The sequence below is a fragment of the Bradyrhizobium iriomotense genome, assembly GCF_018129405.1.
Lineage (GTDB): Bacteria > Pseudomonadota > Alphaproteobacteria > Rhizobiales > Xanthobacteraceae > Bradyrhizobium > Bradyrhizobium iriomotense_B.
This window is the reverse complement of record NZ_JAFCLP010000009.1, coordinates 1-54669: the sequence shown is the minus strand read 5'-3', so window position 1 is coordinate 54669 and position 54669 is coordinate 1. Positions and strand designations below refer to the sequence as shown.

At 65.5% G+C, this 54669-nt stretch carries 57 protein-coding genes and 1 riboswitch (1 of these 58 only partly in view); of the genes, 37 read left to right on the top strand and 20 right to left on the bottom strand.

Annotated features, from left to right (window positions below):
• From ychF to JQ592_RS19870, 4 genes are all read right to left on the bottom strand, one after another.
• A protein-coding gene (gene ychF / locus JQ592_RS19885) for a redox-regulated ATPase YchF (protein ID WP_211404494.1) crosses the window boundary here: on the bottom strand, positions 1-634 show its 5' portion. Its footprint begins 464 nt before the window's first position; 634 of the gene's 1098 nt are visible here — the first part of the coding sequence; it begins with the start codon at positions 632-634; the stop codon falls past the left edge of the window.
• Between the two features lie 5 nt (positions 635-639).
• Positions 640-1245, bottom strand: coding sequence for an aminoacyl-tRNA hydrolase (gene pth, locus JQ592_RS19880; RefSeq protein WP_211404493.1), 606 nt, complete (start codon positions 1243-1245; stop codon positions 640-642).
• A 58-nt stretch (positions 1246-1303) separates the two neighbouring features.
• Positions 1304-2026 (bottom strand): 50S ribosomal protein L25/general stress protein Ctc, encoded by a 723-nt coding sequence (locus JQ592_RS19875; protein WP_211404492.1) that lies wholly within the window; start codon positions 2024-2026, stop codon positions 1304-1306.
• A 290-nt stretch (positions 2027-2316) separates the two neighbouring features.
• On the bottom strand, positions 2317-2568 hold the full coding sequence (locus JQ592_RS19870) for an accessory factor UbiK family protein (RefSeq protein ID WP_018648337.1): 252 nt from the start codon (positions 2566-2568) through the stop codon (positions 2317-2319).
• Between the two features lie 211 nt (positions 2569-2779).
• Here JQ592_RS19870 and lgt point away from each other — a divergent pair, with 211 nt between their 5' ends.
• The 5 genes from lgt (at position 2780) to JQ592_RS19845 (ending at position 7499) form a co-directional block, all read left to right on the top strand.
• Positions 2780-3625, top strand: a complete 846-nt coding sequence (lgt, locus tag JQ592_RS19865) for a prolipoprotein diacylglyceryl transferase (RefSeq protein ID WP_211404491.1) — start codon at positions 2780-2782, stop codon at positions 3623-3625.
• Positions 3626-3645: 20 nt separating this feature from the next.
• Positions 3646-4761 carry a class I SAM-dependent methyltransferase gene (locus JQ592_RS19860; RefSeq protein WP_211404490.1) on the top strand — a complete coding sequence of 372 codons (1116 nt, stop codon included), beginning with the start codon at positions 3646-3648 and terminating at the stop codon, positions 4759-4761.
• On the top strand, positions 4761-5528 hold the full coding sequence (gene pgeF, locus JQ592_RS19855; protein ID WP_211404489.1) for a peptidoglycan editing factor PgeF: 768 nt from the start codon (positions 4761-4763) through the stop codon (positions 5526-5528). Before JQ592_RS19860 ends, pgeF begins: the two co-directional genes overlap by 1 nt.
• Positions 5529-5734: 206 nt before the next feature.
• A complete protein-coding gene (locus JQ592_RS19850) occupies positions 5735-6352 on the top strand; it encodes a hypothetical protein (protein ID WP_211404488.1) in 618 nt (205 codons plus the stop codon).
• Positions 6353-6545: 193 nt separating this feature from the next.
• Positions 6546-7499, top strand: a complete 954-nt coding sequence (locus JQ592_RS19845; protein ID WP_211404487.1) for a ribose-phosphate pyrophosphokinase — start codon at positions 6546-6548, stop codon at positions 7497-7499.
• 91 nt (positions 7500-7590) lie between these two features.
• On the opposite strand, the gene JQ592_RS19840 is transcribed toward JQ592_RS19845, so the two are convergent.
• Entirely contained in the window at positions 7591-8157 is a 567-nt protein-coding gene (locus tag JQ592_RS19840) for a 6,7-dimethyl-8-ribityllumazine synthase (RefSeq protein WP_211404486.1), read from the bottom strand.
• Between the two features lie 78 nt (positions 8158-8235).
• Positions 8236-8394, bottom strand: a riboswitch (FMN riboswitch).
• 439 nt (positions 8395-8833) lie between these two features.
• Between JQ592_RS19840 and JQ592_RS19835 the strand changes: the two genes are divergently transcribed.
• Positions 8834-9334 (top strand): YbjN domain-containing protein, encoded by a 501-nt coding sequence (locus JQ592_RS19835; protein WP_211404485.1) that lies wholly within the window; start codon positions 8834-8836, stop codon positions 9332-9334.
• A 138-nt stretch (positions 9335-9472) separates the two neighbouring features.
• Positions 9473-10345 (top strand): pyrroline-5-carboxylate reductase, encoded by an 873-nt coding sequence (gene proC / locus JQ592_RS19830; protein WP_211404667.1) that lies wholly within the window; start codon positions 9473-9475, stop codon positions 10343-10345.
• Positions 10346-10348: 3 nt separating this feature from the next.
• Here proC and JQ592_RS19825 read toward each other — a convergent pair whose 3' ends face one another.
• From JQ592_RS19825 to JQ592_RS19805, 5 genes are all read right to left on the bottom strand, one after another.
• Positions 10349-10741: a thioesterase family protein gene (locus JQ592_RS19825; RefSeq protein WP_211404484.1), complete on the bottom strand. Its 393-nt coding sequence runs from the start codon at positions 10739-10741 to the stop codon at positions 10349-10351.
• An 87-nt stretch (positions 10742-10828) separates the two neighbouring features.
• Positions 10829-11032 carry a tautomerase family protein gene (locus JQ592_RS19820; protein WP_025033847.1) on the bottom strand — a complete coding sequence of 68 codons (204 nt, stop codon included), beginning with the start codon at positions 11030-11032 and terminating at the stop codon, positions 10829-10831.
• Between the two features lie 158 nt (positions 11033-11190).
• Positions 11191-12705, bottom strand: a complete 1515-nt coding sequence (gene hisS / locus JQ592_RS19815) for a histidine--tRNA ligase (RefSeq protein ID WP_211404483.1) — start codon at positions 12703-12705, stop codon at positions 11191-11193.
• A gap of 167 nt (positions 12706-12872) precedes the next feature.
• On the bottom strand, positions 12873-13397 hold the full coding sequence (locus tag JQ592_RS19810) for a YegJ family protein (protein WP_211404482.1): 525 nt from the start codon (positions 13395-13397) through the stop codon (positions 12873-12875).
• A 136-nt stretch (positions 13398-13533) separates the two neighbouring features.
• The gene (locus JQ592_RS19805; RefSeq protein WP_211404481.1) at positions 13534-14616 is read right to left on the bottom strand and encodes a branched-chain amino acid aminotransferase; all 1083 of its coding nucleotides are present in this window, start codon (positions 14614-14616) and stop codon (positions 13534-13536) included.
• Positions 14617-14955: 339 nt separating this feature from the next.
• On the opposite strand from JQ592_RS19805, the gene JQ592_RS19800 reads away from it, so the two are divergent.
• From JQ592_RS19800 to JQ592_RS19790, 3 genes are read left to right on the top strand one after another with little or no spacing between them, the layout of a single operon-like run.
• Positions 14956-15498: a MarR family winged helix-turn-helix transcriptional regulator gene (locus JQ592_RS19800; protein ID WP_211404480.1), complete on the top strand. Its 543-nt coding sequence runs from the start codon at positions 14956-14958 to the stop codon at positions 15496-15498.
• The gene (locus JQ592_RS19795; RefSeq protein ID WP_211404479.1) at positions 15495-16226 is read left to right on the top strand and encodes a response regulator; all 732 of its coding nucleotides are present in this window, start codon (positions 15495-15497) and stop codon (positions 16224-16226) included. The genes JQ592_RS19800 and JQ592_RS19795 overlap by 4 nt, the downstream gene beginning before the upstream one ends.
• 18 nt (positions 16227-16244) lie before the next feature.
• A complete protein-coding gene (locus JQ592_RS19790; protein WP_211404478.1) occupies positions 16245-17630 on the top strand; it encodes an ATP-binding protein in 1386 nt (461 codons plus the stop codon).
• A 112-nt stretch (positions 17631-17742) separates the two neighbouring features.
• On the opposite strand, the gene JQ592_RS19785 is transcribed toward JQ592_RS19790, so the two are convergent.
• Entirely contained in the window at positions 17743-18273 is a 531-nt protein-coding gene (locus JQ592_RS19785; RefSeq protein WP_211404477.1) for a DUF3617 domain-containing protein, read from the bottom strand.
• A gap of 44 nt (positions 18274-18317) precedes the next feature.
• Complete coding sequence (locus JQ592_RS19780; protein ID WP_183242947.1) at positions 18318-18611, bottom strand: hypothetical protein; 294 nt, start codon at positions 18609-18611, stop codon at positions 18318-18320.
• A 182-nt stretch (positions 18612-18793) separates the two neighbouring features.
• Here JQ592_RS19780 and JQ592_RS19775 point away from each other — a divergent pair, with 182 nt between their 5' ends.
• From JQ592_RS19775 to JQ592_RS19760, 4 genes are all read left to right on the top strand, one after another.
• Positions 18794-19255 (top strand): hypothetical protein, encoded by a 462-nt coding sequence (locus tag JQ592_RS19775; RefSeq protein WP_211404476.1) that lies wholly within the window; start codon positions 18794-18796, stop codon positions 19253-19255.
• Between the two features lie 120 nt (positions 19256-19375).
• Entirely contained in the window at positions 19376-20068 is a 693-nt protein-coding gene (locus JQ592_RS19770) for a ribonuclease T2 family protein (protein ID WP_211404475.1), read from the top strand.
• A 108-nt stretch (positions 20069-20176) separates the two neighbouring features.
• Positions 20177-21037, top strand: a complete 861-nt coding sequence (locus tag JQ592_RS19765; protein WP_211404474.1) for a 23S rRNA (adenine(2030)-N(6))-methyltransferase RlmJ — start codon at positions 20177-20179, stop codon at positions 21035-21037.
• Between the two features lie 251 nt (positions 21038-21288).
• Entirely contained in the window at positions 21289-21504 is a 216-nt protein-coding gene (locus tag JQ592_RS19760; RefSeq protein ID WP_008544396.1) for a cold-shock protein, read from the top strand.
• Between the two features lie 69 nt (positions 21505-21573).
• Here JQ592_RS19760 and JQ592_RS19755 read toward each other — a convergent pair whose 3' ends face one another.
• Entirely contained in the window at positions 21574-22194 is a 621-nt protein-coding gene (locus tag JQ592_RS19755) for an outer membrane protein (protein ID WP_080134773.1), read from the bottom strand.
• Positions 22195-22444: 250 nt separating this feature from the next.
• Between JQ592_RS19755 and uvrC the strand changes: the two genes are divergently transcribed.
• The 7 genes from uvrC (at position 22445) to JQ592_RS19720 (ending at position 28898) form a co-directional block, all read left to right on the top strand.
• Positions 22445-24502, top strand: a complete 2058-nt coding sequence (uvrC, locus tag JQ592_RS19750) for an excinuclease ABC subunit UvrC (RefSeq protein ID WP_211404473.1) — start codon at positions 22445-22447, stop codon at positions 24500-24502.
• A gap of 108 nt (positions 24503-24610) precedes the next feature.
• A complete protein-coding gene (gene pgsA / locus JQ592_RS19745; protein WP_063687274.1) occupies positions 24611-25228 on the top strand; it encodes a CDP-diacylglycerol--glycerol-3-phosphate 3-phosphatidyltransferase in 618 nt (205 codons plus the stop codon).
• Positions 25225-25476: a molybdopterin converting factor subunit 1 gene (gene moaD / locus JQ592_RS19740; protein WP_211404472.1), complete on the top strand. Its 252-nt coding sequence runs from the start codon at positions 25225-25227 to the stop codon at positions 25474-25476. The genes pgsA and moaD overlap by 4 nt, the downstream gene beginning before the upstream one ends.
• Before the next feature lie 186 nt (positions 25477-25662).
• On the top strand, positions 25663-26130 hold the full coding sequence (locus JQ592_RS19735; protein WP_211404471.1) for a molybdenum cofactor biosynthesis protein MoaE: 468 nt from the start codon (positions 25663-25665) through the stop codon (positions 26128-26130).
• Entirely contained in the window at positions 26130-27089 is a 960-nt protein-coding gene (gene prmB, locus JQ592_RS19730) for a 50S ribosomal protein L3 N(5)-glutamine methyltransferase (RefSeq protein WP_211404470.1), read from the top strand. The genes JQ592_RS19735 and prmB overlap by 1 nt, the downstream gene beginning before the upstream one ends.
• A gap of 89 nt (positions 27090-27178) precedes the next feature.
• The gene (locus JQ592_RS19725; protein WP_211404469.1) at positions 27179-27766 is read left to right on the top strand and encodes a phage holin family protein; all 588 of its coding nucleotides are present in this window, start codon (positions 27179-27181) and stop codon (positions 27764-27766) included.
• A gap of 1 nt (position 27767) precedes the next feature.
• Positions 27768-28898 carry a YihY/virulence factor BrkB family protein gene (locus JQ592_RS19720; RefSeq protein WP_211404468.1) on the top strand — a complete coding sequence of 377 codons (1131 nt, stop codon included), beginning with the start codon at positions 27768-27770 and terminating at the stop codon, positions 28896-28898.
• Positions 28899-28946: 48 nt separating this feature from the next.
• On the opposite strand, the gene JQ592_RS19715 is transcribed toward JQ592_RS19720, so the two are convergent.
• On the bottom strand, positions 28947-29786 hold the full coding sequence (locus JQ592_RS19715) for a class I SAM-dependent methyltransferase (RefSeq protein ID WP_211404467.1): 840 nt from the start codon (positions 29784-29786) through the stop codon (positions 28947-28949).
• A gap of 121 nt (positions 29787-29907) precedes the next feature.
• On the opposite strand from JQ592_RS19715, the gene JQ592_RS19710 reads away from it, so the two are divergent.
• The 3 genes from JQ592_RS19710 to JQ592_RS19700 all read left to right on the top strand — a co-directional run bounded on the left by JQ592_RS19710 (position 29908) and on the right by JQ592_RS19700 (position 33970).
• Positions 29908-31470 carry a winged helix-turn-helix domain-containing tetratricopeptide repeat protein gene (locus tag JQ592_RS19710; RefSeq protein ID WP_211404466.1) on the top strand — a complete coding sequence of 521 codons (1563 nt, stop codon included), beginning with the start codon at positions 29908-29910 and terminating at the stop codon, positions 31468-31470.
• A 142-nt stretch (positions 31471-31612) separates the two neighbouring features.
• Positions 31613-33100 carry an EAL domain-containing protein gene (locus JQ592_RS19705; protein ID WP_211404465.1) on the top strand — a complete coding sequence of 496 codons (1488 nt, stop codon included), beginning with the start codon at positions 31613-31615 and terminating at the stop codon, positions 33098-33100.
• A gap of 15 nt (positions 33101-33115) precedes the next feature.
• Positions 33116-33970 (top strand): TIGR01459 family HAD-type hydrolase, encoded by an 855-nt coding sequence (locus JQ592_RS19700; RefSeq protein WP_211404464.1) that lies wholly within the window; start codon positions 33116-33118, stop codon positions 33968-33970.
• 161 nt (positions 33971-34131) lie between these two features.
• Here JQ592_RS19700 and JQ592_RS19695 read toward each other — a convergent pair whose 3' ends face one another.
• Positions 34132-34527 carry a response regulator gene (locus JQ592_RS19695; protein WP_007596883.1) on the bottom strand — a complete coding sequence of 132 codons (396 nt, stop codon included), beginning with the start codon at positions 34525-34527 and terminating at the stop codon, positions 34132-34134.
• 231 nt (positions 34528-34758) lie between these two features.
• On the opposite strand from JQ592_RS19695, the gene JQ592_RS19690 reads away from it, so the two are divergent.
• The 7 genes from JQ592_RS19690 to arfB all read left to right on the top strand — a co-directional run bounded on the left by JQ592_RS19690 (position 34759) and on the right by arfB (position 43943).
• On the top strand, positions 34759-35730 hold the full coding sequence (locus tag JQ592_RS19690) for a bifunctional riboflavin kinase/FAD synthetase (RefSeq protein ID WP_211404463.1): 972 nt from the start codon (positions 34759-34761) through the stop codon (positions 35728-35730).
• A 216-nt stretch (positions 35731-35946) separates the two neighbouring features.
• Positions 35947-38955: an isoleucine--tRNA ligase gene (gene ileS / locus JQ592_RS19685; protein WP_211404462.1), complete on the top strand. Its 3009-nt coding sequence runs from the start codon at positions 35947-35949 to the stop codon at positions 38953-38955.
• Between the two features lie 167 nt (positions 38956-39122).
• Positions 39123-39617: a signal peptidase II gene (lspA, locus tag JQ592_RS19680; RefSeq protein ID WP_211404461.1), complete on the top strand. Its 495-nt coding sequence runs from the start codon at positions 39123-39125 to the stop codon at positions 39615-39617.
• Between the two features lie 96 nt (positions 39618-39713).
• A complete protein-coding gene (locus JQ592_RS19675) occupies positions 39714-40442 on the top strand; it encodes a hypothetical protein (protein WP_211404666.1) in 729 nt (242 codons plus the stop codon).
• A gap of 205 nt (positions 40443-40647) precedes the next feature.
• Positions 40648-42039 (top strand): M16 family metallopeptidase, encoded by a 1392-nt coding sequence (locus JQ592_RS19670; protein ID WP_211404460.1) that lies wholly within the window; start codon positions 40648-40650, stop codon positions 42037-42039.
• Positions 42036-43406 (top strand): M16 family metallopeptidase, encoded by a 1371-nt coding sequence (locus JQ592_RS19665; RefSeq protein ID WP_211404459.1) that lies wholly within the window; start codon positions 42036-42038, stop codon positions 43404-43406. The genes JQ592_RS19670 and JQ592_RS19665 overlap by 4 nt, the downstream gene beginning before the upstream one ends.
• Before the next feature lie 120 nt (positions 43407-43526).
• Positions 43527-43943, top strand: a complete 417-nt coding sequence (gene arfB, locus JQ592_RS19660) for an alternative ribosome rescue aminoacyl-tRNA hydrolase ArfB (RefSeq protein WP_211404458.1) — start codon at positions 43527-43529, stop codon at positions 43941-43943.
• A gap of 62 nt (positions 43944-44005) precedes the next feature.
• Here arfB and JQ592_RS19655 read toward each other — a convergent pair whose 3' ends face one another.
• The gene (locus JQ592_RS19655; protein WP_211404457.1) at positions 44006-44314 is read right to left on the bottom strand and encodes a hypothetical protein; all 309 of its coding nucleotides are present in this window, start codon (positions 44312-44314) and stop codon (positions 44006-44008) included.
• Positions 44315-44617: 303 nt separating this feature from the next.
• Between JQ592_RS19655 and JQ592_RS19650 the strand changes: the two genes are divergently transcribed.
• From JQ592_RS19650 to JQ592_RS19635, 4 genes are read left to right on the top strand one after another with little or no spacing between them, the layout of a single operon-like run.
• Positions 44618-45004, top strand: a complete 387-nt coding sequence (locus JQ592_RS19650; RefSeq protein WP_211404665.1) for a c-type cytochrome — start codon at positions 44618-44620, stop codon at positions 45002-45004.
• Positions 45005-45400 carry a VOC family protein gene (locus tag JQ592_RS19645; RefSeq protein WP_211404456.1) on the top strand — a complete coding sequence of 132 codons (396 nt, stop codon included), beginning with the start codon at positions 45005-45007 and terminating at the stop codon, positions 45398-45400.
• A 44-nt stretch (positions 45401-45444) separates the two neighbouring features.
• Positions 45445-45993 carry a gluconate 2-dehydrogenase subunit 3 family protein gene (locus JQ592_RS19640; protein ID WP_211404455.1) on the top strand — a complete coding sequence of 183 codons (549 nt, stop codon included), beginning with the start codon at positions 45445-45447 and terminating at the stop codon, positions 45991-45993.
• A 27-nt stretch (positions 45994-46020) separates the two neighbouring features.
• Positions 46021-47589 carry a GMC family oxidoreductase gene (locus JQ592_RS19635; RefSeq protein ID WP_211404454.1) on the top strand — a complete coding sequence of 523 codons (1569 nt, stop codon included), beginning with the start codon at positions 46021-46023 and terminating at the stop codon, positions 47587-47589.
• A gap of 158 nt (positions 47590-47747) precedes the next feature.
• Here the strand turns inward: JQ592_RS19635 and JQ592_RS19630 are convergent, their stop codons facing one another.
• Positions 47748-48065 (bottom strand): ribbon-helix-helix domain-containing protein, encoded by a 318-nt coding sequence (locus tag JQ592_RS19630; protein ID WP_122400968.1) that lies wholly within the window; start codon positions 48063-48065, stop codon positions 47748-47750.
• Between the two features lie 252 nt (positions 48066-48317).
• On the opposite strand from JQ592_RS19630, the gene mutL reads away from it, so the two are divergent.
• The gene (mutL, locus tag JQ592_RS19625; RefSeq protein ID WP_211404453.1) at positions 48318-50132 is read left to right on the top strand and encodes a DNA mismatch repair endonuclease MutL; all 1815 of its coding nucleotides are present in this window, start codon (positions 48318-48320) and stop codon (positions 50130-50132) included.
• A 108-nt stretch (positions 50133-50240) separates the two neighbouring features.
• Here the strand turns inward: mutL and rsmD are convergent, their stop codons facing one another.
• Together rsmD and JQ592_RS19615 are read right to left on the bottom strand one after the other, a co-directional pair.
• Complete coding sequence (rsmD, locus tag JQ592_RS19620; RefSeq protein ID WP_211404452.1) at positions 50241-50795, bottom strand: 16S rRNA (guanine(966)-N(2))-methyltransferase RsmD; 555 nt, start codon at positions 50793-50795, stop codon at positions 50241-50243.
• Position 50796: 1 nt separating this feature from the next.
• Positions 50797-52755 (bottom strand): pseudouridine synthase, encoded by a 1959-nt coding sequence (locus tag JQ592_RS19615; protein WP_211404451.1) that lies wholly within the window; start codon positions 52753-52755, stop codon positions 50797-50799.
• 120 nt (positions 52756-52875) lie between these two features.
• Between JQ592_RS19615 and JQ592_RS19610 the strand changes: the two genes are divergently transcribed.
• A complete protein-coding gene (locus JQ592_RS19610) occupies positions 52876-53334 on the top strand; it encodes a nucleoside deaminase (protein WP_211404450.1) in 459 nt (152 codons plus the stop codon).
• A 145-nt stretch (positions 53335-53479) separates the two neighbouring features.
• On the opposite strand, the gene JQ592_RS19605 is transcribed toward JQ592_RS19610, so the two are convergent.
• Positions 53480-54382, bottom strand: coding sequence for an alpha/beta fold hydrolase (locus tag JQ592_RS19605; RefSeq protein ID WP_211404449.1), 903 nt, complete (start codon positions 54380-54382; stop codon positions 53480-53482).
• Positions 54383-54669 lie beyond the last annotated feature (287 nt).

Below are 54669 nucleotides of genomic sequence, written 5' to 3'. Positions count from 1 at the left end.
CTTCCTCGACGTTGCAGACATAGAGCACGGGCTTTGACGACAAGAGGCCGAGCATCGAGAAGGCACGCTCCTCTTCGGCCTTGCGCTCGACGAGGCGCGCGGGCTTGCCCTCGCGCAAGAGCACCAGCGTGCGGTTGACAAGGTCGAGCTGCTCCTTGGCGTCCTTGTCGTTGCCCTTGGCCTTCTTGGTGAGGTTGTCGACGCGCTTCTCGAGGCTGTCGAGGTCGGCGAGCATCAGCTCGGTCTCGATGGTCTCGATGTCGGCGAGCGGAGCGATCTTGCCCTCGACATGGGTGATGTCGGAATCCTCGAAGCAGCGTACGACGTGCGCGATGGCGTCGACCTCGCGGATGTTGGCCAAAAACTGGTTGCCGAGACCTTCACCCTTGGAAGCGCCGCGGACGAGCCCGGCGATGTCGACGAAGGTCAGCCGGGTCGGGATGATCTGGCCCGACTTGGCGATGGCCGCGAGCTTGTCGAGCCGCGGATCGGGCACGGCGACCTCACCGACATTCGGCTCGATGGTGCAGAACGGATAGTTCGCGGCTTGCGCCGCGGCCGTCTCGGTCAGCGCATTGAACAAGGTCGACTTGCCGACGTTGGGCAATCCGACGATCCCGCATTTAAATCCCACGAGCGTTATTCCTTGCCGTTCTCGTCCTTGGTCAAAAATCCCTTCGCCTGCATGGCAAGATGCACCCTGTTGGCAAAGGTTGCGTCCGTGCCCTTGGCGATCAGTGCGGCGTGCTCGGCGACTGCGTCGCAGAGCGTCGCCACCCATTCGTTGTCGGCCTTGGCGAAGTCCGACAGCACGTGGCCGTGCACCATTTCCTTGACGCCGGGATGACCGATGCCGAGCCGCACCCGGCGATAGTCGTTGCCGATATGCGCCGAGATCGAGCGCAGGCCGTTGTGGCCGGCGATACCGCCGCCGATCTTCACCCGCACCTTGCCCGGCGGCAGTTCGAGCTCGTCGTGGAACGCGGTGACGTCGCCCGGCGCGATCTTGAAGAAGCCTGCCGCCTCCTGAACGCTGCGGCCGGACTCGTTCATGTAGGTCATGGGCTTGAGCAGGATCACGCGCTCAGTGCCGAGCGTGCCTTCCGAGGTCTCACCCTGAAAGCGGCGGCGCCACGGCGAGAAACCGTGACGCCGCGCGATCTCGTCGACGGCCATGAAACCGATATTGTGCCGGTTACGTGCGTATTTCGCGCCGGGATTGCCGAGCCCAACAAAGAGTCGCATGACGCGGCGCGCCCCTCGCTCGGCGCGCGGCTAGAGACCGCGCGCCAGCCTTGAGAGATTACTTCTTCTTGTCGCCGCCGGCGGGAGCCTTGGCAGCAGCAGCCGGAGCAGCAGCGCCCGCAGCCGGAGCCGCTGCAGCCGGAGCAGCAGCACCCGCGGCCGGAGCCGCACCACCAGCCGCAGCCGCAGCAGCAGCCTTCTGCTCTTCGGCGTAGCCGGACGGCGGCACGATGGTGACGAGGGTCGCGTCCTCGCGGGTCAGCGCCTTCACGCCGGCCGGCAGCTTGACGTCCGACAGGTGGAGCGAGTGACCGATCTCGAGCGTGCCGACGTCGGCCTCGATGTACTGCGGGATGCTCTCGACACCGCATTCGAGCTCGATGGCGTGGGCGACGATGTTGACGGTGCCGCCGCGCTTCACGCCGGGCGAACCTTCGGCCTTCACGACATGCAGCGGAACGCTGATGCGGATGGTGGCGCCTTCGCCGAGACGCATGAAGTCGACATGGATCGGGAAGTCCTTGACCGGATCGAGGTGGTAGTCGCGCGGAATCACGCGGTGCTTCTTGCCCTCGAGATCGATGTCGACCAGCGTGGTCAGGAACCGGCCGGCGAGGATGCGCTGGCGCAGTTCACGATCTTCGATCGAGATCGTGACGGGGGGCTGGTTGTTGCCATAGATCACTCCGGGCACTCGCCCGGCGCGACGCTCAGCCCGGGCGGCCCCCTTGCCGCTCTTCGGACGTGCGGTCGCCTTCAATTCCTTGACGGTCGTCGCCATGTCGTTAAGTCCTTGTTTTTGCAAAAGTTAATGGGCCGCAACGCGGCCCATGGCATGGTCCACAGCAAGCCTCCAGGGGTGCGGGGGCCGCGGACGTGGCGGGCTTTTACCCGGAAGATGCGGAAATGACAAGGAAATGCGGGGATTTTTTGCGGGGGTCCGTGTCGTCCCGTACCCCTGTCGTTCCGGGGCGATGCGTAGCATCGAACCCGGAACCTCGAGATTCCCCGGTGCGCAACTGCGCACCTGAGGTTCGCGACTTCGTCGCGCCCCGGAATGACGCCTAGAACCTATCCCCCCAGCTTGGCCTCCAGCGCCGCGATCCGGGCCTTGAGGGCCTCGTTCTCCTCACGTGCCAGGCGGGCCATGTCCTTGACCGCCTCGAACTCCTCGCGCTTGACGAGGTCCATGTCGCGCAGGAATTTCTCGGCCTGGGTTCGCATCACCGTGTCGAACTCGCGCTTGACGCCCTGGGCCGCACCGGCGGCGTCGTTCATCAGGCGGCCGATCTCGTCGAAAAACCGGTTGCTGGTCTGGGTCATGTCGGTCTCCTGGCGGCCTTGCGATAAACTTTGCGCGAACACTCGAAAAGACAATGGCAATCCGATTGGGCCGGTTCAAGAGCGAAGCGGCGGTATCCTTGTCATGCCCCGGTTTCCTTGCAATCGTATTCAACGTCCCTGCATAAGAAGAATCACACCGGCGTCGGCTGGCGCTCAATCGCCGCAATCTCGTTCAGACATAGAAGGCGCGATGCCCTTTCTGCTCATCGACTTTCCCGCCTTCAAGCCGATCGCCGTCGAGATCGGTCCGTTCGCGATCCGCTGGTACGCGCTCGCCTATATCTGCGGCATCGTGTTCGGCTGGCTTTATGCGCGCTCGCTGCTGAAGAAGGAGCGCCTGTGGGGCGGCCCCGCGCCGATGTCGCTGGTGCAGATCGACGACTTCATCCTGTGGGTGACGCTCGGCATCATCCTCGGCGGCCGCACCGGCTACGTGCTGTTCTACAACCTGCCCTTCTTCATCGATCATCCCGCCGCGATCTTCAGATTGTGGGAAGGCGGCATGTCGTTCCATGGCGGCTTCCTCGGCTGCGTGGTCGCGGTGATGTGGTTCGCCTACCGCAATGGCATCTCGATCCTGTCGCTCGGCGACATCACCACCGCGGTCGCCCCGGTCGGGCTCCTGCTCGGGCGCATCGCCAATTTCATCAACGGCGAATTGTGGGGCCGCGCCACCGATCCCAGCCTGCCCTGGGCGATGATCTTCCCCAACGATCCGACGCAACTGCCGCGCCATCCGAGCCAGCTTTATGAAGCCGGCATGGAAGGCATCCTGCTGTTCACCGTGCTCGCGATCATGATCCGCTTCGGCGCGCTGAAACGCCCCGGCATGATCCTCGGCAGCTTCATCCTGATTTACGGCCTGACCCGGACCATCGGCGAGCATTTCCGCGAGCCGGACGCCCAGCTCGGCTACCTCTGGGGCGGATTAACCATGGGCATGCTGTTGTCGATCCCGATGCTTATTGTCGGCATCTTACTTATTGTATTGGCAGTGCGGCGCGGTGCGCCGAAGCCGATCGAGGCCGTTCGTTAATCCATCCGAGAAAGTACGCCGTGACCGACCAGCCGCTGCTCAACGAGATCAAGGCGCTGATCAAATCCTCGGGCCCCATGCCGGTCTGGCGGTACATGGAACTGTGCCTGATGCATCCGCGCTATGGCTATTACGTCTCGCGCGATCCGCTGGGCCGTGAGGGCGACTTCACCACCGCGCCCGAGGTCAGCCAGATGTTCGGCGAGCTCCTGGGACTGTGGACCGCCTCGGTGTGGAAGCAGATGGGCTCGCCGCAATTTTTGCGGCTGATCGAGCTCGGCCCCGGCCGCGGCACCATGATGGCGGATGCGCTGCGCGCACTCCGCGTGCTGCCGCCGCTCTACCAGGCGCTCCACGTCCACATGGTCGAGGTCAATCCCGTCCTGCGCGAGCGGCAGAGCGCGACGCTGGCGGGCGTGCGCAACATCGCCTGGCACGACAGCATCGACGACGTGCCGGACGGACCGAGCGTCATCCTCGCCAACGAATATTTCGACGTGCTGCCGATCCATCAGATGGTGAAGGGTGAGAACGGCTGGCACGAGCGCGTGATCGAGATCGACCCGAACGGCAAGCTCCAGTTCGGCGCGGCGTCCGAGCCGACGCCGCGCTTCGACGTGCTGCTGCCGCCTTTGGTGCGCGCAGCTCCTGTCGGCGCCGTGTTCGAATGGCGGCCGGACGGCGAGGTCATGAAGCTCGCCACGCGCGTGCGCGACCAGGACGGCGCGGCGCTGATCATCGACTACGGCCACTTACGCAGCGATGCCGGCGACACCTTCCAGGCCATCGCGCGCCACACCTTCACCGATCCGTTGAAGGCGCCGGGCCAGGCCGACGTCACCGCCCATGTCGACTTCCAGGCGCTGGCGCGGGCAGCCGAGGATGTCGGTGCCCGCGTGCACGGCCCGGTGACGCAAGGAGACTTCCTCAAGCGCGTCGGCATCGACACCCGCGCCGCGGCGCTGATGCAGAAGGCGACGCCGGAGGTCGCCACCGATATTTCCGTGGCACTCAAGCGCCTGACCGATACGGGGCGCAGCGGCATGGGCTCGATGTTCAAGGTGCTCGGCATCTCCGAGCCGCGGCTGACGGGCATTGCCGGCCTCAGCGATCTCGAACACGCCGGAGGAAATTGATGACTGTTGCCTCGTCGCTGCTGTCGGCGGTGCCCGGCCTGCGCCATGCCTTCTTCACCCGCGAGGGCGGCGTCTCCGGCGGCATCTATTCCGCGCTGAACGGCGGGCTCGGTTCCAACGACGATCAGGCCCTGGTCGCGGAGAACCGCCGCCGCATGGCCGAGCATGTCGGCGTCGCGCCGGAACGTTTCGTCAGCCTGCACCAGATCCATTCGCCCGACGTGCTCATCGCCGAACTGCCGTGGCCGAGCGGACCGCGGCCGAAGGGCGACGCGCTGGTGACGAAGACGCCCGGCATCGCGCTCGGCGTCTCCACCGCCGATTGCGGGCCGGTGCTGTTCGTCGATCCCAATGCGCGCGTGATCGGCGGTGCGCATGCCGGCTGGAAGGGCGCGCTGACCGGCGTGCTGGAATCTACGATCTCGGCCATGGAGAAGCTCGGCGCCACGCGCGGCGGCATCATCGCCGCGATCGGACCGCTGATCCGGCAGGAGAGCTACGAGGTCGGCAACGAGTTCGTGGCGCGCTTCATCGAGGCGGACGCGGACAACACGGTGTTCTTCATCCCGTCGGTGCGCGAGGGCCATGCGATGTTCGATCTCGCCGGCTTCATCCGCAAGCGGCTCGAGGCCGCCGGCATCCTGATGATCGATGACCTTGGTCTGGACACCTACGCCGACGAGCGCTTCTTCAGCTATCGCCGCTCGGTCCATCGCAAGGAGCCGGATTACGGCCGGCACGTTCACGCGATCGCGCTGGAGGGGTGAACACAGAGGCAACCTTTACGATCGTCATTCCGGGGCTCGCGTAGCGAGAACCCCGGCGCGCACTTGCGCACCTGAGAATCTCGAGATTCCGGGTTCGATGCTCGCGCACCGCCCCGGAATGACGGGTGGGTAAACGCGATGACGGTGCGTCGTGTCGCCTCCGCCCTAGACCTTAATCGATTTTAACGATATCGCTGCCCTCCATAATGAGGGACGCGTCATCCATCTTGCGCCGCGCGGGTTCGCGCGTGCTGGCGGTCATGCTGCTGGCAGCCGCGACCGCGCTCGGCGGCTGCGCCGGTGGCGGCGGTAATGCCGCCAACTCCTATGCGATGGCACCGAGCACCGGCTCGGGAGCGACGGTGGCATTCGAATCCATCGACGGGCCGCCGCCCCAGGTGTTCGACCGCATGGTCGGCGTGCTCGACAGCGAATCCAAGCTGCGCAGCCTGTCCGTCGTTTCCCGCGAGGGGACGGCCGCCTATCGCGTGCGCAGCTACCTCTCCGCCCAGGTGGTGCGCGGCAAGACCGTGATCGCCTGGGTCTGGGACGTCTATGACGCCAACCAGCAGCGGGCGCTGCGCCTGTCCGGCGAGGAACCCACCTCGGCCAAGGCTGGCCGTGATCCCTGGCAAGCGGCCGACGACCTCGTGCTGCGGAAGATCGCCCAGGCCGGATTCAGCGGACTTTCCAACATGATCAACGGAACGCCGGATACCCCGGGCGCCGCCCCGGCCCTGCGCGGACCGGCGGTGGCGAGCGTGATCCAGGAGGGCCCAGTGCCTGACCTGCCGGCCTCGGCGCTCGGCTATGCCGAACGATAACCCCCGCTAAACCACGGGCTCAGTTTGCGGCCAAGCCGTTGGCCGGACTCAGGATTTCAAAGGGAAAACGTAGCATCCCGGGTTGCCATTGCGGCCCCCGGCCTGATATTTCCTCGCCCGTCGTAACCGTGCTCCCAGTGGGTATTTTCTGATGTTGAACGTCGTATCCAGCAAAGCGCGGGAGGAAGCGTCCATGTCGGCCAAGAACGGCTCCATCAAGCTCGTCGCCGGCAACTCCAATCCGGCACTCGCCCAGGCCATCGCGCAGGGGCTCAACATGCCGCTGACCAAGGCGGTAGTCCGGCGCTTCGCCGACATGGAGATCTTCGTCGAGGTCCAGGAGAACATCCGCGGCTCGGATGCCTTTATCATCCAGTCGACCTCGTTTCCTGCGAATGACAATCTGATGGAGCTGCTGATCATCACCGACGCGCTGCGCCGCTCCTCGGCGCGCCGCATCACTGCAGTGATCCCCTATTTCGGCTATGCCAGGCAGGACCGCCGCTCCGGCTCGCGCACCCCGATCTCGGCCAAGCTCGTCGCCAATCTGATCACCCATGCCGGCGTCGACCGCGTCATGACGCTCGACCTGCATGCCGGCCAGATCCAGGGCTTCTTCGATATCCCGACCGACAATTTGTTCGCCGCCCCCCTGATGGTGCGCGACATCCGCGAACGTTTCGACCTCGGCAAGGTGATGGTGGTATCGCCCGACGTCGGCGGCGTGGCCCGTGCCCGCGGCCTCGCCAAGCGCATCAACACCCCGCTCGCGATCGTCGACAAGCGCCGCGAGCGTCCGGGTGAATCCGAAGTCATGAACGTGATCGGCGACGTCTCCGGCTACAGCTGTATCCTGGTCGACGACATCGTCGATTCCGGCGGCACGCTGGTGAACGCGGCGGATGCACTGATCGCCAAGGGCGCCAAGGACGTCTACGCCTACATCACCCATGGCGTGCTCTCGGGCGGCGCGGCCGCCCGCATCTCCGGCTCGAAGCTGAAAGAGCTCGTGATCACCGACTCGATCCTGCCGACCGAAGCGGTGACCAAGGCGCCGAACATCCGCACGCTGCCGATCGCCAGCCTGATCTCGGACGCGATCGCGCGCACGGCGGCGGAAGAGTCGGTGTCGAGCCTGTTCGACTAACGCCGTCATTCCGGGGCGGCGCGATAGCGCCGAACCCGGAATCTCGAGATTCCGGGTTCTCGCTACGCGAGCCCCGGAATGACTTCAGACCCTACCCCACGATCCCCGCCGCGACCTGGCCGCGCAGGCGCTCGAGGCCGTGCAACGTCTCCGCACACGCTGCCGCGACCTCGACGCCCTTGATCGCAAAATGCCTGCGGAAGAAATCGTAGTGCACCTCGGTCTCGTGGAATTGCTGCGGCGTCAGCACCGCGGAGAACACCGGCACCTCCGTGCGCAACTGAACGTCCATCAGCGCCTTGATCACGGTGTCGGCGACGAACTCGTGCCGATAGATGCCGCCGTCGACGACGAGGCCGGCGGCGACGATCGCGGTGTAGCGCCGCGTCTTGGCGAGCACCTGTGCGTGCAGCGGGATCTCGAACGAGCCCGGCACCTCGAACACGTCGACATGGGTGAGGTGACGCGCCTCGGCTTCCTTCATGAAGGCGATGCGAGCCTCCTCGACCACGTCGCGGTGCCAGCAGGCCTGCACGAAGGCCACCCGCTGCGGTTTGGCGAAGCGCGGATGCGCGGGTACCGGCGGCGGGTCCACGGGAACCGGCGGCGGCTGTGTCTGGGAAGTTTCGGCTTGGGGATCTTGCAGCATCTGATTCATGGCTTTCCTCGGTTTAAGGACCAGAATCAGGGCACACGGAACGACAAACAGCCGCATCCTTGCGATGCGTCCGCCACCGACCGTTCTCTTTCATCCGGACTTTAACCGTCGGCTTCGGAGTTGCACCGAATCTGCTGACCCTTCCCTTCGGGATACCCCTCACGGAAGGCGCTCGCGGGCTTAGGCCTTTCGGCCCTTACCGCCGGTGGGGACTTTCACCCCGCCCTGAGAACTTATCCACCCGTTATGGGTGGACTATTCCGAATTATGACGAACAGGGAGACGGCCAGCAAGGACCTTCCTTATGGGTACTACGCATGTGCCTATGACGTGAGGGCGAAACTCTGCGAAAATTCGACAAAGTAGGTCATCGAACAGGCGGGACCGATCCGGCCCCGCAAGGAGGCTCCGGCACACGGAATGCAGCCAGGGCCAGTCGATCTGATTCCGGTTTGTTCTCTGCGTTAAGAATTGTGGCGGAGATGAGCTGTGGACGAACGAGTCCTGGCTTGTGGACGGACTCGGGACCCCGTTGCGCAGATTCCGCAAATCACATCACTTGATCCGCGACAGGCCCGCGCTGATCCGAGGGGATCGCCGTAGCGTTTAGGGAGCGCGCGCCGGGCCGAACCGCGTGCGTATCAACGACAACAAGAAGGCAAGAGGTCGAGACGGCATGTCCCTGCTCGAAGGCACTATCGATTCCAAGAACCACCCGCTCGCGGTGGTCGAGGATATCGCTGCCAGCAACAACTGGCCGTTCGAACGCTCCGGCGAAGACGAGCTCACGATCGTCTCGAAGGGACAATGGACCGACTACCAGCTCTCCTTCACCTGGATGGGCGAGATCGAGGCGCTGCATCTTGCCTGCGCGTTCGACATGAAGATTCCGCTCGCGCGGCGCAGCGAAGTGCAGCGGCTCGTCGCCGCCGTCAACGAGCAATTGTGGGTCGGCCATTTCGATTTGTGGACCAACACCGGCATGGTCATGCACCGCCAGGCGCTGGTGCTGCCGGGCGGCCTCACCGCCTCGCCCGCGCAATGCGAGGCCATGCTCGCCGGCGCCATCCACGCCTGCGAGCGCTACTTTCCGGCGTTCCAGTTCGTGGTGTGGGCGGGCAAGACCACCACCGAGGCGATGGACGCGGCGATGTTCGACACGGTGGGAGAGGCGTAGGGCTCTCCTCGCTCCCAAACGTCGTCCCGGACAAGCGCGCCCAAAGCGCGCGCAGATCCGGGACCCATACCGCGTGATTTCGCCGTATCGCACGATGCTTGTTGCTCTGCTCTCCGTCCATTAGAACCGCCTGTGGTTATGGGTCCCGGCCTTCGCCGGGACGACACCAAGCTTGTGGTGACCACAGTGGCAAACAACACCCTTCAAAACATCACCGGCACCATCCTGCTCGCCGGCGCCGGCAAGATGGGCGGCGCGATGCTGACCGGATGGCTGGCGGGCGGGCTCGACCCGCGCCGCGTCGCGGTGATCGATCCGCATCTCTCGCCCGAGATCACGGCGCTTGCCGCCAAGGGCGTTGCGCTCAATCCCGATGCGACGACGGCGGGCACGGTCGAAACGCTGGTCGTCGCGGTGAAGCCGCAGATGTTCCGCGAGGCCGGCGCCAAATTGAAAGCGTTCGTCTCGGACAGGACCTCGGTGGTCTCGATCATGGCGGGAACCACGATCGCCTCGCTCGAGGAGGTCTGCGGCGGCGCCGTGGTGCGCGCGATGCCGAACACGCCGGCCGCGATCGGCCGCGGCATCACCGTCGCCGTTGCGGCGAAGACCGTCAGCGCCGCCCAGCGCGCGGTGGCCGATGCGCTGCTGCGCGCCACCGGCTCGGTCGAATGGGTCGAGGACGAAGGCCTGATGGACGCGGTGACCGCCGTCTCCGGCTCGGGCCCGGCCTATGTGTTCCTGCTCGCCGAAGAGCTCGCGCGGGCCGGCGTCGAAGCGGGATTGCCCGAGGCGCTCGCAACCAAGCTCGCGCGCGAGACCGTCGCCGGCTCCGGCGAACTGCTGCACCAGTCGGATCTTCCCTCCGCCACGCTGCGCCAGAACGTCACCTCGCCCGGCGGCACCACGGCGGCGGCGCTCGGCGTGCTGATGGGCGAGCCGGGTCTGCGCGACTTGATGATCCGCGCGATCGCGGCCGCGACGAAGCGGTCGAAGGAATTGGCGAAGTAGCGGCTACACCCCCAGCCGCTTGTTGAACGTCTCGACATTGATGAGCCCGCGCGCATGGCGGCCTTCGCCGAGCTTGCGTGTGCCCTCGAATGCCTCGACCTCGAAGCGGATGACGCGGCGCTCGACGGCGACCACTTTTGCGGTGGTGCGCACCGTCGCGCCGACGAGAGCGGCTGCAAGATGACGAATGTCGACCTCGGTACCGACGGTGACCCAGCCCGGCTGAAGCGCGGCGCGGATCGCGTCGCCGGACGTCATCTCCATCTCCAGAATCATCATCGGCGTCGCATAGACAAAAGGCATGCCGGGCACGAAATGCCCGACCGTGCGCTCGGCCGGCACCACCAGCGTGCGCTCGGCGCTCATGCCGATTTTGATGAAGTCGCGTGCGTCCATGGTGCTTGCTCGGCGTCGTCCCGGACAAGCGCGCCCTAAGCGCGCGCAGATCCGGGACGACGGCGGTGATTGTCGCGCCAGCAGCGCCTACTTCTTCGCCGCCGCGGCGCGCTCCACGAAGGTCTTGCCGCCCTTCATCTTGTGGCGGAGCGGGGCTTCGTTGATCTGGATGACGACGGCATCGGCATCGACGCCGAGATTCTTCACCAGCGCCTGGGTGATGTCGCGCATCATGCCGGCCTTCTGCTCGTCGGTGCGGCCTTCGGCCATGCTGATGGTGATCTCAGGCATCGTTGTCTCCCTGCTGCTCGTTCATCGTCCACTCGTCATTGCCGGGCTTGACCCGCCTGCGAGGCCGAAGCCTCTTCGGCGGGGCGTAGGCCCGGCAATCCATCATTTTGAAGATGGATGCGCGGGTCAAGCCCGCGCATGACGATCGAAGCGAATGGCTAGCCCCAGCTCACGTCATGGCGCGCCAGCACCTCACGCACTTTTGCGACGAGATCGGCTTCGCTGCACGAGAACTGCGCCGGTCGGGTCTCGCGCCATTCCTGGTTGGAGGCGATCGCGGCGGCTGCCTTCGCGCCTTCGACCAGATCCTTGATCTGCACCTCGCCGCGAGCCTTCTCATCCGAGCCCTGGATGATGACGCAAGGTGAGTTGCGCCGGTCGGCATATTTGAGCTGGTTGCCCATGTTCTTGGGATTGCCGAGATAGAGCTCGGCGCGGATGCCGGCACCTCGCAAGCTTGCCACCATCTTCTGATAGTCCGCGACGCGGTCGCGATCGAACACGGTAACGACGACGGGGCCGAATTCGGGCCGCGTGTCGAGCTTGCCGAGCAGCGTCAGCGCCGCCTGCAGCCTGGACACGCCGATCGAGAAACCGGTCGCCGGCACCGGCTCGCCGCGGAAGCGCGAGACGAGACCGTCGTAACGCCCGCCACCGCCGACCGAGCCGAAGCGCACCGGGCGTCCCTTCTCGTCCTTGGTATCGAGCAGGAGTTCAACCTCGTAGACGGGGCCGGTGTAGTATTCGAGGCCGCGCACGACGGACGGATCGATCTTGATGCGGTCTGCACCGTAGCCCGACGCCGTAACCAGTTTTGCGATTTCTTCCAGCTCGCTGACGCCGGCCTGACCAACCTCGCTCTTGGCGAGATAGGTTTCCGCGGCGGCAATCGCCTCCTTCCAATCCTCGCGCGGCTTGGTGATGGCGAGAACAACTTCGGCCTCCGCCGCGCTCAGATTGGCGCCTTTCGTGAAGTCGCCCTTGCCTTCCTCGCCGCCATCCCATCGTCCGGGACCGAGCAGCTTGCGCACCTCGTCGGCGGAAAACTTGTCGAGCTTGTCGATGGCGCGCAGCACAGTCAGCCTGCGGCCCGCATTCTCGTCACCGGCGAGGCCGATGGCCTCCAGAACGCCGTCGAGCACCTTGCGGTTGTTGACCTTCACGACATAGGAGCCGCGCGCGATGCCAAGCGCCTCCATCGTGTCGGCGGCCATCATGCAGATCTCGGCATCCGCCGCCGGCGTCGCCGAGCCCACCGTGTCGGCATCGAACTGCATGAATTGGCGGAAGCGGCCGGGGCCGGGCTTCTCGTTGCGGAACACGTAGCCGGCGCGGTAGCTGCGATAGGGCTTGGGCAGCGTGTCGAAATTCTCGGCGACGTAGCGGGCGAGCGGCGCGGTCAGATCGTAGCGCAGGCTGATCCATTGCTCGTCGTCGTCCTGGAACGAGAACACGCCCTCGTTCGGACGGTCCTGGTCGGGCAGGAATTTTCCGAGCGCATCGGTGAATTCCATCGCCGGCGTCTCCACCGGCTCGAAACCGTAGAGCTCGTAGACGGCGCGGATCTTCTCGACCATCTCGCGCGTCGCCCGGATCGCGGCGGGGTCGCGATCCTCGAGCCCGCGCGGCAGGCGCGCCTTCAGTTTCTGGGGTTTTTTGGGTTTCTCGGCCATGCGGGCGTTTACCAGCCGGGGCGGGATGCGGCAACCGCTGCGGCAAGCCGGGGGCCGCAAGTCAGCCCGCCTCGGCGTCATTCCGGGGCGATGCGCAGCATCGAACCCGGAATCTCGAGATTCCGGGTCTGGTCCTTCGGACCATCCCGGAATGACGGCGTCAGCCCCTACGGCTTCTCCATCCTTGCCCTCAGCGCATCCGCATCCGCCTTCGGCAGCGACTTCAGTGTCGGCTTGATGGTTTCGCCGCCGACGATCTTGCCGTTGCGCATGAACATCCAGTCCGAGATGTCGGCTTCAGCGAACTCGACCTTGTCCCCTGCCCGTTTGCCGGCCAGATCGCGCGGCTCGTTGGCGAACAGACCGGAATAGCTCCCGTCGGGCTGCTTCTTCACCTCGCCGATCCAGATATGCTCGCCGCCCTTACGGGTCGAGAAGCGGACTTTCAGGGCATGCCCGGTCTCGGACGGTTTTGGCGCGTCATAGGAGGCCCAGAAGGTCGGCAGCGTGCCGCGGGCGCGGGCGATCGCGGCATTCATCTCGGGGTCGGTGGTGCGCACGTCGACGATCGGCGAGCGATCTTGCGCGACGACCTCGGGCGTGGGGCCTATGGTCAGGATGCCGAAAATGCAGACGCCGGTTATGGCGGCGAGAACCACCCATTTCATGGGCTGGGAGAGTTTGGATGCCATGTTCGCGATGTCCAGGATGCTTGTTGTGTCCTGGCTTTGTCGCATGTCGGCAGCAGCACGTTCAGTGCGCAATAAGCCACAAACGTTGCGCGTTTCCCCTCTCCTCATGAGAGAGGGGAAACGCTTTCACCGCGTATCAAAACACCTTGCGGATCCAATTGTGCGGATCGTTGGTGCGGCCGTACTGGATGTCGACGAGCTGCTTGCGCAGGCCCATGGCGACGGGGCCGGCGGCGCCGCCCGAGATCTCGAAATCGCCGCTCACCGAACGCACCTTGCCGATCGGCGAGATCACGGCGGCGGTGCCGCAGGCAAACGCTTCCTTCAACCTGCCTGAGGCCGCATCCTTGCGCCACTGGTCGAGCGAATAGGGTTCTTCGCGCACGGTCTTGCCGGCATCCTTCGCGAGCGCGATGATGGAGTCGCGAGTGATGCCCGGCAAGATCGTGCCGAGCGGCGGCGTCGAGAGCGAGCCGTCGTCGAACACGAAGAAGATGTTCATGCCGCCGAGCTCCTCGATATAGCGGCGCTCGACCGCATCGAGGAAGACGACCTGATCGCAGCCGTGCTGAATCGCTTCGGCCTGGGCGCGCAGGCTCGCGGCATAATTGCCACCGCATTTCACCGCGCCGGTGCCGCCGATCGCGGCGCGCGTGTAGTTCTCGGAGACCCAGATCGACACCGGCGCAGGCCCGCCCTTGAAGTATGAGCCAACGGGCGAGGCAATCACCGCGAAGATGTATTCGGACGACGGCTTGACGCCGAGGAAGGTCTCGCTCGCGATCATGAAGGGGCGCAGGTAAAGGCTGCCCTCGCCGCCCGGCATCCAGGCGCGGTCGATGCGCACGACCTGCTCGACTGCCTCGATGAAGACGTCTTCGGGCAATTGCGCCATCGCCATGCGATCGGCCGAGTCCCTGAAGCGGCGCGCATTGGCGTCGGGGCGGAACAGGTTCACGCCGCCGTCGTCGCGCTTGTAGGCCTTGAGGCCTTCAAAAATCTCCTGCGCGTAGTGCAGGACGGCGCCGGCCGGATCGAGCTGGAAGTTGGTGCGCGCCTCGACGCGTGCCTCGTACCAGCCGCCCTTGGCCTGGTTGTAGCGGACCACCGCCATGTGGTCGGTGAACACCCGCCCGAAGCCGGGGTCCACCAGCTTGGCGATACGGTCCTTTTCGGACGTCGGATTGGATGCGGGCTGGATGTCGAATTTCATGCTCATGTCCTTGCCTCCCGCTGTCGGTGGCGGCGCTGTTTCTGGCGCCCGCCTGCCCGTTTCGGGCCCGGCTGGCTTGATTGGGTTTCTGGCCGGCCCCCCGCCAGCCTTGTTACGGCCGGTTTCCGTGGCCAGCATGCCGCCGAGGACATGCTTTTGCGGAAGGCGGAAGTCCAGTATGTTTTGCCGAAATGCCGCTCGACAATCGCACGGTAGATCTGCTTCGGCCGTCGCCGCCTGTCCGGCTCTCTCCGGCCGCCCTGCTACGATGCCACCCGCGCGAGAACGATCTAAAATTTCGTGCGGGTCGATCGTTTTGTAACATTGAACCCAAGATACGTCAATATGCCTGACATAAATTTCGCGACTCCCCCTCAAGATGCCGCCGGGACCAAGCCGGCCGCGGGCGACGGAGGCAATTTGCGCTGGGATATCATCGAGCTGCTGTTCTTCGCCTATCGCGATTTCGTCGGCGATCCCGACCAGGAGCTGGAGGCGTTCGGCTTCGGCCGGGCCCATCACCGCGTCATGCACTTCGTCTACCGCTATCCCGGGCTGAAGGTCGCCGACCTGCTCGACGTCCTGCGCATCACAAAACAGTCGCTCGGCCGGGTGCTCAAGCAGCTCCTGGACGAGGGCTACATCGTTCAGAAGACCGGCGACAATGATCGCCGCCAGCGCCTGCTCTACGCGACGCCGAAGGGCGAGGCGCTGGTGCAGAAGCTCGCCGGGCTCCAGACCACACGGATCACCAAGGCGCTCGCCGAGATGGCGCCGCAGGACGCCGAGACCGTCAAGCGCTTCCTGCGCGCGATGATCGACCGCGACGATCCGGACAAGGTGCTCGAGACGATCTTCGCCTCCGTCAATCAAGACTCGAAGGAGTGACCGTGCCGCTCGCAGCCACGCTCGCCCGTCCGCCGGTGCAACCCGCCGACGACGCCCCGCATCTGCTGCTGGTCGACGACGACCGCCGCATCCGCGACCTGCTCTCGCGCTTTCTCGCCAGCGAAGGCTATCGCGTCACCACCGCGGCAAGCGCGGGCGATGCGCGCTCGAAACTGCTGGGCCTGCATTTCGACCTCTTGATCCTCGACGTCATGATGCCCGGCGAGACCGGCTTCGACCTTGCCCGCTTCATCCGGACCTCCTCCTCGGTGCCGATCGTGATGCTGACGGCGCGCCACGAGGCCGAAGCCCGCATCGAGGGGCTGCAGATCGGCGCCGACGATTACGTCGCAAAGCCGTTCGAGCCGCGTGAGCTGGCGCTGCGCATCAACAATATCCTCAAGCGCGCCGCGCCGCCGCCGCAGGTCACGACCGTCGAGAAGATCGCGTTCGGTCCCTATGTCTACCATCTCGATCGCGGCGAATTGCGTCAGGGCGAGGAGGTCATCCACCTCACCGACCGCGAGCGCGAGATGCTGCGGATCCTGTCGGAGACGCCGGGCGAGACCGTGCCGCGCAGTGCGCTGACCGGCAATGGCAGCGTCAACGAGCGCGCCGTCGACGTGCAGATCAACCGCCTCCGGCGCAAGATCGAGACCGATCCTGCCAATCCGCTGTTCCTCCAGGCCGTGCGCGGCATCGGCTACCGGCTGGTGGCCTCGCCATAAATCAGTGAAGCGCGCTAGATGAGCACGATCGATACCGGCCTGACGCTTCTGAAGAGCGCCGCCGGCCGCGTTTCGGCCGCCAATGGCTGGATGGGCAACGCGTTCAAGGGCTGGATGCCGACCGGCCTCTATGCCCGCGCGCTCCTCATCATGATCGTGCCGATGGTTATTCTGCAGACCGTGGTCGCCTTCGTGTTCATGGAGCGGCACTGGAACACGGTGACACGACGACTGTCGGCTGCGGTGGTGCAGGACATCGCCGCGCTGATCGACGTCTACAAGAGCTATCCGCAGGACAAGGACCGCGCGCAGCTCAAGAGCATCGGGCAGCGGTTGCAGTTGGTGGTCGATTTCCTGCCCGCCGGCGACATGCCGCCGCCGGGACCAAAGCCGTTCTTCTCGCTGCTCGACCAGACACTGTCGGTGCAACTCGGCCGCCAGATCGGACGCTCGTTCTGGATCGACACGGTCGGCCGCTCCAACCTCGTCGAGATCCGCATCCAGCTCGACGATGCCGTGATGCGCGTGTTCGCGCAGCGCAGCGCCGCCTATGCCTCGAACTCGGAAATCTTCCTGTTCTGGATGGTCGGCACGTCCTCGATCCTCTTGATCGTCGCGGTGCTGTTCCTGCGCAATCAGATCAAGCCGATCCTGCGGCTTGCCGATGCCGCCGAGAGTTTCGGCAAGGGCCGCGAGGCGCCGAACTTCCGCCCGCGCGGCGCGCGCGAGGTGCGGCGCGCGGCGGTCGCCTTCCTGGAAATGAAGTCGCGCATCGAGCGCACGATGGAGCAGCGCACCGCGATGCTCGCCGGCGTCAGCCACGATCTGCGCACCATCCTGACCCGCTTCAAGCTCGAGCTGGCGCTGATCGGCGACAGCCCCGAGCTCGAAGGCATGCGCAAGGATGTCGACGAGATGTCGATGATGCTGGAGGACTACCTTGCGTTCGCGCGCGGCGATTCCGGCGAGCAATCGCAGCCGACCGACATGGCGCAGGCGCTCGAGGAGCTGCGCAGCGATGCCGAACGCCACGGTCACACCGCGACTGTGGCGTTCAACGGCCTGCCCGTGGTGACGGTGAAGCCGGCTTCGTTCAAGCGCTGCCTCGCCAACCTCGTCACCAACGCGGCGCGCTACGGCAAGAGCATCGCCATCACCGGCCAGCGCGATCACCGTTATTTGACCATCACGGTCGACGACGACGGCCCCGGTATCCCAGCGCATTTGCGCGAAGAGGTGTTCAAGCCGTTCCTGCGGCTCGACAACGCCCGCAACCAGGACGAAGGCGGCACCGGCCTTGGCCTCGCCATCGCCCGCGACATCGCCCGCTCGCATGGCGGCGACATCACGCTGGGCGACAGCCCGATGGGGGGATTGCGCGCGAGCGTGCGGATACCGGTGTAGGCTGATGACGTAGCCCGGATGCAGCGCAGCGTAATCCGGGACCGGCCTCTCGTGACGCGCCCCCCGGATTTCGCTTCGCTGCATCCGGGCTACGGTCTCACGACCATCTCACCTACTTCGGCAGCAGGCTCTTCAGCTTGTCCATGTCGCGCACGTTCATCTTGAAGCCGCCGGGCATGACGATGTCGCCAGGCTTCTGGTCCGGCTTGCAGGCGCCCAACCATTTGGCTTGCAGCGTCATGGTGGTATCGCGCCCCGCAGCGCCGGCGACGCCGCCTTGCGCATGCGAGGAGGTCTTCACGGTGTAGGCCGAATTGAAGTCGCCGGTGATCTCGGCATGCGAGGTCGTGCTGACGCCGGCGACGCTGCACTCGGAATCGCTGACATAGCCGGTCGCGGTCTTCTTGATCTCCTGCTTGGCGCAGACCTGCTTGGCCATCGGCGAGATGTTGTTGCTCATCTCCTTGTCGACGGTCTCGTCGGTGCAGTGCTGCATGGTCATCTCGGGCACGGGTGAGCCGCTCGCGACCAGCTTCATTTCCCAGAGACCGGCCTTGCGCACCGGCAGGTCGTCGGCGGAGGCGCCGGCTGCCGACAACACAACGCAAAGGACCGACCCGAGCAAAGCGAGTTTGCGCGTCATGAGGGAAGCTCCCGGCTAACAGATTGCGACGTTACGACAACGCCTCAGTAGAGCGTGCGGATCGGCCGGTCGGCGGCGCCATAGGGCACCCAGCGGCAGGAGAACGAGATGTATCCCCCCTCATAGGCCTGCACGCCCAGGAATTTGACGACCTTGCCGTAGCGCGCGCAATGATCGACCGCAACCTGCCGCGCATCGACCTGGGTCGCCATCGAATAGGCGATGATTCCGCCGGTGTCGTTGCCCTTGAACGGAGGCACTGGAAGGATATCGGCGCGCGCCGACTGGCTCGCCATCATACCCAGGGCAAGAAGGCCCGCGGCCGCAATGATTCGCATTCCCGTCACTCCAATTGGTTGGCGCCAGTTTACGGTGCCGGGACCGAAGTGAAAAGAACCGAGGCCTGCCGGGTGCGACGTTCTGGTCAACTCCTGGCGAAGTGTTGCCGCGCTGCACTTGACCTCTTCCGGCCTTCGCGGCACCGTCCGACCTTCGCAAGACCCAGCTGTCCGGATTGCCCATGCGCGCCCCTTCCCTGAAATCGCTCCGCTTCGCCGCCGTGTTCGGCCTCATGTTCGGGGCGCTGTCGCTCAGCGAGGCCCGGGCCGCCAATCCGCTGGAGCTGAACTTCTGGCTGAGCGGACCGCGCTATGACGGCGCCGTTACCGATTGCGACAAGGCGCTGCCGACGATCGCTACCCAGTTCTGGGAGAAGGAAAGCTCGTTCTGGAATTCCTCGTTGAAGATCACGGGCTTCTCGGCCGTTCGCGAGGTCGCGTTCCGGCCCTGGCAGTCCGACAACATCCCGCGCCGCTATTGCACCGGCGAGGCCATGCTCACCGACGGCAAGGCGCGCAAAGTGCATTTCTCGATCATCGAGGATGGCGGCTTCGCCGGCTACGGCAATGGTGTCGAATGGTGCGTGGTCGGGCTCGATCGCAACTGGGCCTACAACCCGGCCTGCCGCGCCGCGAGGCAATAAATTCGGAAGCCCTGATTCGGTCCGATCAAGCGGCCGAACGGTCAGCGCTCGAAATTTGTTCTTGAAATGTTCTCATCGCCTGCTAGGCTCGCTTGCACAGTCTAGTTGAGGGGCGTCGCCATGTTTCATTCCAGATTGCGTTCGTTCTCCCGTCTTGTGATCTCACTCACCCTTGCCGCCAGCCTGGCATCGCTCGCCGGCGGCGCGAAGGCGCAGGACAAGCGCCAGAACACGCCGGGCGAATTCGATTTCTATGTGCTGTCGCTGTCATGGTCGCCCTCGTTCTGCGAGGAGGCGGCCGAGCGTGGCGGCCGCTCCCAGATGCAGTGCAGCGGCCGGCCCTACGCCTTCGTGGTGCACGGGCTGTGGCCGCAATATGAGAACGGCTTTCCGGAATACTGCCAGCGGCCGGCGCCGCGACTGAACCGCAGCATCGTCTCCTCGATGCTCGACCTGATGCCGGCGCCGGGCCTGATCTTCAACGAATGGGACAAGCACGGCACCTGCTCGGGTCTCGCCGACCGCAGCTATTTCGAGACGATCCGCAAAGCGCGCGCCGCGATCAAGATCCCGGCCGAGTATCTCGATCTGTCGCAGGCCAAGACCGTAGCGCCCGGTGACGTCGAGGAGGCCTTCATCAAGGCCAATCCGGGTCTCAGCAGCGCTGCCGTCTCGGTCACCTGCAACCGGACGCGACTGTCCGAGGTCCGCATCTGCCTCAGCAAGGACCTGCAATTCCGCGCCTGCGACGAGATCGACCGCCGCGCCTGCCGCCGCGACCAGGTGACGATGCCGCCGATCAGGGGTGGGTAGCCACACTCTGGGTCCCGGCTCAGCGGCGCAGCGTTACGCGCTGCACCGCGTCCGGGACACGTATCGTGCCTCTTTGCTCGAGCGGTGACGTGGCGTAGTGCTCTTCTCATGAACTACCGCCACGCCTTCCACGCCGGCAACTTCGCCGATGTCATCAAGCACATCGTGCTGGCGCGCATCATCACTTATCTGCAGGACAAGCCGGCGGCGTTCCGCGTCATCGACACCCATGCCGGAGCCGGCCTCTACGATCTCGAAAGTGACGAAGCGCGCCGCGGCGGCGAGTGGCTCACCGGCATCGCGCGGCTGATGCAGGCGCGCCTGTCGAACGAGACCATCGCACTGACCAAGCCCTATCTCGATATCGTCCGCGCCTTCAATCCGAAGGGCGAGCTCAAGGCTTATCCGGGCTCGCCGCTGATCGCGCGCGGACTGCTGCGGCCGCAGGACCGCCTCGTCGCCTGCGAGCTCGAGCCGAAGGCGCGCAAGGCGCTGATCGACGTGCTGCGCCGCGACGAGCAGGCCCGCGTGGTCGATCTCGACGGCTGGGTGGCGTTGCCGGCCTTCGTGCCGCCGAAAGAGCGCCGTGGTCTCGTGCTGATCGATCCGCCGTTCGAGGCAAAGGACGAGTTCGAACGGCTGGGCGAAGCCTTCTCGACAGCCTTCACGAAATGGCCGACCGGTATCTATGTAATCTGGTATCCCGCCAAGAACCGCCGCGCCACCGATACGCTGGCACAGCTCGTGGCGCGGCTCGCAGCCGCAGCAAAACCACCGGGCAAATGCCTGCGTCTCGAATTCAGCGCCGCACCGCAGCTCGACGGCGCACCCCTCACCTCCACCGGGCTCTTGATCGTCAATCCGCCCTACACGCTGCACGGCGAGCTCAAGACGATCCTGCCCGAGCTGGAAATGCCGCTTGGCCAGGGCGGCGCTGCCAGATTCCGATTAGAGGTGCCGAAGCCGTAACACTCCGGCATTCTTGGGAAAAATATGCAGTAGCGGTAGTCAATCCGCAAAGAACCGTATTATGCTGTTTCCGTGACTGGCTTTACGTTCCGCTTCCGCGAATGGTTGCGGCGGAGTGAAGGCCTAAGAAAGATCCCGCCGGATCGATGAGGTCCGACCAAGGATGGCCAGCTCCCGGGCTCCGTAATGCCCGGTCATGTCGTGACGTGCGTCTGCGTCGCGACGGAGGAGCAATGAGGGGGAGTTTCCCGATGGCCATGACGGGAACAGTCAAGTTCTTCAACGGCGAGCGCGGCTACGGCTTCATCAAGCCTGATGACGGCGGTCGCGATGTCTTCGTTCATATTACGGCTGTAGAGCGTGCGGGACTGAAAGACCTTGCCGAAGGACAGCGTATTACTTTCGAAGTCGAACCGGACAAGAAGGGAAAGGGACCGAAGGCGGTGAACCTGGTCATCCTTTCCTAGCGTGCCCTGAAAAAAATCCCGGCCGCGAGCGGCCGGGAGGCTGTGGTCCGGTATTTTCTTGTTCAGCTATCAGAAGTGATAGTTCACGCCTGCGCGCACAACGCTGGCGCTATAGCCGTTCGACACGCCGGTAATTGCGAACTGGCTCGTCGACAGATCGATGTAGAGATATTCGAGCTTGGCGCTCCAATTCGGAGCGAGGCCCACTTCCGCGCCGGCACCGATGGTCCAGCCGGCGGTGGTGTGCGACTCCGTCCAGCCGAAGGTCTGCGCGCGCAGCTCGCCGAAGGCGAGGCCGGCGGTGCCGTAGAACAGCACGTTGCTGAAGGCGTAACCGGCGCGGCCGCGCAGCGTGCCGAACCACGGGTTGGAGAACTTCCACGGCGCGAAGGTGTCGTCGGCGCCCGCGGCCTGGATGTCGCCCTCGACGCCGAACACCCACGGGCCGTTCTGGAAATTGTAGCCGGCCTGGATGCCGCCGACGAAGCCGGACGGCTTCGAGGGGTTGTTGTCGACCGAGCCCCATTCGTAGCCGATGTTGCCGCCGAGATAGGGGCCCGCCCAGCTATACGCATTGAGCGGCTGGTTGACGGTGTAGGGCGCACGCCCTCCATAATTCATGTCGGCGGCCTCTGCCGAAGCTGTCCAGCCGGCAACCAGCGCGGCCGCGCCCACAACGAGCCTCTTCATCACTTAACTCCAACGCAACTGCCGTCCCGCGATGCCTGGCGCCGCCGCGCGCGAGGCAAAACCACGTGGTTACGGAACCAAGAACCTTTCGCGTAGGATTTATCGAGAGTTTTAAGTTAAAGGGCTGTTAAGTCCGGTTACCGCCCGCTTAACAGGCTTAAGCAAGCGTTACCGGGAACTGCTCCGCGATCCTGTGCGTGCGGCACGGCCGGAACTTCAAATCGGCACCCCCAGCGCCTAAATTCGCCTCATGGTTCACGATTCCACCGACAATCCGGACGACCGCGCGCGCAAATCGCCGCAGGCCGCTGCGAATGACGCGCCGCCCGCGGGGTTGGCGGCGCCGGACGTCGATCCCGCCACCACCGGCGGCGACGACGAGGACGATGCGCTGCTGCCCGATATCCTCGAAGAGAGCGGCGCGGTCGGCGAAGAGCCGCTGGCGACCGGCCACGAGGCGATCGAGCGCGCGGTCCGGCTCGCCCCGACCTCGCCCGGCGTCTACCGCATGCTCAACGCCAATGCCGACGTGCTCTATGTCGGCAAGGCCAAGAACGTCAAAAAGCGCCTGTCCAACTACGCGCGCCAGAGCGCGCCGCAGCCGGCACGCATCCTGCGCATGATCGCAGCCACCGTGACGGTGGAGATCGTCTCGACCAACACCGAGACCGAGGCGCTGCTGCTGGAAGCCAACCTGATCAAGCAGCTGCGGCCGCGCTTCAATGTGCAGCTGCGCGACGACAAGTCGTTTCCCTACATCCTGATCACCGGCGACCATTGGGCGCCGCAGATCCTCAAGCATCGCGGCGCGCAGACACGGCCCGGGCGCTATTTCGGCCCGTTCGCCTCCGCCGGCGCGGTCAACCGCACCATCACGGCGTTGCAGCGCGCGTTCCTGATCCGCTCCTGCACCGATTCGTTCTTCGAGAGCCGCACCCGGCCCTGCCTGCTCTATCAGATCCGCCGCTGCGCCGGCCCCTGCACCCGCGAGATCGACTTCGGTGGCTATTCGACGCTGGTGCGCGAGGCGAGCGACTTCCTCTCCGGCAAGAGCCACGCGGTGAAGCAGGAACTCGCCGGCGAGATGGAGAAGGCCTCAAGCGAGCTCGAGTTCGAGCGCGCCGCGCTCTACCGCGACCGCCTCGCCGCGCTGTCGGCGATCCAGTCGCAGCAGGGCATCAATCCGCGCACGGTGGAGGAAGCCGACGTGTTCGCCATCCACCAGGAGGGCGGCTTCTCCTGCGTCGAAGTGTTCTTCTTCCGCACCGGCCAGAACTGGGGCAACCGCGCCTATTTCCCGCGCGCGGAGAAGACCTTTACGCCCGAGGAAGTGCTGGGGTCCTTCCTGGCCCAGTTCTACGACGACAAGCCGCCGCCGAAGGTCATCCTGCTCTCGCACGAGATCGAGGAGAGCGAGCTGCTCGCCAACGCGCTCTCGATCAAGGCCGGCCACAAGGTCGAGGTCACCGCGCCCAAGCGCGGCGAGAAGAAGGAGCTCGTCGCCCATGCGCTGACCAATGCGCGCGAAGCCCTCGGCCGCAAGCTCGCGGACACCGCGACCCAGAGCCGCCTGCTCGACGCCATGGCCGCGACGCTCAGCCTGCCGCATGCGCCCAAGCGCATCGAGGTCTACGACAACAGCCACATCCAGGGCACCAATGCAGTCGGCGCCATGATCGTCGCCGGCCCCGACGGCTTCGTGAAGAACCAGTATCGCAAGTTCAACATCAAGTCGGAGGGGATCACGCCGGGCGACGACTTCGCCATGATGCGCGAGGTGCTGGAACGGCGCTTCAAGCGCCTGATCAACCCGCCCGAAGAAGGTGCCAAGATCAAGGACGACGACTTCCCGCAATGGCCCGACCTCGTGATCATCGACGGCGGCCGCGGCCAGCTCAATGCGGTACGCGAGATCTTTGCCAATCTCGGCCTGACCCAGGTGTCGCTGATGTCGGTCGCCAAGGGGCCGGACCGCGATGCCGGGCGCGAAACCCTGTTCATGCCGGAGCGCGAGGCGATCAAGCTGGAGCCGCGCGATCCCGTGCTCTATTTCATCCAGCGCCTGCGCGACGAGGCCCACCGCTTCGTCATCGGCTCGCACCGCAAGCTGCGCAAGAAGGACATCCGCGAGGCCGGCCTGCAGGAGATTCCGGGGATCGGCCCGTCACGCAAACGTGCCTTGCTGCACCATTTCGGAACCCTGAAGGAGATCGAACGGGCCTCGATCGCCGATCTCGGCAAGGTTCCGGGGGTGAGCGCCGAAAGCGCCCGGAGGATTTTCGAATATTTCCATCCCCAGCCGGGGTGAACTACAAGGGGACCCAAGGGGAGCCATGGTCATAAGGGCGTCGTATCCCGCATCGCATTTGTTAGCGGGACGGTTGACCTTCAGCCTTGAGCGGTATTGGTAGGACGGATGAACATCGCCACGACACGAGGGACAACCAGCCGCGCGATGTCCCTCCCCAACATCCTGACCTATGGCCGGATCGCCGCGATCCCGGTCGTGGTCGGATGCATCTATGCGCAGTCGATTCTGGATCAGCCGCTCTGGCTGCGCTGGCTCGCGGTCGCTATCTTCATCGCGGCCGCGGTCACCGATTACCTCGACGGCTATTACGCGCGGATCTGGAATCAGCAATCGGCGTTCGGCCGGATGCTCGACCCGATCGCCGACAAGCTGCTGGTCGCCTCCTGCCTGCTGATGCTGGCCGCCGACGGCATCATCCACGGCTGGTCGCTGTGGGCCGCCATCGTGATCCTGTGCCGCGAGATCCTGGTCTCGGGCCTGCGCGAATACCTCGCCGCGCTCCGCGTCAGCGTGCCCGTGACCAAGCTTGCGAAGTGGAAGACCACGGTCCAGCTCGTCGCGATCGGCTTCCTGCTCGCGGGACCTGCCGGCGACGAGGTGGTGCCCGTCGTCTCGATGATCGGACTGGCGCTGCTGTGGGCCTCGGCGATCCTGACCATCTACACCGGTTACGACTATTTCCGTGCCGGCATCCATCACCTCATCAAGGAGGATGAGGGATGAAGGTGAAGTATTTTGCCTGGGTGCGCGAGCGCGTCGGCAAGGCTGAGGAGATTCTCGAGCCGCCGGCGACCGTCCGCACCGTGGAGGAACTGATCGCCTGGCTCTCCGGCCGGAGCGAGGCGTATGCGTATGCGTTCGAGAAGCCGAAGGTGATCCGCGCCGCGATCGACCATGCCCACGTCAAATCGGACGCCGCGATCGCGGGCGCCCGCGAGATCGCGTTCTTCCCGCCGATGACCGGCGGTTAGGCCGATGTTCTCGAACAGACGAGCGTACGGTGTCGCCTCACCTCTCCCCAACGGGGAGAGGTCGGATCGCGTAAGCGATCCGGGTGAGGGGGCACAGGTCTCACGAGAGGGCGGATCCCCTCACCCGCGCCTTCGGCGCGACCTCTCCCTATGGGAGAGGTGTAGCACCATCGAAGCGGCACGATCATGAGCTGCCCCGTCACCATCCGCATCCAGGAAGACGATTTCGACATCGCGCGCGAGATCGCGGTCCTGACCAAGAGCCGGACCGACATCGGCGCGGTCGTGAGCTTCTCCGGCATCTGCCGCGCCGACGACGACAGCGCCAAGATCGCCGCGCTCACGCTCGAGCATTATCCGGGCATGGCGGAGGAAGAGATCAGGCGCCATGCCGACGAGGCCATCTCGCGCTGGCCGCTCAACGGCGTCACGGTGATCCACCGCGTCGGCCGCTTCATGCCCGGCCAGAACATCGTGCTGGTGCTCACCGCCTCGCAGCATCGCCAGGCCGCATTCCAGGCGGCCGAGTTCCTGATGGATTACCTCAAGACCAGCGCCCCGTTCTGGAAGAAGGAAGAGAGCGCCACCGGCACCGGCTGGGTCGAGGCCCAGGCCCGTGACGACGAGGCCGCCGCACGCTGGACCAAATCCTGATGGCAAAAGTTTTGAAAAAGACCGCGCGCGGCCGCGCCGCGCCGAAGCTTGCGAAGGTGGGGCCCGGCGAGCTTCTCACGCTGCTCGACTTCGTCCGCTATGCGGTGAGCCGCTTTGTCGAGGCGAAGCTCGCCTTTGCCCATGGCACGACCGACCCGGTCGCGGAAGCCATTTTCCTGGTCTCTGAGGCGCTGCATCTCACTCCCGACCAGTTCGAGGGCTTTGCCCACGCGCGCGTCACCGTCGCGGAAGGCAAGACCCTCCTCGACCTCATCCATCGGCGCGTCACCACCCGCAAACCGGCCGCCTATCTCGTCAACAAGATCTACATGCGCGGCCTGCCCTTCTATGTCGACGAGCGCGTCATCGTTCCGCGCTCCTTCATCGGCGAGCTCCTGGATTCGCATTTCGGCGACGAGGGCGGACCCGGCTCGCTGATCGACGACCCCACCGCCGTCGAGCGCGTGCTCGATCTCTGCACGGGCTCGGGGTGTCTGGCGATCCTCGCCGCGCATCATTTCCCGAACGCTGCGGTCGATGCCGTCGACATTTCCAAGGGCGCGATCGAGGTCGCCGCGCGCAATGTCGCGGAATACGGGCTCGAGGAGCGGATCACGCTCTATCGCGGTGACCTGTTCGCCCCGCTCGGCGACAGCAGATACGACCTCATCATCACCAACCCGCCTTACGTCGACGCCGAAGGCATGGCCGCGCTGCCGCCGGAATGCCGGGCCGAGCCAAAGCTCGCCTTCGACGGCGGGGCCGACGGTCTCGACGTGGTGCGGAAGATCCTGCGCGATGCGCCCGATCACCTGACGCCCGGCGGCGGACTGATCTGCGAGATTGGCCGCGGCCGCGAGTTGGTCGACGAGGCCTTTCCGGAACTGCCGCTGCTTTGGCTCGACACGGAAGACTCCGAGGGCGAGGTGTTCTGGATCGCGGCCGCCGATCTCGGCTGATCCGCCGCGGCTCCCTACTTCGACGGAACAAGTCAAATTCCGCCACGTTCATCCCCCGACGCATTGTCTCGCTCTCGGAGGGTGTCCGCATGCTCGCGCCATCGGGCGAATTGCTGCGCGCCGGCATGGCGCTCAAGCTCAATCACGTCAAACGCGCCGCTCGATCCTATCTGCGTGACCAGGCCAGCCACGCGACCGGCAAGGTGACGTCTTACGCGGTGGCCGGCGGGCTGTTCGCGGTCGCGGGCCTGTTCGTTGTCGCAGCATTCTTCGTCGGGCTGATCGCCCTGTACCGCTGGATCGCCATCAACTACGGGCAATTCTGGGGTTTTGGCGCGGTCGGCGCAGTGCTGCTGGTGCTGGCTGCGGTCTGTGCCGGAGCGGCGATGGCGCAGATGAGGCGCAAGCCCAAGCCAATCGTGCCGCTCGCGAGCCGTCTGCGCGTGGCGGTCGCGACGCCGCGGATTCCGCGCGGAACGGTCAAGCAGGCGGTGAAGGAGGTCGCGACGACGATCCCCCTCGCGCCGCTCGCACCGGGCGAACGCGGCCATGGCAACAGGAGCCGGCCAGGTCGCACCAACCGGCCCGTGCAGCTTGGCCTGATGCTCGCAGCGATCGGGCTGCTGGGCGTCACGGCGGCGCGCCGGCGACGCCACGGGCCGAGGCTGGAGACGTGACATGCTGCTGCGGCGCTCCGAGCCAATCGACAGCTGGCTGCTGGTGGCAGCGACGGCCGTCTTCGTGCTCACGGCGGAGCGCTACTTCCAGGATTCCGGCCTGATCCGGCCGGGACCTCCGCCCGAGCACCGCAAGCAAGAGGCGAATTCACCGGAAACCCACCCGGCGAGCGCAGCTGTACAGCCCGGCCGCGGGCGTCATGCGAAGAGCCCGTTCGCGATTCCCTGGGCGGGCTGGAAGGACATCTTCTGGCGCACCTATCAGCGCATCGACGATGATCGCCTGCTCGCGACCGCAGGCGGCGTCGTGTTCTTCGGGCTGCTCGCGATCTTCCCGGCCGTCACCGCACTTGTCTCCTCTTACGGTCTGTTCGCCAATCCCTCGACCATCACCGACAATCTGCAGACGCTCGCGATGATGCTGCCCGAAGGGGCGTTCCAGATCGTCGAGGACCAGGTCGGACGTGTGGTCTCGAACGGCAATGCAACGCTCGGCATCACCTTTCTGTTCGGCCTCGTGCTCGCGATCTGGAGCGCCAATGCCGGCGTCAAATCCATCTTCGACGCCCTCAACGTCGCCTATGAGGAGCGCGAGAAGCGCAGCTTCATCAAGCTCAACATGATGTCGCTGGCCTTCACCGTCGGCGGTATCGGCGCGCTGCTGCTGATGGTGGGCGCCGTCGTCGCCTTCCCGCTCGCACTCAACCATCTCGGCATGGCGCCCGAGAGCAAGCTGATCGTGGCGCTGGCACGATGGCCGCTGCTGTTCCTCATTCTGCTGGTGGCGCTCGCAACCCTCTACCGCTTCGCGCCCAGTCGCGATTCGCCGCGCTGGCAATGGCTGAGCCTCGGCGCGGTGACGGCCGCCATCCTCTGGATCGCCGGCTCGGCACTGCTGTCCTGGTATCTCTCGGAATTCGCCAATTACAACGCGACCTACGGCTCGCTCGGCGCGGCGATCGGCCTGATGATGTGGATGTGGATGTCGGCGATCGTCATCATGTTCGGCGCCGAGCTGAATTCGGAGATCGAACGGCAGACCCTGCGGGACACGACAAAAGGTCGCCCCAAGCCGCTTGGCAGCCGCGAAGCCGTCTCGGCCGACACGGTCGGCGCCACCGCGCCATTCTGATGCGGCGGCGGTCAGGCCGGCAGCCGGCCTGACCGCATCCCGAGCGCATCAGCGCCTGGTGATCACGGCTTCCAGATATTCGCTGTGCACGACGATCGTGCCGTCGTCGGCATGATTGAACTCGCCGAGCAGCGCCAGCAGATCGCGCTTCAGCGCCGCCTGGCCGGTCTCGTCGAGTGCCGCAAACGCCTTGAGCGTGGGCCCGTAGAAGGTCTTGAAGATCTCCAGCCAGTGCTCCGGCGAGCGATAGCGGAACACGAACATGCGCGGCTCGGCGGCGATCTCGGAAGCCTGGCTTGCAAACATCTCCTCGAGCCGCGCCACCGTGCCCCACAAGGCCGGCGACTTCACCCCGGCCGGCGGCGGCAAATGCTTGCCGATGGTCTTGAACAGCTGGCCAATGAAACCCTGCGGCGTCCAATTGGCGAGGCCGATCTTGCCGCCGGACTTGCAGACCCGCGCGAGCTCGGAGGCGGCTTTGTCCTGGTCCGGCGTGAACATCACGCCGAAGGTCGAGAGCACGACATCGTAGCTGGCGTCGGCAAACGGCAGCGCTTCGGCATCCGCCTCGCGGAATTCGATCATGAGATGTTCGGCCGCCGCGCGCTCGCGCCCGCGCTTGAGCAGCGCCGGCACGTAGTCGGTGGATGTGACGTCACACCAGCGCCGCGCCGCAGCCAGCGTCGCATTGCCGTTGCCGGCGGCGACGTCCAGCACCTTGCTGCCGGCGCGTATGTCGAGTGCCTCACAGAGCTGTTCGCCGACGATCTGCAAGGTGGTGCCGACCACGGCATAGTCGCCCGACGACCAGGCGCCGTGCTGGCGCTGCTTGACGGCGGCAAGATCGGGTTGGGCTGCGGCTGGCTTGAGCGCGGCGGATGTCGACATGGCAATCTCCTGCGGTTGAAAACGCCGGGACGATAGAGCGCATGCGGCTCGCTGGCCTTGAGAGCGGCGTTATTTTACGCTGAGAGCGCCTTGATTTCCGAACGGGAGCCGAGGGGGAATTGTGACGTTTCAGTTCGAGGAGTTCCTGCTCGACCCCGAGCGTCGCGAATTGCGGCGCGCAGACACGCTCGTCGGGCTCGAACCCCAGGTGTTCGATCTCCTGACCTACCTCGTCCGCAACCGCGACCGCGTGGTGACGCGGGACAATATGCTCGATGCGATCTGGAACGGCCGCGTCGTCTCGGAATCGACACTGACGAGCCGGATCAACGCAGCGCGCCGCGCGGTTGGCGACAATGGCGAGGAGCAGCGGCTGATCCGCACCGTCGCGCGCAAGGGCGTGCGGTTCGTCGGCGCGGTGACCGAGCTCGCCGGCCCCGCCAGACTAGCCGGGACAGACGAGCCGCCCGCGCCGCCGCCTACGGGCCTGCCGCTGCCCGACCGCCCCGCGATCGCGGTGCTGCCCTTCACCAACATGAGCGGCGAGGCCGAGCAGGACTATTTCTCCGACGGCATCAGCGAGGACATCATCACCGCGCTGTCGAAGCTGCGCTGGTTCTTCGTCATCGCGCGCAACTCCTCCTTCATCTACAAGGGCCGCACGGTTCATTTGCGGCAGGTCGCCGAAGAGCTCGGCGTGCGCTATGTCGTCGAGGGCAGCGTCCGCAAGGATGGCGAGCGCGTCCGCATCACGGCGCAACTCAACGACGTCGCCACCGGCAGCCATCTCTGGGCCGAACGCTACGACCGCGAGCTCGCCGACGTCTTCTCCGTCCAGGACGAGATCACCGAGGCGATCGTCGCCGCGATCGAGCCGCAACTCTATGCCGCGGAGAATTTTCGCGCCCAGCGCAAGCCGCCCGACAGCATGGACGCCTGGGACCTCGTCATGCGCGCGCTCTCGCACTACTGGCGCGTGACGCGGCAGGATCACGTGGTCGCCCAGGCCCTGCTCGAAAAGGCCATCGCGCTCGATCCCACCTACGGCAAGGCGCTTGGCCTGCTCGGCACCAGCTACATGTTCACGGCGCATATGGGCTGGATGGACATGGCCATCGCGATACCCGCCGCCGAGCGCGCGGCGCGTGCCGCGATCCGCGCAGACGACGAGGATGCCTGGGCCCACAACGCGCTCGGCCACGTTCATCTGTTCGCACGGCGGTTCGAGGACTCTCTGGCTGAGTTCGAGACGGCGCTAATGCTCAATCCGAACTTCGCGCTGGCGCAGGGCTACTATGGACTGGCCTTGGGCTATTGCGGTCGCTGGCAGGAGGCCGACGAGGCTGCGCGGCGGGCGATCCGGCTCAGCCCGCGCGACCCCTATGCCCCGGTCTATTTCGGCATCGCCGCCTATGCGCGTTTCCTCGGCGGGGACGACGAGGAGGCCATCCGCCTGGCGCAGGAGGCCTTGCGCCAGCGCAGCGACTTCGTCGGGGCGCACCGGGTGCTGACCGCGGCCGCCGGCATGGCCGGGCATCGCGAGATCGCCGCCGCGGCCTTGAGGGAACTGCGCCGCGCCCAACCGAATATCTCGCTCGCCTGGATCACCGAGTTCATGCCTATCAAACTTGCTGCCGACCGAGAGCGCTACCTCGAAGGCTTTCGCCGGGCTGGCCTGACCTGAAGCCCGAACAGGCCGCTATCCCCTCGAATCAACAATGATGTTAAGCTCATGCGGCTTGGGGGAGCATGAGGCTTGACGGGGTCGCACAATGGCCCGTGTTTTCCCGGGTGTGGCAGTCAGCTCTTGAGGCGTAACGCGCGGCATGATTCGCATTTCGACGATCTTCATCGCCATCTGCATGGTTCTGGTCGCGGCCTCGCTCGGGCTGGTGCTCTACGCGGTCGCCGGCATCAGCGGAACCGAATCCGCGATCGTGGCGCTGACCGCGCTGACCTTCCTGATCCTCTACAACGCGGTGTCGATGCGGCTGCGCGACCGCAGCGACGTCGGCGGCCAGATCGCCGATCTGTCACGCGGCACCGCCGACCTCGCGCGCCAGGTGGCCGAGTTCGGCCGCCGGCTGGCGGCGATGGAGGGGCGCATCGCCTCGTCCAACTCGACCAATTCCGACCGCATCCAGTCGGTGGTCGGCGAGATCAACGAGCTCGGCGGCCTGGTCAGGCAGCTCGCCACAACCGTGTCGGCTCATGAGGACCTGCTGGCTGGTGCCGCGCCTGGACCTGCGGCAGCGCCGGTGGCAAGACCGGAGCCGGAAGCGCCGATCGACCTGATCGCGCCTTTCGAGGAGCGGCAGGCTGCGCCGCCGCCGCTTTCCCCCGCACCTCCCGCGGTGCAGCCGCGGCCGGCAGCGGCGGTTCAGGCCCAGACCGCCCATGCGGTCCAGGCCGCCAACGGTCGCAACCAGACCCAGTTGCTGGCGACGCTGCGCAACGCGATCGACGAGAACCGCATCGACATCTTCCTCCAACCGATGGTGACGCTGCCCCAGCGCAAGGTGCGGTTCTACGAAGCCGTGACGCGGGTGCGCGACGAGCGCGACCAGCTGATCGCCGCCGAGGACTTCATCAGCATCGCCGAGGCCTCGGGGCTGATCGGACGCATCGACAACATGGTGATGCTGCGCTGTGTGCAGGTGCTGCGGCGCCTGATGGTGCGCAACAAGGACGTCGGCGTGTTCTGCAACGTCGCGGCCTCCACGCTTGGCAATTCCACCACCTTCGCGCAATGCCTCGACTTCCTCGAGGCCAACCGGGCACTGGCGCCGTCGCTGGTGCTGGAGTTCAAGCAATCGACCTTCCACAATCTCGGTCCGGTCGAGACCGAGAACCTCGCCGCGCTCGCCCAGCGCGGCTTCCGCTTCTCGATCGACCATGTCACGGACTTGCGGATCGAGCCGCGCGAGCTAGCCGACCGCGGCGTGCGCTTCATCAAGGTGCCGGCCACGCTGCTGCTCGACCCCCGGCAGGCCTCGACCTCTGACATCCACCCGTCCGATCTCTCCGACCTGCTCGGCCGCTTCGGCATCGACCTGATCGCCGAGCGGATCGAGGGCGAGCGCGCCGTGGTCGATCTGCTCGATTATGACGTGAGGTTCGGCCAGGGGTTCCTGTTCGCGCCGCCCCGGCCATTGCGGCCGGAAGGGGCATCTGCTACCGGCGGGGCCTCGCCGAACCAGGCGCAGGACATTCAGGGACCCAATGGCTCCGGCACACAAAGCTCAGGCGCGACGCCTTCGGCGCCTTCGCCACAGCGTATCACCGGCAACGCGGCGCTCGCGCGCCGTATCTGATCGGCCGCACGCATCATGACCACGCTGCATTTCGCCGAAAGCCTGCGCGAGCTCGTGGGCGGGGTCGACGTCGTGCTCAGCGACATCTGGGGTGTCGTGCATAACGGCCTCGAATCCTTCCCCGAGGCCTGCGAGGCGTTGCACACCTATCGCAGCCGCGGCGGTACGGTGATCCTGATCACCAATGCGCCGCGCCCAGCCGACTCTGTGCAGCGGCAATTGCGCAAGCTCGGTGTCGCCGACGAGACCTATGACGCGATCGTGTCATCGGGCGACCTGACCCGGCTCTATGTCGCCGAGCATCCCGGCCGCAAGATGTTCTGGCTCGGCCCCGAGCGTGACAACTCGATCTACCGCGGCCTCGATGCGACAACCGCGCCGCTGGAAGAAGCCGACTACATCGTCTGCACCGGCCTCTATGACGACGAGACCGAGACCGCCGAAGACTATCGCGGCATGATGCTGAAGGCGCGCGAGCGCAAGCTGACGCTGGTCTGCGCCAACCCCGACATCGTGGTCGAGCGCGGCGACCGGCTGATCTATTGCGCCGGTGCCATCGCCGAGCTCTACCGCGAGCTCGGCGGCGAGGTGATCTTCTACGGCAAGCCACACCGGCCAATCTACGAGCGCGCCATGCGGCTCGCCGGCGAACGCCAGGGCCACCAGATCGATCGGAAAAAGGTGTTGGCGATCGGCGATTCCGTCCGCACCGACCTGACCGGCGCGCGCGAGTTCGGCATCGATTGCCTGTTCGTCACCCGCGGCATCCATGCCGAGGAGTTCGAAGGCCTCGACCAGCTCGACCCGGCCTCGGTGATGGAATTGTTCGGCCACCCGCCGAAGGCCTTGATGCGCGAATTGAAGTGGTGACGGCATAGCCATCATCCCGGGGTGGTCCGAAGGACCAGACCCGGGATCTCGAGATTCCGGGTTCGGTGCTAGCGCACCGCCCCGGAATGACAACTCCCAACACAAAAAGCCCGGGACGAGCGCCCGGGCTTTCCGAATTTCAGCCGAAAACTCTGGCGCTCTTACGCGCTCGCCATGTCCGGGAAGACCGCTTCGATCTTGGTCTTCAGCGTCGCCGCGTTGAACGGCTTGACGATGTAATTGTTCACGCCGGCCTTCTTGGCCGCGATCACGTTCTCGGTCTTCGATTCCGCCGTGATCATGATGAAGGGCGTGGTCGCGAGATTCGGGTCCGCGCGCACTTCGCGCAGCAGGTCGTAACCCGTCATCGGCTCCATGTTCCAGTCGGAGATCACGAGCCCGTACTTCTTGCCGCGCATCTTGTTCAGCGCCGCCGAACCGTCGCTGGCATCATCGATATTCTCGAAGCCAAGCTGCTTCAGCAGATTCCTGATGATTCGGATCATGGTGCTGTAGTCATCAACCACCAGAACCGACATCGACAAATCAACCGCCATCTCGACTCCCCCAACGCATACCCAGGAATATTACGATCGGACCTGCCAGGCGGGAGGCCCGTCCAGTTCCACGTTCCAAGGACTAGCACCAAGGCGTTAAACAGCCCGTTAACTGCGGGCGCCCCCGAAGAATTGAAATCGTGTTCAATCGGCCCTCCTCCCCCGCTTGACTTCATCGGGCGGGTCAAGCCACGGTCCCGGCCGGTCCCGCTGGTTCGAGAAATTCCCCTGATGGCCCCGCAATTTACCGTTATTCGCGACACCACGCCGGATTCCGCTATTCCCCGGGGCGCCGTGGTCGCCATGGGCAATTTCGACGGGGTTCATCTCGGCCACCGGGCCGTCATCGCGGCGGCCCTGGAGATGGGCCGGACGCATGGCCGCCCTGCGCTGGCATTGACCTTCGAGCCGCATCCGCGGCGGTTTTTCAGCCCCAATACCCCGCAATTCCGCCTGACGGACGAGCGGGCCAAGCTGCGGCTTCTGGCCGGCACCGGGCTCGCCGGCGCGGTGGTCATGACGTTCGACAAGGTAAGGGCCGGCACCAGCGCGCAAGACTTCATTCACCAAGACCTGATCGGACGTCTCGGCGTCAGCGGCATCGCGGTCGGCTACGACTTCCATTTCGGCAAGGGGCGGGTCGGCTCGCCAGGCCTGCTTGTGAACGAGGCACCCCGGCTCGGCATCGAGGTCGACGTGCAGCCGCATGTCGATATCGACGAGCGGCCGGTCTCCTCCAGCGCAATCCGGATCGCACTCGCCGAAGGTCTCCTCGATGAAGCCACCACCATGCTGGGCGCGCCCTGGTTCGTCACCGGCGAGGTGATCCACGGTGAGAAGCGCGGCCGCGACCTCGGTTACCCCACCGCCAACATTCGTCTGGACGCCAATTGCGGCCTCAAGCACGGCATCTACGCGGTCCGGGTCGGCCGCGGGCCTGAGCGCCTTGACGGCGTGGCCAGCTTCGGCCGTCGCCCGACCTTTGATAATGGCGCACCGCTGCTCGAAATCTTCCTGTTCGACTTCAAGGGCGACCTCTACGGGCAGGCGCTCGACTGCGCCTTCATCGGCTTCATCCGCGAGGAGCTGAAATTCGACAGCCTGGAGGCCCTGATCCGCCAGATGGACGACGATTCCGCCCGTGCCCGCACTATCCTGGCCGCCGCCCCGGACGCATTTCCGCGGCTGGGCATCATCGACTGAGGCCGAAACGGGCCTGCCGGACCTTTGCGCTTCGGACCTTTGCGCTTCCTTTGGCCCCCTGCTATGGAGAGCCCATGTTTGCGCGGCGCATCATAGGGATTAGCGGCCCGGCTTCCGCCTGAGCTTTGGCTCGGCGCAAGACCGGGATTTTGTCGTTCCACCCCCGCGATTCCATGTCGCCATCCGTTCCCGCGCCCTTCCGAGCCAGTCAGCCTCATGTCCGAAAAGCCGCAAAAGTCCCAAAAGACCGAAGTCAACGACTATTCCAAAACCCTATTCCTGCCGCAGACCGAATTCCCGATGCGCGCCGGCCTGCCGCAGCGCGAGCCGGAGATCCTGAAATACTGGAACGACATCGGCCTCTACGACAAGCTGCGCAAGGAAGCCGAAGGCCGCGCCAAATTCGTGCTGCATGACGGGCCGCCCTACGCCAACGGCAACATCCATATCGGGCACGCGCTGAACAAGATCCTCAAGGACGTCGTGACCAAGAGCCAGCAGATGCTCGGTTTCGACTCCAACTACGTGCCGGGCTGGGACTGCCACGGCCTGCCGATCGAATGGAAAATCGAGGAGGAGAACTACCGCAAGAAGGGCAAGCAGAAGCCCGATTTCCGCGACTCCACCGCGATGGTGGCATTCCGGAAGGAGTGCCGCGCCTATGCGACGCACTGGATCAACGTGCAGCGCGAGGAGTTCAAGCGCCTCGGCATCATCGGCGACTGGGATCATCCCTATCAGACGATGACCTATCCAGCCGAAGCGCAGATCGCGCGCGAGCTGATGAAATTCGCCGCCAACGGCACGCTTTATCGCGGCTCCAAGCCGGTGATGTGGAGCGTGGTCGAGAAGACTGCGCTGGCCGAGGCCGAGGTCGAGTACGAGGACTACACGAGCGACATGGTCTGGGTGAAATTCCCCGTGACCTCGCCGGCGCATGGCGTGCTGGCCTCCGCCAGCGTCGTGATCTGGACCACCACGCCGTGGACGCTGCCGGGCAACCGCGCCATCTCGTTCTCGCCGAAGATCGCCTACGGCCTCTACAAGGTGACGGATGCACCTGCGGACAATTGGGCCAGGAACGGCGATCTCCTGATCCTGGCCGACGCCCTGGCCGCAGACGTGTTCAAGCAGGCGCGCGTCACGGCTTACGAGAAGGTGCGCGACATTCCCGGCGACACGCTGGACGCCGTCGAATGCGCCCACCCCTTGCGTGGCTTCGGCGGCGGTTACGAGTTCATCGTGCCGCTGCTCGCCGGCGAGCATGTCACTGACGACACCGGTACCGGCTTCGTGCACACCGCGCCGAGCCACGGCCGCGAGGACTTCGACGTCTGGACGGCCAACACCCGCGAGCTCGATGCGCGCGGCATCCCGACCGCGATCCCCTACACCGTCGACGAGAACGGCGCCTACACCGCACAGGCCCCCGGCTTCACCGGCAAGCGCGTGCTCAACGACAAGGGCGAGAAGGGCGACGCCAACGAGGCCGTGATCCAGGCGCTGATCGAGGGCGGCAAGCTGCTCGCGCGCGGCCGCCTCAAGCACCAATATCCGCATTCCTGGCGCTCGAAGAAGCCGGTGATCTTCCGCAACACGCCGCAATGGTTCATCGCGATGGACAAGGACATCAGCGAGGACGGCCACGCGAAGAAGGGCGACACGCTGCGCGCCCGCGCGCTGCATGCGATCTCGGTGACGCAATGGGTGCCGCCGTCGGGCGAGAACCGCATCAACGGCATGATCGCCAACCGTCCGGACTGGGTGATCTCGCGCCAGCGCGCCTGGGGCGTGCCGATCGCCGTGTTCGTGCGCGAGAAGGCAGACGGCTCGGCCGAGATCCTGCAGGACGAGATCGTCAACCAGCGCATCACCGAAGCCTTCATGGAGGAAGGCGCGGATGCCTGGTACATGGACGGCGCCCGCGAGCGCTTCCTCGGCTCACGCGCGAGTGAGGACTGGAAGAAGGTCGACGACATCTGCGACGTCTGGTTCGATTCCGGCTCCACGCACGCCTTCGTGCTCGAGGATCGCCAGAACTTCCCGCAGCTCGGCAACATCGTCCGCAAGATCGACGGCGGCAACGACACCGTGATGTATCTCGAAGGCAGCGACCAGCACCGCGGCTGGTTTCATTCCTCGCTGCTGGAAAGCGCCGGCACGCGCGGCCGCGCGCCCTACGACATCGTGCTCACCCACGGCTTCACGCTCGACGAGAACGGCCGCAAGATGTCGAAGTCGATCGGCAACACCGTCGAGCCGCAGAAGGTGATCAAGGATTCGGGCGCGGATATCCTGCGCCTGTGGGTCTGTGCCACCGACTATGCCGACGACCAGCGCATCGGTCCGGAGATCCTGAAGAACACCATCGAGACCTATCGCAAGCTGCGCAACACGGTCCGCTGGATGCTCGGAACGCTGCATCACTTCAAGGCGAGCGAGAAGGTCGCTCATGCCGAGATGCCGGAGCTCGAACGGCTGATGCTGCACGAGCTTGCAAAGCGGGCCACCGTCATTCGTTCGGCTTACACCGTGTTCGACTACAAGACCGTCGTCGCCACGCTCTCCGCTTTCCTGAACAGCGAGCTGTCGGCCTTCTACTTCGACATCCGCAAGGACACGCTGTATTGCGATCCGCCGTCCTCGCCAGTGCGCAGGGCGGCGCTGACGACGATCGATCTGTTGTGCGAGTCAGTCCTGAAGTGGCTCGCTCCGGTTCTGAGCTTCACTGCCGAGGAGGCCTGGCGGATGTACAGGCCGAAGGCCGAGCCGTCAGTCCATCTCACGGTTTTCCCCGATGGAATGGACGCATTCGTCGACGACACGCTCGCCGCGAAATGGGAGACGATCCGCAACGTCCGCCGCGTCGTTACCGGCGCGCTCGAGCTCGAACGCGCCGCCAAGAACATCGGCTCCTCGCTCGAGGCGTCGCCGGTGATCTATGTCGCCGACAGGAACATGCTGATGACGCTGTTCGACACCGACCTCGCCGAGATCTGCATCACTTCGAACTACGAGGTGCGTGAGGGCGAGGCGCCGGCTTCGGCGTTCCGTCTCGATGCCGTGCCCGGCGTTGCCGTCGTGGTGGAGAAGGCGGTCGGCACCAAATGCGCGCGCTCCTGGAAGATCTCGCCCACGGTCGGCGAAGACCCCGAATATCCCGACGTCACCCCGCGCGACGCGAAGGCGCTGCGCGAATGGAAGGCGCTGGGGGTTGGCGTTTGACCTAGCGTCTAATCGAGCGTCGTCCTGGCGAAAGCCAGGACCCATTACCACCGTCGCAAGTTGCAACGAAGGCTGATGACCACGAGTCCCTCAAACAACGACCGCCTGGGGTTATGGGTCCCGGCCTTCGCCGGGACGACGGCGGTGTTTTTGGCAGGCATCCCGGCATGACTCCCCTCCGCGCCGGCATCCTCTCGGCCGTGGTCACGGTGATCCTCGACCAGGCCTCAAAGCTCTGGCTGCTCAACGTGTTCGACCTCGCCCGTCGTGGCGTGGTGAAGGTGACGCCGTTCTTTGACCTGGTGCTGGCCTGGAACATCGGCATCAGCTTCGGCTGGCTCCAGAACGACGGCCAAGCGGCGCAGATCGCGCTGATGGCGGTCAAGGCCATTGCGGTGGTCGCGCTGGCGATCTGGATGGCCCGCTCCCACACCCTGCTGGCCACGATCGCGCTCGGCCTGATCATCGGGGGCGCCATCGGCAACGGCATCGACCGACTGGCCTATGGCGCAGTGGTCGATTTCGCCCTGTTTCACATCGATATCGGCGGAAATACCTATAATTGGTACGTGTTTAACCTCGCGGACGTGGCCATCGTTGCTGGGGTGGCGGGGCTATTGTATGATTCCTTCCTGGGGGTACCCGCCGCAAAAGCGCCCTGATCCCGGCCGATACGACCGGCAGGTGGAACCTTGCTTTTGCGAGGGTTTAGGCCGCGCGCGAGCGGCAAACTGCCACAATTTGGAACAGGTACAGTGATGCGCAGCTCGAAGACCAGCGATTCGATGGTTCGAGATCCCCGGTCGGGGTTCTGGCAGGCATTGAAATTGTCCGCCGTCGCGCTCGGCATCGGCCTCGTCATGTCGGCAGGCGCGGCCCGCGCCGGTGACGACGGCGACGATGACGATGACATGACCTTCGAAGAGAAGCTCATCGACAATCTGATGTCCGGCATCGGCGCCAAGAGCATGGAGAAGAAGGGGATCGAGTACCGCGAGCGCTCGCCGCTGGTGGTGCCGCCCAAGCTCGACCTGCCGCCGCCCGCCGGAACCGAAGCCAAGAACGCGCCGAACTGGCCCAAGGACCCCGACGAGAAGCGCCGCAAGGAAGCGATCGCCCAGCGGAAAAAGGCCGTCAAGGCGACGGAGAGCTGGCAGGCCGCCCGGCCGCTGACGCCCGCCGAGATGAAGGCCGGCCAGGTCGCCGCCCCGGAACGCACGAGCAATGACCCGATCCAGCCGGGCACCAACGGCAACCCCTCGCTCAGCCCCGCCCAGCTCGGTTTCTCCGGCGGTCTGTGGAACATGATGAAGGGCGGCAACGGCTCCGAAGAAAAGAAGTTCGAGTCGGAGCCGCCGCGCCAGTCGCTGGTCGAGCCGCCGCCGGGCTACCAGACGCCGTCGCCGAACTACGCCTATGGCGCCGGGCCGGACAAGTCGCGGCGGACCTATTTCGACATCATGTCGGGCAAGGACAAGGAACAATAGCGTTCCTCGTCCGTCGCAACATCCCGAGTGACGCCAATCCGGCGCCGGCGGCGGCTGCACGCCGGACGCGGTCTATAAATTGCTTATCAGTAACTTGCCTAAGCGTTGAGTTCTCTGCTTCGTGACGCGAAGCCTCAGCCGCACGGTATAGCATACCGTGCCTTCCGAGCCGGACATCCGGGCTCGGCCTGTCATAAGGATCATGATGTCCGCTAACCGATCGGCTGCCTGCCTCCTTGCCGCGCTGCTTTCGACCAGTGTCCTGTCGGCCGGCGCCGCCGTTGCCCAGACCACGGTGACATCGGCACCACCCGCCAGCTTCACGCTTCCCAACGGCCTCCAGGTCGTCGTGATCCCGGACCACCGCACGCCCGTGGTCACCGAGATGATCTGGTACAAGGTCGGCTCGGCCGACGAGACGCCGGGCAAATCCGGGCTCGCGCATTTCCTCGAGCACCTGATGTTCAAGGGCACCTCGAAGCATCCGGTCGGCGAATTCTCCCAGACCGTGCTTCGCGTCGGCGGCAACGAGAACGCCTCGACCTCGGTCGACTACACCAATTATTACCAGCGCGTGCCGAAGGAGCAGTTGCCGACCATGATGGAGTTCGAGGCCGATCGCATGACCGGCCTGATCCTCAAGGACGAGAACGTGCTGCCCGAACGCGACGTCGTGCTCGAAGAGTACAACATGCGCGTCGCCAACAATCCCGAGGCGCGGCTCAACGAGCAGATCATGGCCGCGCTCTATCTCAACCATCCCTACGGCCGGCCGGTGATCGGATGGCACCAGGAAATCGAGAAGCTCGATCGCGAGGATGCGCTGGCCTTCTACCGCCGCTTCTACGCGCCGAACAACGCGATCCTGGTGATCGCCGGCGACGTCGAGGCCGCCGACATTCGCCCGCTGGTCGAGCGCAATTTCGGCTCGATCCCGGCACAGCCTGCGATCCCGGCGCGCCGCGTCCGCCCGCAGGAGCCGGAGCCGGCCGCCCCGCGCACCGTCACGCTGGCCGACCCGCGCGTGGAGCAGCCGAGCCTGCGCCGCTATTATCTGGCGCCCTCCGCAACGACGGCCGCAGCCGGCGAGAGCGCGGCCCTCGACGTGATGGCGCAGCTGATGGGCAGCGGCAGCAACTCCTATCTCTACCGCGCGCTCGTCGTCGACAAGCCGCTCGCGGTCTCCGCCAGCGCCAGCTATTCGAGCATCTCGCTCGACCCGACCCAGTTCGCGATCTCGGCCGCGCCCAAGCCCGGTGTCAGCTTCGCCGATGTCGAGCAGGTGATCGACGGCGTCATCGCCGACATCGCGCAGAACCCGATCCGCGCCGAGGATCTGGAGCGCGTGAAGACCCAGCTCATTGCCGAGGCGATCTACGCCCAGGACAATCAGGCCGTGCTGGCGCGCTGGTATGGCGGCGCGCTGACCACGGGCCTGTCGATCGAGGACATCAGGAGCTGGCCCGACCGCATTCGCGCGGTCACCGCCGAGCAGGTGCGCGCTGTCGCGCAGAAATGGCTCGAGAAGAAGCGCTCGGTGACGGGCTACCTGATCAAGGACACTGCTGCCACCAAGCGCGAGGAGAAGCGTTCGTGACCTATCCTTTCCTCCGCGCGCGTCACTTCGCGCTGTCTTTCGTCACCGGCGCGGCGCTCGCGCTCGCCACCGTCTCGCCGTCGCAGGCGGCCGCAAAGATCCAGCGGCTGGTCTCGCCCGGCGGCATCGAGGCCTGGTTCGTGCAGGACGCGACCGTGCCGCTGATCGCCATGGAATATTCCTTTGCCGGCGGCTCGGCCCAGGATCCCAAGGACAAGTCGGGCGTCGCCAATCTGGTCGGCGACCTGCTCGATGAAGGCTCCGGCGATCTCGACTCCAAGACCTTCCATGAGCGGCTCGACCGCCGCGCCATCGAGCTCTCCTTCAGCGCCAGCCGCGACAGCTTCCGCGGCAGCCTGCGCATGCTGCGCGACAACAAGGACGAGGCCTTCGACTTGCTCAGGATGGCGCTGACCTCGCCGCATTTCGACACGGTCGACGTCGAGCGCATCCGCTCGCAGGTTCTCTCCGGCCTGCGCCGCGAGACCACCAATCCGTCGTCGCTCGCGAGCCGCAAGTTCCTGGAGGTCGCCTTCGGCGATCATCCTTACGGCCGGCAGAGCAACGGCACGCTGGAGAGCGTGCCGACCATCACGGTCGCCGACCTCAAGGACTATGTCGGCCGCGTGCTCGCCAGGGACGGGCTGAAAGTCGCTGTCGTCGGCGACGTCGATCCTGCGACCCTCGGCAAGCTGCTCGACCACACGTTCGGCGGCCTGCCCGCCAAGGCCAATCTCGTGCCGGTGCCCGACGTCGACGCGGCCAAGCCGCCACAGCGCGCCTTCGTGCCGCTCGACGTGCCGCAGACCGTGATCACCTTCGGCGGCCCCGGCGTGAAGCGCAGCGACCCCAACTTCATGGCGGCCTATGTCGTCAACCACATCCTCGGCGGCGGCGGACTGTCCTCCCGGCTCTATCGCGAGGTGCGCGAGAAGCGAGGCCTGGCCTATTCCGTGTTCGAATCGCTGCTCTGGATGGAGCATTCGGCGGTCTTCATCGGCAATACCGGCACCCGCGCCGACCGCGCCGGCGACACCATCGACGCCATCGAGAAGGAGGTACGCCGCATCGCCGAGGAGGGCCCGACGCAGAAGGAGCTCGACGAGGCCAAGTCCTACCTCAAGGGCTCGCAGATGCTGGCGCTCGACACCTCCTCCAAGCTGGCGCAGGCGCTGCTGCAGTACCAGCAGGACAAGCTGCCGATCGACTATATCGAAAGGCGCAATGCCATCGTCGATGCAGTGACGCTGGATGACGCCAAGGCGGCCGCCAAGCGGCTCTGGGGCCAGGGCCTGCTGACGGTCGTCGTCGGCCGCGCCCCGCAGGCCGCCGCGCAACCGGCGGCCACGGCGCCGAAATCGAACTGACCTCTGCTCTATAGGCTTCCTGAATGGCCGGGCTCGCCCCGGCCATTTGCGTTTCGCTGGGAGCGCCATTGCTGAAGGCTGATGTCCGCGGTATGTCCGGGCATCACGAATGGTGCCATCATGCTGCGGATATCCCGCGATCTCGTCATCGACGAGGACGACATCGAGATCGGCTTCGTCCGCGCTTCCGGCCCGGGCGGGCAAAACGTCAACAAGGTCGCAACCTCCGCGCAGCTCCGCTTCGACACCCGCAAGCTGACCCTGCCCGAGGACGCGGCGATCCGGCTCGCCCGCATCGCCGGCCAGCGCATGACCAAGGACGGCGTCATCGTGATCCACGCCCAGCGCTTTCGGACCCAGGAGCGCAACCGCCAGGACGCCATCGACCGCCTCGTGGAAATCCTCAAGGAGGCCATGGTGCGACCGACGCCGCGGCGCGCGACGCGGCCGACCTTCGCCTCCAAGCAGCGCCGGCTCGAAGGCAAGAAGCGCCGCAGCGACGTCAAGGCGAAGCGCGGGCGCGGTTTCGACGACTAATTGGCGCGGCAAAAAACTCCGGCCGCAAGGCGACCGGAGTTTTGTCGTTTCACCCGACGAGACTAGTAACGCTTGGACGGGGCTGCGCTGCCCGTCGCGGCATCGTCGGCCGTTCCCTTGTGCGCAGCGCTACCCGTGGTTCCGACCGCGCCCTTCGTTCCTTTGCTCGACTTCATACCGCTCTTCTCGCCCGCAGCCCCCTGCTGCGCACCGAGATCCTCATCTTCGCTGCCTGCCGCGCCCCCCTGCATCGGCTTGCTTTGCACGGTGCCGCCTGGCCTCGTGCCAGACGATGTCCCTTGCGCGAGAACGGGCGTCGCAATGAGGGCTGCGAGAGCGCATGCGATTGCTGAGGTCTTCACCAACTTCATCCATTATCTCCTGGATTTTTTCGCGATGAACCGTTCGGCTGCCTTCTGCGCCGTTCGCCTGCACCGGACCGGTTCATCGCGTAGAGAGTTCGAACGGCGCGATGGTGATGCAAGCCGCGTCGTGTGGTGAACGTTTAGGGTTTTCGCGGCGCTTTCGCGGAATTGTGCTCCGCATATAAGGCAGCGCGGAACATCACACCCCACAAGCATGTCCGCGCACAGCGAAACAGCCCGCTACTACCACCGCATGTTTGGCCGCGCCTAGTGTTTGCGCGCATTGATGGAGATGGCGGATTCTTGGCGATGCGCGTAGTCGTGCTGGGATTGTGCACCGCGATGGTGCTGGTGGTGCGGGTTGCCGGTGCGCAAATGCCCTTGCCGGCCTCAAAGCCGCCGGATGGTGCCACATTGTTCAAGCAGCAATGCGCGGTGTGTCACACCCTGAGCCTGTCGGAGCCGATGCGGCAAGGGCCGCCCCTGGTCAAGGTCGTAGGCCGGCCCGCCGGCAAGGTCGAAGGCTTCCATTATTCGGATGGCCTCGCCAAGGCTGATTTCACCTGGGACGAGACCCGGCTCGATGCGTGGCTGGCCGATCCGCAAGCCGTCATTCCCGGCGTGATCATGATCTACCGGCAGGCCAAGCCGGAGACGCGCGCCGCAATCATCGCCTTTCTCAAGGAGCAGCACTGAATGGCAAAGCCCGTTCATTCCATGATCCGCGTGCTCGATGAGGCGCGCTCACTCGACTTCTACAGGCGCGCCTTCGGCCTGGAGGTCGCCGACCATCTGAAGTTTTCCGACTTTGCCCTGATCTATCTGCGTCATCCCTCCACACCTTTCGAGGTCGAGCTGACGGTGAATTTCGATCGCAAGGAGCCGTATGCGCTCGGCGACGGCTACGGCCACCTCGCCGTGGCGGTCGAGGATCTTGACGCCGAGCATGCCCGCTTCGAGCGCGAGAAGCTCGCGCCGGGGCCCTTACGCGACTTCAAGCACGACGGCAGGACGCTGGCGCGCTTCTTCTTCGTCAGCGATCCCGATGGCTACAAGATCGAGGTGATCCAGCGGGGCGGACGCTTCGGCTGATCACATCACAAAAAACCAAATCACAAAAATTACGGAGGAATGCCATGAGAGAAGTCGATCGTCGAAGCAAGCACAGCCGCCGCGTCTTTCTCAAGGGCGCGGCGACCGCCGTGCCGGTCGTAACGGTCGCGACCAGCGTCGCCGTCAGCATCGAAGGCGCCTGGGCCGACGATGCGAGCGCGCTCTCGCCCGCGACCATGAAGACGCTGCTGAAGGTCGCGCGCGACATCTATCCGCACGATGTCCTCGGCGACAGCTACTACATCACCGCGATCAAGCCGTGGGACGGCAAGGCCGCCAAGGATCCCGCCGTCAAATCGCTGATCAGCGACGGCATCGGCCGGCTGGATCAGAACGCGCGCGATCGCCACAAGGTCGCCTATGCCGAAGTGCCCTGGGAAGCCGACCGCGTGGTGCTGCTGAAGGAGATCGAACAGAGCGACTTCTTCCAGAAGGTGCGCGGCGACCTCATCGTCTCGCTCTACAACCAGAAAGAGGTCTGGCCGCGGTTCGGCTACGAGGGCTCCTCCGCCGAGCATGGCGGCTACATCAATCGCGGCTTCGCCGACATCGACTGGCTGCCGAAGGCTTAACGCACCCAACGGTTCAGGAGAACGCATATGGCCAAATTCGATCTGAACGACTCCAGCGTTGTGGTGATCGTCGGCTCCGGTGCCGGTGGTGGCACGCTGGGCAACGAGCTCGCGCAAAAGGGCGTCAAGGTTGTCATCCTGGAAGCAGGTCCGCGCATCGAGAACCAGGACTTCGTCAACGACGAGTGGGAGAGCTTTTCCCAGCTCGCCTGGACCGACGCGCGCACCACATCGGGGACGTGGCGTGTCGCCAAGGACTTCTCGGGCCTGCCCGCCTGGATCGTCAAGGCGGTCGGCGGCTCCACGACGCATTGGGCCGGCGCCTCGCTGCGTTTCGACGAGCACGAGTTCAGGGTGAAGAGCGCCTACGGCAACATTCCCGGTGCCAATCTCCTGGACTGGCCGGTGACGCTGGCGGAGATGGAGCCGTGGTACGCCAAGGCCGAGAACAAGATGGGCGTGACCCGCACCAACGGCATTCCCGGACTTCCCGGCAACAATAACTTCAAGGTGCTGGAGGCCGGCGCGAAGAGGCTCGGCTACAAGACCGTCCACACCGGCAACATGGCGATCAACAGCCAGCCGCGCGACGGACGCGGCTCGTGCCAGCAGATCGGCTTCTGCTTCCAGGGCTGCAAATCGGGCGCGAAATGGTCGACGCTCTACACCGAGATCCCCAAGGGCGAGGCGACCGGCAATCTCGAAGTCCGGCCGAGCAGCATGGCGGTCAAGATCGAGCATGATTCCAGCGGCAAGGTGACCGGCGTCGTCTACGCCGACGAGACCGGCGCCATGCAGCGCCAGAAGGCGCGCATCGTCGCGGTGGCCGGCAATTCGATCGAGAGCCCGCGGCTCTTGCTCAACAGCGCCTCGACCATGTTCCCCGACGGCCTCGCCAATTCATCAGGACAGGTCGGCCGCAACTACATGCGCCACATGACCGGCAGCGTCTATGCCGTGTTCGAGAAGTCGGTGCATATGTATCGCGGCACCACCATGGCCGGCATCATCCGTGATGAAGCCGCCAACAACCCGAAGCGCGGCTTCGTCGGCGGCTACGAGATGGAGACGCTGTCGATCGGCCTGCCCTTCATGGCGGCCTTCCTCAATCCGGGCGCCTGGGGACGTTCGTTCACGTCAGCACTCGACGGCTATCCCAGGATGGCCGGCATGTGGCTGGTCGGCGAGGACATGCCACAGGAGACCAACCGCATCACGCTTGACCCCGTCGTGAAGGACAAGTTCGGCCAGCCGGTTGCGAGCGTGCATTTCGACGATCATCCCAACGACGTCGCGATGCGGGCTCACGCCTACAAGCAGGGCGCGGCCGTCTACGACGCCGTCGGCGCCACCGTGACCTATCCGACGCCGCCCTATCCGAGCACGCACAATCTCGGCACCGTCAGGATGAGCGAGAAGCCACGCGACGGCGTGGTCAACAAGTTCGGGCAGAGCCACGACGTCAAGAACCTGTTCGTCTCCGACGGCAGCCAGTTCACCAGCGGCGCGGCCTGCAACCCGACGCTGACCATCGTCGCGCTGGCGATCCGGCAGGCGGATTACATTGCGGGAGCGATGCAGAAGAAGGAGATTTGATCGTACGCTCTCAATAGTCGTCCTGGCGAAAGCCAGGACCCATTACCCCAGGGAGGAGTTTGGCGAAGACCCGTCATCCGGTACTCATACCGCGGATCATCGATGGACCGCGCGGTATGGGTCCTGGCCTTCGCCAGGACGACATCGAGGGTGGAGCGCTATTCTGCCGCATCCAAGATCGGCGCAACGGTGGCCTTGAAATCCTGGACCGGCGTGACGCTCCGGGAGCGGTAGATCAAACACGAGCAGCGCAGCAGTGAGGCGAAATTGTTGACCTCGCCGTGATGGTCGAGCACCTCGTTGTAGAGCGTGGTCAGGAACTTGCCGAGGCTCATGCCCTCCTTGGCCGCGATCTCCTCCAGCGTGTCCCAGAATGCCATCTCCAGCCGGATCGAGGTGCAGTGCCCGCCGATCCGCAAAGACCGGGTCTGGGATTCGTAGTCGCGTTGGGGCTGGTGCGCGAAGAGATGGCACATGGCGTCCTCCCGTCCTGTTGCCATTTTTTCACGATGCTACACCGCGGCCCGGCACCCCACAATCAGAACGGTCACCGGAAGTCGCTTCATCCGGGTTGCGCGATTTTCTCGAACGGCCAATGTCTTCAATGTGATAGGCATCCGTCGTCCCCAGCCCGCCACGTTCCTGTTGCCCAACACATGCTTTTGACGCAACACGGCCTAGAATAGCGCTGCCAGCGAATCCAGATCGTAAGCCTAAGCCCAGAGCCCATGCCCGTCCGCCAACTGCCAGAACAGGTCGTCAACCGCATCGCCGCCGGCGAGGTGGTGGAGCGGCCCGCGAGCGTGGTCAAGGAGCTGGTCGAGAACGCCATCGATGCCGGCGCGAGCCGGATCGACGTCTTCACCGACGGCGGCGGGCGGCGGCGGATCGGCATCACCGACGACGGCAGCGGCATGACCGCGAAGGACCTGTCGCTCGCGGTCGAGCGCCATGCCACCTCCAAGCTCGACGACGAGGATTTGCTCCAGATCCGTACCCTCGGGTTCCGCGGCGAGGCGCTGCCCTCGATCGGCTCGGTCGCGCGGCTGTCGATTACCACGCGGCACGCCAGCGAGCCTCATGCCTGGGCGCTGTCAGTCGAGGGCGGCGAGAAGTCAGAGATCATGCCGGCAGCGCTCGCGCATGGCACGCGCGTCGAGGTTGGCGACCTCTTCTATGCGACGCCGGCGCGGCTGAAATTCCTGAAGACCGACCGCACCGAGGCGGAAGCCATCCGCGAGGTTGTCAGGCGCCTCGCCATGGCGCGGCCGGACGTTGCCTTCACGCTCGCGGGCGAAGAGCGCGCACCGGTGACCTGGGCTGCCGCGCTCCCCGGCGCCGCCGGCCGGCTGACGCGGCTCGGCGATATCCTCGGCGCTGAATTCCGCAGCCACGCCATCGAGGTCCATGCCGAGCGCGAGGGCGTCGTGGTCAGCGGCTATGCCGCGGCTCCCGCGCTGACCAAGGCCAACGCGCTCGGGCAATATCTCTTCGTCAACGGCCGCCCGGTGCGCGACAAGCTGATCCTGGGCGCCGTGCGCGCGGCCTATTCCGACTATCTGCCGCGCGACCGCCATCCGGTGCTGGCGCTGTTCGTCACGCTCGATCCGCGCGAGGTCGACGCCAATGTGCATCCGGCCAAGACCGAAGTGCGCTTCCGCAACGCCGGCCTCGTGCGCGCCCTGATCGTGCACGGATTGAAGGACGCACTCGCACGCGAGGGCCGGCGCACCGCCGCCAACAGTGGCGAGAGCGCGTTGTCCTCGTTCCGGCCCGCGTTCACGCCGCAGCGTCCGGCAAGCTGGGACTGGCGGGCTTCGCCATCCGCCCCGGTCGCGCCGATGCCGTCATTCGAAGGCTCGGCCGCGCCCGCCTTCGCCGAGCGCGCGCAAGCTGCCTTCGATGTCGGCGCGCCCAGCGCTGACGTGCGGATCGAGACCCAGCCCACAGGCGACCTCGTCGACCGCCCGCTCGGCGCGGCGCGCACGCAGATCCACGAGACCTATATCGTCTCGCAGACCCGCGACGGCCTCATCATCGTCGACCAGCACGCCGCGCATGAACGCATCGTGTATGAGCGGCTGAAGGCCTCGCTCGCCGCGAACGGCGTGCAGCGGCAGATCCTTTTGATTCCCGAGATCGTCGAGATGGACGAAGCCACGGTGGAGCGCCTGCTCGATCGTAGCGAGGAACTTGCCTCGTTTGGGCTTGCCATCGAATCCTTCGGCCCCGGCGCGGTCGCGGTGCGCGAGACGCCGTCGCTGCTCGGCAAGACCAATGCGGGTGGGCTCTTGCGCGATCTCTCCGAGCACATGGCCGAATGGGACGAAGCTCTTCCTCTCGAGCGCCGCCTGATGCACGTCGCCGCCACCATGGCCTGCCACGGCTCGGTGCGCGCCGGCCGCAGGCTGCGGCCGGAAGAGATGAACGCCCTGCTCCGCGAGATGGAGGACACCCCGAACTCCGGCCAGTGCAATCACGGCCGGCCGACTTATGTCGAGCTGAAGCTGAGCGATGTGGAGAAGCTGTTCGGGCGGAGATGACAGTGCCGTAGGGTGGGCAAAGCGAAGCGTGCCCACCACCTTTCACGATCATGGAAAGTTGGTGGGCACGGCGCGTTGCGCCTTTGCCCACCCTACGGCAGCACGGCCCTACGGCCCCTTCAGAAAGACAAACTCCGTGTCGTCATAAGCCCGCCGCTCCAATTCCTCGTATCCTTCCGGCGTTGCGAACTGCGCGGCCTTCGCCTCCTCAACCACGAGCAGCGCACCCGGCGTCAGCCAGCCGCCATCGCGCAGGCTCGCGAGCGCCTTCTCGGCAAATCCCTTGCCATAGGGCGGATCGAGGAACACCAGCGAGAACGGCTCGACGGGGTGCGCGAGGCCGAGATCGGTCGCATCGCGGCGATAGACCTTTGTGACGCCGCCAAGGCCGAGCGACTCCACGTTGTTGCGCAGCAGCGCGCGTGCCTCCGCGCCGTTGTCGACGAACAGCGTGAACTTCGCGCCGCGTGACGAGGCTTCGATGCCGAGCGCGCCGGTGCCGGCGAAGAGATCGAGCACGCGCGCATCCGCAATCGGATCGTCATAGGCGTGCACGAGGATGTTGAACACGGACTCGCGCAAGCGGTCCGCCGTCGGGCGGATGTCGCGCGAGGATGGTGAGGCGAGATTGCGCCCCTTCAACCTGCCGCCGACGACGCGCAAGCTAGTCCTCCCGCGGCGTCAGGTCGCGCTTGCCGTGATAGCCACGCTTGGGACGGCGCGGCGGGCCGTAGCCGTTCGCCTCCATCTCGTTGCGCTCGCGCGCCTCCTCGCTGCCGGTGCGCTGCACCAGCACGCGGCGGCCCTTGCGGTCGTTGATGACGGCGCGCTTCATCGGCTTCTTCGGCGCATCGTCACCGCGCCCGGCGGATTTTGCCGGCACGTCGAACTCGGCGCCCGATTTCTCGATCACCTTGTCGCCGAGCTGTTCGCGCAGCACGCGTGACTTGATCTCGTCGACCTGGCCTTCGGGAATCTCGCCGAGCTGGAACGGACCGTAGGAGACGCGGATCAGCCGGTTCACCTCGAGCCCGAGATGGGCGCAGACGTTGCGCACCTCGCGGTTCTTGCCTTCGCGGATCGCGAACACCAGCCAGACATTGGCACCCTGGTCGCGCTCGAGCGTCGCCTCGATCGGACCGTATTTGACGCCCTCGACCTCGATGCCGCTCTTGAGCTCGTCGAGCTGCGCCTGCGTGACGTCGCCATGGGCGCGAACGCGATAGCGGCGCAGCCAGCCGGTGTCGGGCAGCTCGAGCGTGCGCGCGAGGCCGCCGTCATTGGTGAGCAGCAAGAGGCCCTCGGTGTTGAAGTCGAGCCGGCCGACGCTGATCAGGCGCGGCAGGCCTTCGGGCAGATTGTCGAACACGGTCGGACGCCCTTCCGGGTCGTCATGCGTCGTCATCAGCCCGCGCGGCTTGTGATAGAGGAACAGCCGCGTGCGCTCGCGCGGCGGCAACGGCTTGCCGTCGACCAGGACGACGTCGTTCGGCGTGATGTCGAGCGCCGGCGAGTTGATGACGCGGCCGTTGACGGTGACGCGACCCTGCGTGACCATTTCCTCGGCGTCGCGGCGCGAGGCGAGCCCCGCACGCGCCAGGGCCTTGGCGATGCGCTCGCCGGCCTTCTTCGGCTTCGGCGCGTCCTCGCGGCGCGGACGGCCCTCGAAATCGCGATCGCGCTCGCGATAGGCGCCGCGGCCGCCGAAGGCCGGGCGCTTCTCGAAAATCCTGCTGTCATCCTCATTGTCGCGACGCGGACGATCGCGAAAACGGCCCTCGCTGCGCGGATGCTCCTGCCAGTCCATGCGGCCTTCCGGCCGCTGACGCGGGCGATCGAATTTTTGACGGTCACCCCGCTCGCTGTCACGGTCACGGGGCCGATCGAATTTCGGCCGCTCGCGGAACGGGCGATCACCCGATGCGCGATCGTCGCGCGAGCGCGAGAAGCGCGGACGGTCCTCGCCGCGTCCGCCCTCGCGGCGATCATCGCGTTGACGCCAGGGCTTTTCATCGCCGCGATCGCGGCCGCCGAAATCCTTGTCGAAGCTCTTGCGTGGACGGTCACCGCGCGGACGATCGTCGCGCTTCTGCCACGGCTTTGAATCGCTCCGCTCGCCACGATCACGCGGACGATCGCCAAAGCTGCGCTTGCGATCCCCCGAGTCGCTCTTGCGATCCCGGAAGTCGCGGTCACGACCAAAATCCTTGCGCGGACGTTCGGAGTCGCCGCGCGAAAACTTGCGGTCCTCGAACCGGCGCTCGGAGCGCTCGCCGCGCGGCGCGCGATCGTCACGGTCGAATTTGGGACGATCGCCGCGCGGCTTGAACGGACGGTCGCCACGCGGCTTGAAGCTGCGCTCCTCGCCGCCGCGGTCGTCGCGCTTGAAGCGCGGACGGTCGGAAAAATCGCGGCGCGGGGCATCGCCCTCCTCGCGACGGCGGAATGGACGGCTGTCACGGTCGCCGCGCGGACGGCTGTCGCGGTCGCCCTTGCCCTCGAAGCCGCGCTTGGCGAATTTCTTCTCGGAGCCACGCGGCTTGCCGCTACGGCCCTTCGATGGTCCCTTGGGGGGCCCTCGCCGGCCGCGGGAATCGTTGTCTTTGTCGCTGTCGCGAGGCATGAATAATCTCACTTAAGGGGGCGGCGCGGGAGCATTGCGCGCGCTCGTTCCGAGCCGCATGCTCAGGCAAAACCGGTATTCACTCTTGCTGAAGGCGGAGCTACTAGCAGGTTTCTGGCGATGATACGAGGCTTGAAAGCCCCCTCTTTCATGGATTTGGCGCTTCTGGCGGCCGAAAATGCCGGAAAAGCGGGCGAAGTTCCGATCGGATGCGTGGTGGTCCGCAATTACGAGGTCGTCGCCACCGCGGCGAACCGGACGCTGACCGACCATGACCCCACCGCCCATGCCGAGATCGTGGCGCTGCGCGAGGCGGCGAAAAAGATCGGCAGCGGCCGCCTGGTCGACTGCGACCTCTACGTGACGCTGGAGCCCTGCACCATGTGTGCGGGCGCGATCTCTTTTGCAAGGGTCCGCCGGCTCTATTACGGCGCCGCCGATCCCAAGGGCGGCGCGGTGGAGTCAGGCGTGCGGTTCTTTGCCTCGCCGACCTGCCACCACGCACCGGACGTCTATTCCGGTGTCGGCGAGAGCGAGGCAGCGCGGCTGCTCAAGGAGTTCTTCCGGGAGCGGCGGTAGGAGCTACGCTCTCCACTGTCATGCCCCGGCTTGACCGGGGCATCCAGTACGCCGCGGCCTATCGATCAATCACTGCCGTCACGGAGTACTGGATCGCCCGGTCAAGCCGGGCGATGACAGTTGAGGGTGTGGCGGACAACGATGCCTAAGCCGAGAAGAACTCGCGCAGCGCCTTGGCGGTCACATCGGGGTTCTCCTCGGTCAGGAAGTGCCCCGAATCCACCGGCATGCCGTCCACGTTCGTCGCCCATTGCTTCCACGTGTCGAGCGGCGTCGCCGCGGCCTGGGCCACGCCGGCATTGCCCCACAGCGCCAGCATCGGCACCGTGATCTTCTTGCCGGCCTCGAAATCGGCCTTGTCGAGGTCGTAGTCGAAATAGGCGCCGGCGCGATAGTCCTCGCACATCGCATGCACGCGGGCGGGATCGCGGAACGGGGCGATGTAGTGCTCGAGCGCGCGCTTGTCGATCGCCTCTAACGTCTTCGACCTGGTCTGGCTCGCCATCTTGAAGCGCAGGAAGAACTCGCCATTGCTCGAGATCAGCGTCTCCGGCAGCGGCGCGGGCTGGGCCAGGAAGGTCCAGTGATAGATCTTCAGTGCATAGGCGCGGTTCATCCGCTCCCAGTAATTATAGGTCGGCAGGATATCGAGCACGGCGAGTTTTGATAGCCGGCCTGGATGGTCGAGCGCCAACCGATACGATACACGGCCGCCGCGATCGTGGCCGGCGAGCGCGAAGTGCACGTGGCCGAGCTGCTCCATCGCCTCGACCATGGCCTTGGCCATCGCGCGCTTGCTGTAGGGCATGTGCAGCGCATCGCTCTCGGGCATGTCGGACCAGCCGTAGCCCGGCAGGTCGGCGATGATCAGCGTGAACTTGTCGACAAGCTGCGGCGCCACGCGGTGCCACATCACATGGGTCTCGGAGAAGCCGTGCAGCAGCAGCAGCGGTGGCCCCTCGCCGCCGACGCGGGCGAAGATGCGGCCGAAGGAGGTGTTGATCCACTCGGAGGCGAAATCGGGATAGAGGTCGGCGAGATCGGACATCTTTCTGCATCCTTGTCTGGTCGTTGCCGGGCGGCCCCCGACAAAAAATGTCGAAAACAACCCCATGCACAGTAGCACGGCGTCATCGGCGTGGGCTGCTAAGTCCAACAGCCGATTGCGCATTTCTGGAATGTGGATGCGGCGGCGCGGTGGCGCCGAAACTCTTGATTTCCGGATCGGCGCGTTGCGCGCGCCGTCCGGAATGACAAGCTAGAGCATGATGTTTTTACACGGAAACATAGCCTGAGTTTTTGAAGTAGTTGGTGCACTCCTGCTCGGAGAAGAGA

Excerpts from the sequence above, each read along its gene's own strand:
- pth (WP_211404493.1), bottom strand. The coding sequence starts at position 1,245 with ATGCGACTCTTTGTTGGGCTCGGCAATCCCGGCGCGAAATACGCACGT.
- JQ592_RS19875 (WP_211404492.1), bottom strand. The coding sequence starts at position 2,026 with ATGGCGACGACCGTCAAGGAATTGAAGGCGACCGCACGTCCGAAGAGC.
- JQ592_RS19870 (WP_018648337.1), bottom strand. The coding sequence starts at position 2,568 with ATGACCCAGACCAGCAACCGGTTTTTCGACGAGATCGGCCGCCTGATG.
- lgt (WP_211404491.1), top strand. The coding sequence starts at position 2,780 with ATGCCCTTTCTGCTCATCGACTTTCCCGCCTTCAAGCCGATCGCCGTC.
- pgeF (WP_211404489.1), top strand. The coding sequence starts at position 4,761 with ATGACTGTTGCCTCGTCGCTGCTGTCGGCGGTGCCCGGCCTGCGCCAT.
- JQ592_RS19850 (WP_211404488.1), top strand. The coding sequence starts at position 5,735 with ATGAGGGACGCGTCATCCATCTTGCGCCGCGCGGGTTCGCGCGTGCTG.
- JQ592_RS19845 (WP_211404487.1), top strand. The coding sequence starts at position 6,546 with ATGTCGGCCAAGAACGGCTCCATCAAGCTCGTCGCCGGCAACTCCAAT.
- JQ592_RS19840 (WP_211404486.1), bottom strand. The coding sequence starts at position 8,157 with ATGAATCAGATGCTGCAAGATCCCCAAGCCGAAACTTCCCAGACACAG.
- JQ592_RS19835 (WP_211404485.1), top strand. The coding sequence starts at position 8,834 with ATGTCCCTGCTCGAAGGCACTATCGATTCCAAGAACCACCCGCTCGCG.
- proC (WP_211404667.1), top strand. The coding sequence starts at position 9,473 with ATGGGTCCCGGCCTTCGCCGGGACGACACCAAGCTTGTGGTGACCACA.
- JQ592_RS19825 (WP_211404484.1), bottom strand. The coding sequence starts at position 10,741 with ATGGACGCACGCGACTTCATCAAAATCGGCATGAGCGCCGAGCGCACG.
- JQ592_RS19820 (WP_025033847.1), bottom strand. The coding sequence starts at position 11,032 with ATGCCTGAGATCACCATCAGCATGGCCGAAGGCCGCACCGACGAGCAG.
- hisS (WP_211404483.1), bottom strand. The coding sequence starts at position 12,705 with ATGGCCGAGAAACCCAAAAAACCCCAGAAACTGAAGGCGCGCCTGCCG.
- JQ592_RS19810 (WP_211404482.1), bottom strand. The coding sequence starts at position 13,397 with ATGGCATCCAAACTCTCCCAGCCCATGAAATGGGTGGTTCTCGCCGCC.
- JQ592_RS19805 (WP_211404481.1), bottom strand. The coding sequence starts at position 14,616 with ATGAGCATGAAATTCGACATCCAGCCCGCATCCAATCCGACGTCCGAA.
- JQ592_RS19800 (WP_211404480.1), top strand. The coding sequence starts at position 14,956 with ATGCCTGACATAAATTTCGCGACTCCCCCTCAAGATGCCGCCGGGACC.
- JQ592_RS19790 (WP_211404478.1), top strand. The coding sequence starts at position 16,245 with ATGAGCACGATCGATACCGGCCTGACGCTTCTGAAGAGCGCCGCCGGC.
- JQ592_RS19785 (WP_211404477.1), bottom strand. The coding sequence starts at position 18,273 with ATGACGCGCAAACTCGCTTTGCTCGGGTCGGTCCTTTGCGTTGTGTTG.
- JQ592_RS19780 (WP_183242947.1), bottom strand. The coding sequence starts at position 18,611 with ATGCGAATCATTGCGGCCGCGGGCCTTCTTGCCCTGGGTATGATGGCG.
- JQ592_RS19775 (WP_211404476.1), top strand. The coding sequence starts at position 18,794 with ATGCGCGCCCCTTCCCTGAAATCGCTCCGCTTCGCCGCCGTGTTCGGC.
- JQ592_RS19770 (WP_211404475.1), top strand. The coding sequence starts at position 19,376 with ATGTTTCATTCCAGATTGCGTTCGTTCTCCCGTCTTGTGATCTCACTC.
- JQ592_RS19765 (WP_211404474.1), top strand. The coding sequence starts at position 20,177 with ATGAACTACCGCCACGCCTTCCACGCCGGCAACTTCGCCGATGTCATC.
- JQ592_RS19760 (WP_008544396.1), top strand. The coding sequence starts at position 21,289 with ATGGCCATGACGGGAACAGTCAAGTTCTTCAACGGCGAGCGCGGCTAC.
- JQ592_RS19755 (WP_080134773.1), bottom strand. The coding sequence starts at position 22,194 with ATGAAGAGGCTCGTTGTGGGCGCGGCCGCGCTGGTTGCCGGCTGGACA.
- uvrC (WP_211404473.1), top strand. The coding sequence starts at position 22,445 with ATGGTTCACGATTCCACCGACAATCCGGACGACCGCGCGCGCAAATCG.
- pgsA (WP_063687274.1), top strand. The coding sequence starts at position 24,611 with ATGAACATCGCCACGACACGAGGGACAACCAGCCGCGCGATGTCCCTC.
- moaD (WP_211404472.1), top strand. The coding sequence starts at position 25,225 with ATGAAGGTGAAGTATTTTGCCTGGGTGCGCGAGCGCGTCGGCAAGGCT.
- JQ592_RS19735 (WP_211404471.1), top strand. The coding sequence starts at position 25,663 with ATGAGCTGCCCCGTCACCATCCGCATCCAGGAAGACGATTTCGACATC.
- prmB (WP_211404470.1), top strand. The coding sequence starts at position 26,130 with ATGGCAAAAGTTTTGAAAAAGACCGCGCGCGGCCGCGCCGCGCCGAAG.
- JQ592_RS19725 (WP_211404469.1), top strand. The coding sequence starts at position 27,179 with ATGCTCGCGCCATCGGGCGAATTGCTGCGCGCCGGCATGGCGCTCAAG.
- JQ592_RS19720 (WP_211404468.1), top strand. The coding sequence starts at position 27,768 with ATGCTGCTGCGGCGCTCCGAGCCAATCGACAGCTGGCTGCTGGTGGCA.
- JQ592_RS19715 (WP_211404467.1), bottom strand. The coding sequence starts at position 29,786 with ATGTCGACATCCGCCGCGCTCAAGCCAGCCGCAGCCCAACCCGATCTT.
- JQ592_RS19705 (WP_211404465.1), top strand. The coding sequence starts at position 31,613 with ATGATTCGCATTTCGACGATCTTCATCGCCATCTGCATGGTTCTGGTC.
- JQ592_RS19700 (WP_211404464.1), top strand. The coding sequence starts at position 33,116 with ATGACCACGCTGCATTTCGCCGAAAGCCTGCGCGAGCTCGTGGGCGGG.
- JQ592_RS19695 (WP_007596883.1), bottom strand. The coding sequence starts at position 34,527 with ATGGCGGTTGATTTGTCGATGTCGGTTCTGGTGGTTGATGACTACAGC.
- JQ592_RS19690 (WP_211404463.1), top strand. The coding sequence starts at position 34,759 with ATGGCCCCGCAATTTACCGTTATTCGCGACACCACGCCGGATTCCGCT.
- ileS (WP_211404462.1), top strand. The coding sequence starts at position 35,947 with ATGTCCGAAAAGCCGCAAAAGTCCCAAAAGACCGAAGTCAACGACTAT.
- lspA (WP_211404461.1), top strand. The coding sequence starts at position 39,123 with ATGACTCCCCTCCGCGCCGGCATCCTCTCGGCCGTGGTCACGGTGATC.
- JQ592_RS19675 (WP_211404666.1), top strand. The coding sequence starts at position 39,714 with ATGCGCAGCTCGAAGACCAGCGATTCGATGGTTCGAGATCCCCGGTCG.
- JQ592_RS19670 (WP_211404460.1), top strand. The coding sequence starts at position 40,648 with ATGTCCGCTAACCGATCGGCTGCCTGCCTCCTTGCCGCGCTGCTTTCG.
- arfB (WP_211404458.1), top strand. The coding sequence starts at position 43,527 with ATGCTGCGGATATCCCGCGATCTCGTCATCGACGAGGACGACATCGAG.
- JQ592_RS19655 (WP_211404457.1), bottom strand. The coding sequence starts at position 44,314 with ATGAAGTTGGTGAAGACCTCAGCAATCGCATGCGCTCTCGCAGCCCTC.
- JQ592_RS19650 (WP_211404665.1), top strand. The coding sequence starts at position 44,618 with ATGCGCGTAGTCGTGCTGGGATTGTGCACCGCGATGGTGCTGGTGGTG.
- JQ592_RS19645 (WP_211404456.1), top strand. The coding sequence starts at position 45,005 with ATGGCAAAGCCCGTTCATTCCATGATCCGCGTGCTCGATGAGGCGCGC.
- JQ592_RS19640 (WP_211404455.1), top strand. The coding sequence starts at position 45,445 with ATGAGAGAAGTCGATCGTCGAAGCAAGCACAGCCGCCGCGTCTTTCTC.
- JQ592_RS19635 (WP_211404454.1), top strand. The coding sequence starts at position 46,021 with ATGGCCAAATTCGATCTGAACGACTCCAGCGTTGTGGTGATCGTCGGC.
- JQ592_RS19630 (WP_122400968.1), bottom strand. The coding sequence starts at position 48,065 with ATGTGCCATCTCTTCGCGCACCAGCCCCAACGCGACTACGAATCCCAG.
- mutL (WP_211404453.1), top strand. The coding sequence starts at position 48,318 with ATGCCCGTCCGCCAACTGCCAGAACAGGTCGTCAACCGCATCGCCGCC.
- JQ592_RS19615 (WP_211404451.1), bottom strand. The coding sequence starts at position 52,755 with ATGCCTCGCGACAGCGACAAAGACAACGATTCCCGCGGCCGGCGAGGG.
- JQ592_RS19610 (WP_211404450.1), top strand. The coding sequence starts at position 52,876 with ATGATACGAGGCTTGAAAGCCCCCTCTTTCATGGATTTGGCGCTTCTG.
- JQ592_RS19605 (WP_211404449.1), bottom strand. The coding sequence starts at position 54,382 with ATGTCCGATCTCGCCGACCTCTATCCCGATTTCGCCTCCGAGTGGATC.